The sequence below is a fragment of the Arthrobacter sp. TJ-217 genome (genome assembly GCF_058269255.1).
The window spans coordinates 222,957-280,627 of sequence record NZ_JBZCNJ010000001.1 but is presented as its reverse complement, the minus strand read 5'-3'; the positions used below and the strand labels follow the sequence as shown (position 1 = coordinate 280,627).

Annotated in this window: 49 protein-coding genes (1 of these 49 only partly in view); 27 read left to right on the top strand and 22 right to left on the bottom strand. The window is 68.1% G+C overall.

Features of this window, described 5'->3' with window-relative positions:
• Positions 1-33: the 3' end of a four-helix bundle copper-binding protein gene (locus AC4D2R_RS01425; RefSeq protein WP_490936752.1), read on the top strand. Its footprint begins 375 nt before the window's first position; 33 of the gene's 408 nt are visible here — the last part of the coding sequence; its start codon lies beyond the left edge, outside the window; it ends in the stop codon at positions 31-33.
• A gap of 26 nt (positions 34-59) precedes the next feature.
• Here AC4D2R_RS01425 and AC4D2R_RS01420 read toward each other — a convergent pair whose 3' ends face one another.
• Both AC4D2R_RS01420 and AC4D2R_RS01415 read right to left on the bottom strand, forming a co-directional pair.
• Positions 60-1,775, bottom strand: a complete 1,716-nt coding sequence (locus AC4D2R_RS01420; protein ID WP_490936750.1) for a sigma-54-dependent Fis family transcriptional regulator — start codon at positions 1,773-1,775, stop codon at positions 60-62.
• A gap of 111 nt (positions 1,776-1,886) precedes the next feature.
• A complete protein-coding gene (locus AC4D2R_RS01415) occupies positions 1,887-2,579 on the bottom strand; it encodes a GntR family transcriptional regulator (protein WP_490936748.1) in 693 nt (230 codons plus the stop codon).
• A gap of 121 nt (positions 2,580-2,700) precedes the next feature.
• On the opposite strand from AC4D2R_RS01415, the gene AC4D2R_RS01410 reads away from it, so the two are divergent.
• From AC4D2R_RS01410 to menD, 4 genes are all read left to right on the top strand, one after another.
• Positions 2,701-4,194, top strand: a complete 1,494-nt coding sequence (locus AC4D2R_RS01410; RefSeq protein WP_490936746.1) for an NAD-dependent succinate-semialdehyde dehydrogenase — start codon at positions 2,701-2,703, stop codon at positions 4,192-4,194.
• A gap of 3 nt (positions 4,195-4,197) precedes the next feature.
• On the top strand, positions 4,198-5,481 hold the full coding sequence (locus tag AC4D2R_RS01405) for an iron-containing alcohol dehydrogenase (RefSeq protein WP_490936744.1): 1,284 nt from the start codon (positions 4,198-4,200) through the stop codon (positions 5,479-5,481).
• Positions 5,478-6,470, top strand: coding sequence for a 3-hydroxyacyl-CoA dehydrogenase (locus AC4D2R_RS01400; protein WP_490936742.1), 993 nt, complete (start codon positions 5,478-5,480; stop codon positions 6,468-6,470). Before AC4D2R_RS01405 ends, AC4D2R_RS01400 begins: the two co-directional genes overlap by 4 nt.
• A 75-nt stretch (positions 6,471-6,545) precedes the next feature.
• The gene (menD, locus tag AC4D2R_RS01395; RefSeq protein ID WP_490936740.1) at positions 6,546-8,291 is read left to right on the top strand and encodes a 2-succinyl-5-enolpyruvyl-6-hydroxy-3-cyclohexene-1-carboxylic-acid synthase; all 1,746 of its coding nucleotides are present in this window, start codon (positions 6,546-6,548) and stop codon (positions 8,289-8,291) included.
• Here the strand turns inward: menD and AC4D2R_RS01390 are convergent.
• From AC4D2R_RS01390 to AC4D2R_RS01375, 4 genes are all read right to left on the bottom strand, one after another.
• Positions 8,288-9,058, bottom strand: coding sequence for an amino acid ABC transporter ATP-binding protein (locus AC4D2R_RS01390; protein ID WP_490936738.1), 771 nt, complete (start codon positions 9,056-9,058; stop codon positions 8,288-8,290). The genes menD and AC4D2R_RS01390 overlap by 4 nt on opposite strands.
• A gap of 5 nt (positions 9,059-9,063) precedes the next feature.
• Positions 9,064-9,849 carry an amino acid ABC transporter permease gene (locus AC4D2R_RS01385; protein ID WP_490936736.1) on the bottom strand — a complete coding sequence of 262 codons (786 nt, stop codon included), beginning with the start codon at positions 9,847-9,849 and terminating at the stop codon, positions 9,064-9,066.
• Positions 9,850-9,928: 79 nt separating this feature from the next.
• Positions 9,929-10,726: a transporter substrate-binding domain-containing protein gene (locus AC4D2R_RS01380; protein ID WP_490901091.1), complete on the bottom strand. Its 798-nt coding sequence runs from the start codon at positions 10,724-10,726 to the stop codon at positions 9,929-9,931.
• Positions 10,727-10,872: 146 nt separating this feature from the next.
• Positions 10,873-12,213: an isochorismate synthase gene (locus AC4D2R_RS01375; protein WP_490936733.1), complete on the bottom strand. Its 1,341-nt coding sequence runs from the start codon at positions 12,211-12,213 to the stop codon at positions 10,873-10,875.
• A 112-nt stretch (positions 12,214-12,325) separates the two neighbouring features.
• Here AC4D2R_RS01375 and AC4D2R_RS01370 point away from each other — a divergent pair, with 112 nt between their 5' ends.
• From AC4D2R_RS01370 to AC4D2R_RS01355, 4 genes are all read left to right on the top strand, one after another.
• Complete coding sequence (locus tag AC4D2R_RS01370) at positions 12,326-13,099, top strand: demethylmenaquinone methyltransferase (RefSeq protein WP_490936731.1); 774 nt, start codon at positions 12,326-12,328, stop codon at positions 13,097-13,099.
• Entirely contained in the window at positions 13,100-14,416 is a 1,317-nt protein-coding gene (locus AC4D2R_RS01365) for a geranylgeranyl reductase family protein (protein ID WP_490936729.1), read from the top strand.
• Between the two features lie 69 nt (positions 14,417-14,485).
• On the top strand, positions 14,486-15,535 hold the full coding sequence (locus AC4D2R_RS01360) for a polyprenyl synthetase family protein (RefSeq protein WP_490937350.1): 1,050 nt from the start codon (positions 14,486-14,488) through the stop codon (positions 15,533-15,535).
• Between the two features lie 218 nt (positions 15,536-15,753).
• Positions 15,754-16,575 (top strand): DUF559 domain-containing protein, encoded by an 822-nt coding sequence (locus tag AC4D2R_RS01355; protein WP_490936727.1) that lies wholly within the window; start codon positions 15,754-15,756, stop codon positions 16,573-16,575.
• Positions 16,576-16,684: 109 nt separating this feature from the next.
• Here the strand turns inward: AC4D2R_RS01355 and AC4D2R_RS01350 are convergent, their stop codons facing one another.
• From AC4D2R_RS01350 to AC4D2R_RS01315, 8 genes are all read right to left on the bottom strand, one after another.
• A complete protein-coding gene (locus AC4D2R_RS01350; RefSeq protein WP_490901098.1) occupies positions 16,685-17,155 on the bottom strand; it encodes an HIT family protein in 471 nt (156 codons plus the stop codon).
• Between the two features lie 4 nt (positions 17,156-17,159).
• The gene (locus AC4D2R_RS01345; protein WP_490901100.1) at positions 17,160-17,585 is read right to left on the bottom strand and encodes a hypothetical protein; all 426 of its coding nucleotides are present in this window, start codon (positions 17,583-17,585) and stop codon (positions 17,160-17,162) included.
• Between the two features lie 59 nt (positions 17,586-17,644).
• Positions 17,645-18,292, bottom strand: coding sequence for a trimeric intracellular cation channel family protein (locus AC4D2R_RS01340; protein WP_490936725.1), 648 nt, complete (start codon positions 18,290-18,292; stop codon positions 17,645-17,647).
• Positions 18,293-18,328: 36 nt separating this feature from the next.
• Entirely contained in the window at positions 18,329-18,757 is a 429-nt protein-coding gene (locus AC4D2R_RS01335) for an ATP-binding protein (protein WP_490936723.1), read from the bottom strand.
• The gene (locus AC4D2R_RS01330; protein ID WP_490901105.1) at positions 18,750-19,082 is read right to left on the bottom strand and encodes an STAS domain-containing protein; all 333 of its coding nucleotides are present in this window, start codon (positions 19,080-19,082) and stop codon (positions 18,750-18,752) included. The genes AC4D2R_RS01335 and AC4D2R_RS01330 overlap by 8 nt, the downstream gene beginning before the upstream one ends.
• Complete coding sequence (locus AC4D2R_RS01325) at positions 19,066-21,018, bottom strand: glycosyltransferase (protein WP_490936720.1); 1,953 nt, start codon at positions 21,016-21,018, stop codon at positions 19,066-19,068. Before AC4D2R_RS01325 ends, AC4D2R_RS01330 begins: the two co-directional genes overlap by 17 nt.
• Complete coding sequence (locus AC4D2R_RS01320) at positions 21,015-22,139, bottom strand: PP2C family protein-serine/threonine phosphatase (protein ID WP_490936718.1); 1,125 nt, start codon at positions 22,137-22,139, stop codon at positions 21,015-21,017. Before AC4D2R_RS01320 ends, AC4D2R_RS01325 begins: the two co-directional genes overlap by 4 nt.
• Positions 22,140-22,216: 77 nt before the next feature.
• On the bottom strand, positions 22,217-23,635 hold the full coding sequence (locus AC4D2R_RS01315) for a PucR family transcriptional regulator (RefSeq protein WP_490936716.1): 1,419 nt from the start codon (positions 23,633-23,635) through the stop codon (positions 22,217-22,219).
• Positions 23,636-23,814: 179 nt separating this feature from the next.
• Between AC4D2R_RS01315 and AC4D2R_RS01310 the strand changes: the two genes are divergently transcribed.
• Both AC4D2R_RS01310 and gabT read left to right on the top strand, forming a co-directional pair.
• Entirely contained in the window at positions 23,815-25,254 is a 1,440-nt protein-coding gene (locus tag AC4D2R_RS01310; protein ID WP_490901112.1) for a gamma-aminobutyraldehyde dehydrogenase, read from the top strand.
• 16 nt (positions 25,255-25,270) lie between these two features.
• Positions 25,271-26,644: a 4-aminobutyrate--2-oxoglutarate transaminase gene (gene gabT, locus AC4D2R_RS01305; RefSeq protein WP_490936714.1), complete on the top strand. Its 1,374-nt coding sequence runs from the start codon at positions 25,271-25,273 to the stop codon at positions 26,642-26,644.
• A 37-nt stretch (positions 26,645-26,681) separates the two neighbouring features.
• Here the strand turns inward: gabT and AC4D2R_RS01300 are convergent, their stop codons facing one another.
• On the bottom strand, positions 26,682-27,359 hold the full coding sequence (locus AC4D2R_RS01300) for a TetR/AcrR family transcriptional regulator (RefSeq protein ID WP_490936712.1): 678 nt from the start codon (positions 27,357-27,359) through the stop codon (positions 26,682-26,684).
• A gap of 131 nt (positions 27,360-27,490) precedes the next feature.
• On the opposite strand from AC4D2R_RS01300, the gene AC4D2R_RS01295 reads away from it, so the two are divergent.
• The 4 genes from AC4D2R_RS01295 (at position 27,491) to AC4D2R_RS01280 (ending at position 33,929) form a co-directional block, all read left to right on the top strand.
• The gene (locus AC4D2R_RS01295) at positions 27,491-28,912 is read left to right on the top strand and encodes a flavin monoamine oxidase family protein (protein ID WP_490936710.1); all 1,422 of its coding nucleotides are present in this window, start codon (positions 27,491-27,493) and stop codon (positions 28,910-28,912) included.
• On the top strand, positions 28,909-30,438 hold the full coding sequence (locus AC4D2R_RS01290) for an APC family permease (protein ID WP_490936708.1): 1,530 nt from the start codon (positions 28,909-28,911) through the stop codon (positions 30,436-30,438). Before AC4D2R_RS01295 ends, AC4D2R_RS01290 begins: the two co-directional genes overlap by 4 nt.
• Positions 30,439-30,681: 243 nt before the next feature.
• On the top strand, positions 30,682-31,701 hold the full coding sequence (locus tag AC4D2R_RS01285; protein WP_490936706.1) for a glycosyltransferase family 4 protein: 1,020 nt from the start codon (positions 30,682-30,684) through the stop codon (positions 31,699-31,701).
• 98 nt (positions 31,702-31,799) lie between these two features.
• Positions 31,800-33,929 carry an amylo-alpha-1,6-glucosidase gene (locus AC4D2R_RS01280; protein ID WP_490936704.1) on the top strand — a complete coding sequence of 710 codons (2,130 nt, stop codon included), beginning with the start codon at positions 31,800-31,802 and terminating at the stop codon, positions 33,927-33,929.
• Between the two features lie 18 nt (positions 33,930-33,947).
• Here AC4D2R_RS01280 and AC4D2R_RS01275 read toward each other — a convergent pair whose 3' ends face one another.
• Both AC4D2R_RS01275 and rarD read right to left on the bottom strand, forming a co-directional pair.
• Positions 33,948-35,255, bottom strand: a complete 1,308-nt coding sequence (locus AC4D2R_RS01275; RefSeq protein ID WP_490936702.1) for an erythromycin esterase family protein — start codon at positions 35,253-35,255, stop codon at positions 33,948-33,950.
• Between the two features lie 204 nt (positions 35,256-35,459).
• Positions 35,460-36,461: an EamA family transporter RarD gene (gene rarD, locus AC4D2R_RS01270; RefSeq protein WP_490936700.1), complete on the bottom strand. Its 1,002-nt coding sequence runs from the start codon at positions 36,459-36,461 to the stop codon at positions 35,460-35,462.
• Positions 36,462-36,661: 200 nt separating this feature from the next.
• Between rarD and AC4D2R_RS01265 the strand changes: the two genes are divergently transcribed.
• The 4 genes from AC4D2R_RS01265 (at position 36,662) to AC4D2R_RS01250 (ending at position 41,515) form a co-directional block, all read left to right on the top strand.
• Complete coding sequence (locus AC4D2R_RS01265; RefSeq protein WP_490936698.1) at positions 36,662-38,104, top strand: FAD-dependent oxidoreductase; 1,443 nt, start codon at positions 36,662-36,664, stop codon at positions 38,102-38,104.
• Between the two features lie 60 nt (positions 38,105-38,164).
• Positions 38,165-39,490 (top strand): transcriptional regulator, encoded by a 1,326-nt coding sequence (locus AC4D2R_RS01260; protein ID WP_490936696.1) that lies wholly within the window; start codon positions 38,165-38,167, stop codon positions 39,488-39,490.
• Between the two features lie 105 nt (positions 39,491-39,595).
• The gene (exaC, locus tag AC4D2R_RS01255; protein WP_490936694.1) at positions 39,596-41,119 is read left to right on the top strand and encodes an acetaldehyde dehydrogenase ExaC; all 1,524 of its coding nucleotides are present in this window, start codon (positions 39,596-39,598) and stop codon (positions 41,117-41,119) included.
• A 9-nt stretch (positions 41,120-41,128) separates the two neighbouring features.
• The gene (locus tag AC4D2R_RS01250) at positions 41,129-41,515 is read left to right on the top strand and encodes a DUF779 domain-containing protein (protein WP_490936692.1); all 387 of its coding nucleotides are present in this window, start codon (positions 41,129-41,131) and stop codon (positions 41,513-41,515) included.
• A gap of 172 nt (positions 41,516-41,687) precedes the next feature.
• Here the strand turns inward: AC4D2R_RS01250 and AC4D2R_RS01245 are convergent, their stop codons facing one another.
• Positions 41,688-42,329, bottom strand: coding sequence for a TetR/AcrR family transcriptional regulator (locus tag AC4D2R_RS01245; RefSeq protein WP_490936690.1), 642 nt, complete (start codon positions 42,327-42,329; stop codon positions 41,688-41,690).
• 141 nt (positions 42,330-42,470) lie between these two features.
• Between AC4D2R_RS01245 and AC4D2R_RS01240 the strand changes: the two genes are divergently transcribed.
• Together AC4D2R_RS01240 and AC4D2R_RS01235 are read left to right on the top strand one after the other, a co-directional pair.
• A complete protein-coding gene (locus tag AC4D2R_RS01240) occupies positions 42,471-43,514 on the top strand; it encodes an agmatine deiminase family protein (RefSeq protein ID WP_490936688.1) in 1,044 nt (347 codons plus the stop codon).
• The gene (locus tag AC4D2R_RS01235) at positions 43,514-45,235 is read left to right on the top strand and encodes an amidase (RefSeq protein ID WP_490936686.1); all 1,722 of its coding nucleotides are present in this window, start codon (positions 43,514-43,516) and stop codon (positions 45,233-45,235) included. The genes AC4D2R_RS01240 and AC4D2R_RS01235 overlap by 1 nt, the downstream gene beginning before the upstream one ends.
• A gap of 45 nt (positions 45,236-45,280) precedes the next feature.
• Here the strand turns inward: AC4D2R_RS01235 and AC4D2R_RS01230 are convergent, their stop codons facing one another.
• Entirely contained in the window at positions 45,281-46,255 is a 975-nt protein-coding gene (locus tag AC4D2R_RS01230; RefSeq protein WP_490936684.1) for an aldo/keto reductase, read from the bottom strand.
• Positions 46,256-46,380: 125 nt separating this feature from the next.
• Here AC4D2R_RS01230 and AC4D2R_RS01225 point away from each other — a divergent pair, with 125 nt between their 5' ends.
• From AC4D2R_RS01225 to AC4D2R_RS01215, 3 genes are all read left to right on the top strand, one after another.
• Positions 46,381-47,010, top strand: a complete 630-nt coding sequence (locus AC4D2R_RS01225; RefSeq protein ID WP_490936682.1) for a TetR/AcrR family transcriptional regulator — start codon at positions 46,381-46,383, stop codon at positions 47,008-47,010.
• A gap of 51 nt (positions 47,011-47,061) precedes the next feature.
• A complete protein-coding gene (locus tag AC4D2R_RS01220) occupies positions 47,062-49,614 on the top strand; it encodes an MMPL family transporter (protein ID WP_490936680.1) in 2,553 nt (850 codons plus the stop codon).
• A 375-nt stretch (positions 49,615-49,989) separates the two neighbouring features.
• On the top strand, positions 49,990-51,504 hold the full coding sequence (locus AC4D2R_RS01215) for an amino acid permease (protein ID WP_490936678.1): 1,515 nt from the start codon (positions 49,990-49,992) through the stop codon (positions 51,502-51,504).
• A gap of 254 nt (positions 51,505-51,758) precedes the next feature.
• Here AC4D2R_RS01215 and AC4D2R_RS01210 read toward each other — a convergent pair whose 3' ends face one another.
• On the bottom strand, positions 51,759-53,240 hold the full coding sequence (locus tag AC4D2R_RS01210; RefSeq protein WP_490901149.1) for a catalase: 1,482 nt from the start codon (positions 53,238-53,240) through the stop codon (positions 51,759-51,761).
• A 15-nt stretch (positions 53,241-53,255) separates the two neighbouring features.
• Positions 53,256-53,723, bottom strand: a complete 468-nt coding sequence (locus tag AC4D2R_RS01205; RefSeq protein WP_490936676.1) for a Fur family transcriptional regulator — start codon at positions 53,721-53,723, stop codon at positions 53,256-53,258.
• 103 nt (positions 53,724-53,826) lie between these two features.
• On the opposite strand from AC4D2R_RS01205, the gene AC4D2R_RS01200 reads away from it, so the two are divergent.
• The 3 genes from AC4D2R_RS01200 (at position 53,827) to htpX (ending at position 56,982) form a co-directional block, all read left to right on the top strand.
• Positions 53,827-54,522 carry an esterase/lipase family protein gene (locus AC4D2R_RS01200; protein WP_490936674.1) on the top strand — a complete coding sequence of 232 codons (696 nt, stop codon included), beginning with the start codon at positions 53,827-53,829 and terminating at the stop codon, positions 54,520-54,522.
• 37 nt (positions 54,523-54,559) lie between these two features.
• Positions 54,560-55,843 (top strand): MFS transporter, encoded by a 1,284-nt coding sequence (locus tag AC4D2R_RS01195; RefSeq protein ID WP_490936672.1) that lies wholly within the window; start codon positions 54,560-54,562, stop codon positions 55,841-55,843.
• A 257-nt stretch (positions 55,844-56,100) separates the two neighbouring features.
• Entirely contained in the window at positions 56,101-56,982 is an 882-nt protein-coding gene (htpX, locus tag AC4D2R_RS01190) for a zinc metalloprotease HtpX (RefSeq protein ID WP_490936670.1), read from the top strand.
• Between the two features lie 76 nt (positions 56,983-57,058).
• Here htpX and AC4D2R_RS01185 read toward each other — a convergent pair whose 3' ends face one another.
• The gene (locus AC4D2R_RS01185) at positions 57,059-57,547 is read right to left on the bottom strand and encodes a YajQ family cyclic di-GMP-binding protein (protein ID WP_120164599.1); all 489 of its coding nucleotides are present in this window, start codon (positions 57,545-57,547) and stop codon (positions 57,059-57,061) included.
• Positions 57,548-57,671 lie beyond the last annotated feature (124 nt).

The following is a 57,671-nucleotide window of genomic DNA, read 5'->3' as shown; positions in this document are numbered from 1 at the left end:
GCCTGCGCGGACCTCATCGCTTCCCTTGGCTGAGTAGCGCCCGGCTGACCGGCCTGCAGCTAGGCGGTGAGCCGGTACGCCTTCATCTTCCGGTACACCGTCGCGCGGGAAAGCCCTAGGATTTCCGCCGCCTTCGAGCGGTTGCCGTGGGCCTCCTGCAGGGCCTTGCGGATCGCCTCCAGTTCAACCCGCTCAATCATCGACAGCGAACGGGCACCCTGCATCGCCGGGGGCAGGTCGCCGGGAAGAACGGCACCGCGCTTCCCGGTGATCGAGAGGTGTTCCAAAGTGCCTCGAAGCTCCTTCAGGTTCCCCGGCCAGCGGTAGCCCTTCAGGACCTCAAGCGTCTCCGGCCGCAGCTCCAGCCGGGTGCCTGGGGCAATCCGTTCGGCGAAGACGTGCCACAGGGCGGGAAGGTCGCTGGTCCGGTCGCGCAGCGGGGGGACCCATACCAGTGGAAGGCCCAGCCTGCCTCCCAGCGCGTCCGCTTCCTCCTGCGAACCGGCCGAAAGCGTCAGGAGCACGGGCCCGTGGCCCGAGGCGTTTTCCAGGACCGACTTCATCCCGTCGAGTGAATGGGCATCGAGCGTCTCGATGCCGCGCACCGTGACCGGAGCGGCCGAGGCGAGCCGGTCCGCCAGCTTGCACAGCCACTTCCTGCTGCCGAGCAGGTGGCGTTCGGCGGCGTCGGTGACCATCGACTGGGCGTGTGAGGTTCCGGGACGGAACGGAAGCCCCAACGCCAGGGAAGCCTTGCCCGTCCCCGGCTCGCCGGCGATGATGAGCGGGCGGCGCGATTCGCGGTGGCGGGCAACCTGGTGAACGGCCGAGAGCCACTCGGGGGAGCGCCCGATGAGCTGCGGGCGGGGCGGCCCGGGGTTGACCGCGGCGGTCCTGCGCTCGCGGTCGAGCACCACGATCGTTCCCGCCCCCTGATCGAGCGCCGTTACCTTCAGGTTGACCATGCCGGTTGAGAGCTCAAGGAGGAAGCTCCCGCTCCGGCGTTGCTCCACATTTCCTTGGATGAGGTCGAGGTCGGCGACGGTCAGGCGCCCCGCCTCCTTGCTCTGCATGACCAGGCCCTGCGGACCGAAGGCCACGACGGGGCCGGCATGCGAACGCGTCCGCTCGAGGAAGGTGGCAAGCATCCTGCGGGCCGCTGGCTGCTCGACATCGAGCACCTGTTGTTCGAGTTGGGTGGTGACCGAGTTGATGAGGGGTTTGAGCAGTCCGCTGCGCGAGGTGAGACCGCTGGAGATGGTGACCACGGCCAGGAGCTTGCCGGTGAGGGGGTGCCGTACCGGGGCGCCGGTGCAGACCGCGTTGCTGTAGAAGTCGGCGAAATGCTCGGTCCCGGTGATCTGTACGCTCCTGCCTGTCGCAATGACCGTCCCGACCCCGTTGGTGCCGACCGCGTCTTCGGAGAGCACCGCGCCGCGCACGGTTCCGAGCTTGTCGAGGTAGTCAAGGGCGTCGTGGTCGTGGGACCAGCGCTGAAGGATCCGGCCCTGCGCGTCGGCAAGGAGCAGGCCGAGGCCGGTTCCGTTGAGGTCATCCGAGACCCGCGTCAGCGGTGCCTGGAACATGTCGAGCAGGTGGGTATCGAGGAGGTCCTCGGGCACCTGGGGTACATCCCGGATGTTTTCCGGCACTCCCAGCGCCGCCTGGGATCGCTGCCACGACTTGATGAGCTCCGGACTCAGGCCGGGGAAATGCCCCGCCGTTGGTGGGGCGTGTTTGACCTCTTGCACTCTGGCGTCGAAATCCGTGGGCACGATGTACTCCTAGGCTCTGCCCTCGTCCTCAACCGCCGATGCTGTGCGTCTCGTCGTTGAGAACCGTTGGACCGTTAGTGCTGAGAGACTACTAGTAATATCGTATTAGCGCTATACCGGGACGTGGGCCCCGAGGCGTTTCGAGTACTCGAGCACCGCCAGTTCGCCGGCCAGCTGAATGTGGTGCTCACACGCCGCCCGCGCCGTGTCCGGGTCGCGCTCCACGGCCGCCGCCCGAACGATACGGCGCAGTTCCTGCATCGAGATCGCCACGCGGTGTTCGTCGATGAAGGCGTAGCGCCGGAACAGCCCGATCCGTGTGTGGATGCCCCGGAGGCTGTTCTCCAGTACCGGGTTTCCGGCGCCCTCAAGCAGCAGCGCGTAGAACTTTTCCTTGCTTGCTTCCCGTGACGCGACCGATCCGTGGAGGTAACTCGAATCCATTGAATCGATGAGGGCCATCATCTCCGCGGCCTGGCCGGTTGTGGCATTGCGGGCAAACAGTTCACCGGCCAGCCCCTCAAGCGAACGGCGCACCTCGTAGAGGGACTCGATGTCCCGCTGGGAGAGCACCGTGACGATCGGCCCGCGGTTGGGGACCATCGTGATCAGGCTTTCGGTCTCGAGCTGGCGCAGTGCTTCGCGGATGACGGTGCGTGAGACGCCGTAGGACTCGCAGAGGGCGCTTTCAAGGAGCCGGTCGCCAGGCGGCAGCACGCCCTCGAGGATGTCCTCGCGCAGCAGGCGCACCACCTGCTGGCGCAACGGAGCGGCGTGGCGTTCGACTTTGGAGTTCGTATTCATTGGCTATTGCCCCCGGGAAATTGACTGTCTCAACTTGACGCATCCGGGCCTCGCGGCCGGGTTGCGATCGTACGCTAATACGAGATTACCCGACGATTCAGACCGGCGAGAGGACCAGAAAATGACGACGTTGACGAGTATCGAGGGCACGGTGACGCTGCGCGGTCATACGATTCCGGTGGGTCTGTACACCGGCGGCACCTGGCGGAATACGGCCTCCGCGTTCGACGTCGTCAATCCCTCCACCGGCGCTGTGATCGCCTCGGTTTCCGACGGCGGAGAGGCGGAGGCACTGGCCGCCCTCGACGCCGCGGCCGGGGCCCAGGACGCCTGGCGCCGGGTCGCTCCCCGGGAGCGGGCCAACCTGTTCCACCGCGCCCATGCGCTGCTGCTCAGCCGGTCCGACGCGATCACTGAGACCATGACGCTCGAGAGCGGCAAGCCGCTCGCCGAGGCGCGCAGCGAATTCCAGCTCTCGGCCGACTTCTTCCTCTGGTACGCCGAGCAGGTGGCACACCTGCATGGCACCTACGCCTCGGGTTCCCCGGGCGGATACCGCATCGTCACCACCTACCAGCCGGTCGGGCCGAGCCTGCTCATCACCCCGTGGAACTTCCCGCTGCTGATGATTGCCCGCAAGGCCGGCGCCGCACTGGCGGCCGGGTGCACTGTTGTGGTGAAGTCGGCGAAGGAAACCCCGCTGACCTGCGCCCTCTTCGTTGAGGCGCTTCACGACGCCGGGTTCCCGCCGGGCGTCGTCAACCTCCTCCACACCACCCGTTCTGCGGACGTGTCGGCTGCCGTGATGGCCGACCCGCGGCTGCGCAAGGTCAGCTTCACCGGCTCAACCGGCGTCGGCAGCACCCTGCTGCAGCAGGCCGCTCCGGGAATCGTGAATGCCTCGATGGAGCTCGGCGGCGACGGGCCGTTTGTCGTCCTCGATGACGCCGACATCGACCTGGCAGCCCAGCAGGCGATCCTCAGCAAGTTCCGCAATGCGGGCCAGGCGTGCGTTGCGGCGAACCGGATCATCGTCCACTCCGCGGTGGCCGAGGAATTCACCCGAAAGTTCGTTGCCCTGACGGAGAAGCTCCGTGTCGGCGACGGTTTCGAGGAAGGCACGGAGGTGGGTCCGATCATCTCCGCGAAGCAGCGCGACACCGTGGCGGGCCTCGTTGAGTCGCTGAAGGGCATTGACGCCGAACTGCTGACCGGTGGCTCCGCTGTGGAGGGCAGCGGGTACTTCTACCAGCCGACCGTCTTCAAGGTGAACGACCGGAACAACGAGGTCTGCAACCAGGAACTGTTCGCTCCAATCGCCACAATCTACACCGTCGACTCGACGGCGGAGGCGGTTCAGGTGGCGAATGACACCCGCTACGGCCTCGCCGCCTACGTCTTCACCCGGGACCTCTCCCGTGCCCTTGCCGTGAGTGAGAACCTCGACTCGGGGATGGTCGGGATCAATCGCGGCATCATGGCAGATCCTGCCGCGGCCTTCGGCGGCGTGAAGGCCTCGGGCCTTGGCCGGGAGGGCGGACACGACGCAATCTACGAATACCTGGAACCCAAATACCTCGCCATCACCGTCGATGAGACCAAAGGACTTGAGTAAGCGATGAGCACCCTCTCCACCACCTCGCCGGAAAAGACGGCGGGCCGCCCGGGCGGCCCGGCGACCACCATCGGGCTGCTCCGCCAGCCCAAGACCGTGCTGTTCGGCCCCGGCCAGCGCCACCAGCTGCCCTTCATCGTCGCCGGCATCGCGAAGCACCTGTTGGTGACCACGGATTCCCGCATGGCGCAGAGCCCGGAATTCCTGGCGATCATCGAGGGGATCCGCGCCAAGGGCACCGAGGTCTCCATCTATTCGGAGGCCGAACCGGATCTCCCGCGCGAGAACATCGTCGACGTCGTCGAGGCCTTCGGCGGCCGGGAGGTCGACGCGATCCTCGGCATCGGCGGCGGCTCCTGCATGGACCTCGCCAAGGTCGTGGCCGTCGTGCTGGCCAATGACGGTGATGTGCGCGACTACTACGGCGAATTCCTCGTGCCCGGCCCGGGCCTGCCGGTGATCACCGTTCCCACAACCGGGGGAACCGGCGCCGAGGTCACCTGCATCTCGGTGGTCTTCGACCGGGAGAAGGGGATGAAGGTCGGGGTGGCCAGCCCGTTCCTTGAGCCCCACACCGCCGTCATCGACCCCGAACTGACCCTCAGCTGCCCGCCCGGGCTGACGGCGGCAACCGGAGCGGACGCGCTCTCGCACCTCATCGAAACCTTCACCGGACGGCTCAAGCGGCCAACCCCGGAGGAGATCGACACCAAACTGTATGTTGGCAAGAACCGGCTCGCGGACATGTTCGCCAGCCACGGCCTGCACCTGCTCAACACCTCGCTCGAGGCCGTGGCCGCTGACCCGTCGGACCTTGAGGCGCGCTCGGACACGATGCTTGCCGCGTACAACGCGGGCATGGCCATCAACACGGCGGGCACGGCCGGCGCGCATGCCATCCAGGGCGCCATCGGCAACCTCACCCACACGCCCCACGGGTTCGGGATCAGCGCGCTGCTGCCCTATGTCATGCGCTTCAACCTCCCGGAGCGGGTGGCCGAGTTCGCCGAGATCGGCCGCATTTTCGGCGTCGCCGACCCTGGCGCACCGGAGCTGGACCAGGCCCGCGCCGGGATCCTGCGGGTCGAGGAACTGCTCGCGGCCCTCGGCGCCCCGCTCGACCTGAAAACCCTCGGCCTCTCTCCGGACGACTTCGGGTTCGTCGCCGACCAGGCGATGCTCGCCACCCGGCTGACGGCCAACAACCCGAGGGAGCTGACCCGGGAACTCGTTCTTGCAATCCTGGAGCGCGGCTACGCCAATGACCGCTCCTGGTGGGTCGTGTGAGCCACTCCGACGGTTCCCGGCCCCGCGTCGTCGCGGTGGCCGGTGCGGGCTCGATCGGGGTGGCGTTCGCGGTGCTCTTCGCCGATGCCCGGTTCCGCGTGCGTGTCTGGGATGCGTTCCCCGCAGCGTTCGAGACGGCGGCCCGGGAGCTGTCCGCGCGCCTCGAGCAGCTCGCCGCGCACGGCCTGCTGACGGGCCCGGTTGAGGCAACGGCGGCCCGTGTCTCATTTCACGAGGACCTTGCCGACGCCGTCGACGGGGCCGAGCTGGTGCAGGAGTGCGCCCCCGAGCGCCTCGAGCTGAAGCGGTCCCTGTTTGCGGCCGTCGCCGACGCCGCGCCCGCCGGAGCGGTCCTTGCCAGCTCAAGCTCGGCCCTGGTCCCCAGCGCCATGGCCGAAGGGCTGGCTGCCGCTGACCGGCTGCTGGTCGCCCACCCGGGAAACCCGCCGTACCTGCTGCCGGTCATCGAACTGGTCCCTTCCCCTGCCACCTCGCCCGAGGTCATTGACCGGGCCGCCGGCCTGTACCGCGACGCGGGCCTGAAACCGGTTGTGCTGCGCAGGGAAGTCGAGGGATTCCTCTTCAACCGGCTGCAGGGCGCCGTCCTGCGGGAGGCCTACGCTCTCGTGCGCGACGGGGTCGCATCGGCCGAGGACATCGACGAAGTGATGCGCAGCGGCCTGGGCCGCCGGTGGAGTTTCATGGGCCCCTTCGAGACGGTCGACCTCAACACCAGGGGCGGGATCGCATCGCATGCGGAAAAGATGGGCCCCGCCTATGAGCGGATGGGCGCCGAACGCGGACAGCACGACCCCTGGACACCGGACCTCGTCTCCGCCGTGGCTGCGGAGCGCAGGGCGGCCCTTCCCCTTGAGGAATGGGACAAGCGCGTCCTCTGGCGCGACGAGCAGTTGATGCGCCTGAAGCCCGGCTGGGACGCGGCGGCCGCGCAGCGGAGCGCAATTCCGCGCGCCGGTTTTCCCGGGTAGCGGCGCGGCTCCGGGCGGGCAGGGCGCCGCGGCAAACGGTGGGAGCGGGACGATGGCCCGTGGAAAGATGGGGCGGTGAGCGATTCCCTCGAAGCCATCGATTCCGCCCGCCGCGCAGTGGCAGCCCTGGCCGAAGCCGGCGTGCACGACGTGGTCGTTGCCCCCGGCTCCCGCAGCGCGCCAATGGCCTACGCGCTCGCCGAGGCCGAAGCGGCCGGCTCGGTCCGGCTGCACGTGCGCATCGATGAGCGCAGCGCCGGTTTCACGGCGCTGGGCCTCGCCCTCGGCGCCCAGCGCCCGGCGGCGGTGCTCACGACGTCGGGCACGGCCGTGGGCGAACTGCTGCCTGCGGTCATGGAGGCAAACCACGCCGCCGTGCCCCTGGTGGTCCTCTCCGCCGACCGGCCCGAGGAACTCCGGGGAACCGGCGCGAACCAGACAACACACCAGCCCGGCATCTATGGCTCCCAGGTGCGCTGCGCCCTTGACGTGCCGGCCGGCCACGACCCGGGACCGGCGGTGGCCCGGGCGCTCCGGGAGGCCCGCGGCGGCCGGCGCACCGCGGCCGGGCCGGTCCAGCTCAACCTCGCGTTCCGTGACCCGCTCGTGCCCGGGGGCGGCACCGCCGCGGATCCGGCCCTGCCCGGTGGGCTTCCCGCGCACGATCCCGAGGCGGCAGGGCCGCACTGGCGCGACCCTGGCGCCCCCGGGCCCGGAGCCCTGCCCGCGGAGGCCGCCGAGCCCTCGGGCTGGGCAGCGCCCGTTCCCGCCGATGCGAAGACCGTGGTTGTTGCCGGCCACGGAGCTGGCGCCCTGGCCGCCGTGTTCGCGGCCCATCTGGGGCTTCCGCTGCTCGCCGAGCCCTCCTCCAACGCCCGTTTCGGGGTCAGCGCGCTGGCACCCTACCGGCTGCTCCTTGAGCATCTGGGCGGTGGCATCAAAAAGGTCGTCGTCTTCGGCCGGCCGACCCTTTCCCGTCCCGTCGCGGCACTGCTTGCAAGGACGGACGTCGAGCAGGTGCTCTACCTGCCGGGCCCGGTGGCCTGGTTCGAGCCCGGCCGGCGGCGCGAACGCATCATCGACAACCTTCCCGAGCTCCTTCGCTTCGCGGGCCGGGGCGCCGAGGGCTGGCTTGCCTCATGGCGCAGCGCCGCGGAGGCGGCGGACGCCGCAATCTCGAACCTGCTTGCCGCCGAGGATTCCCTGAACGGCCTCGGTCTCGCCGAATCGGTGTGGGAGCACACCGACGGGAACCTGGTCCTCGGCTCCTCGAACCCGATCCGCGACGTCGACCTCACTGCCTCCACCGGCTGGCATCCGCTTGAGGTCTTCGCCAACCGCGGCCTGGCGGGCATCGACGGAACCATCTCGACGGCGACCGGCATCGCCCTGGCCAGCGGCGTGCCGACGCGGCTGCTGCTGGGAGACCTGACCTTCCTTCACGATGCCGGCGGCCTGCTGCCGGGCGCCGGTGAACCGGAACCCGACCTGCAGATCGTTGTGCTCAACGACCAGGGCGGCGGAATCTTCGGGCTGCTCGAACACGGCGCGGAATCGACGACGGCGCGGTACGGGGCAGCCGTCGAGCGCCTGTTCGGCACGCCGCAGGCAGTGGACATCGCCGCCCTGGCGGCGGCGTACGGCCTGCGCCATGAACGGGTCGAGACGCTTCCGGACCTTGATACAGCGATGGAGCGGCCCATTCGGGGCCGCTCCATCGTTGAAGTGCGGGCGGACCGGCAGGCCCTCCGGCCGCTTCATGCCCGAATCCGCCAGGCCGTTGCCGACGCCGTGACCGGCGGCGGACGCGCCGCGGGCTAGAGGACCTTCGAGAGGAACTCCCGGGTCCGGTTGTGCTGCGGGTTGCCCAGCACGTCCTCGGGCTTGCCCTGTTCAACAACCACGCCGCCGTCCATGAAGACAACGCGGTCGCCGACCTCGCGGGCGAAACCCATCTCGTGGGTGACGACCATCATCGTCATTCCCTCCCGGGCGAGCTGCTTCATCACCTCGAGGACGTCGCCGACGAGCTCCGGGTCCAGCGCGCTGGTCGGCTCGTCAAAGAGCATCATGTCCGGGTCCATCGACAGCGCCCGTGCGATTGCGACGCGCTGCTGCTGGCCGCCGGAGAGCTGCGCGGGGAAGGCATTTTCCTTCTCCGCAAGACCGACCTTGGCCAGGTTGCGCCGGGCCACCTCGATCGCCTCCGCCTTGCCGCGGCCCTTGGCCCGCTTCTGGGCGAGCGTCAGGTTGCCCAGCACGCTCAGGTGGGGGAAGAGATTGAACTGCTGGAACACCATGCCGATGCGGGTGCGCATCTTGTCCAGATCGGTCTCCGGATCGGTGATGTCGACGCCTTCGACCATCACGGTTCCGGTCGTGGGTTCCTCAAGGCGGTTCACGCAGCGCAGCAGCGTTGACTTGCCCGACCCCGAGGGGCCGATAACGCACACCACCTCGCCCTGGTCGACGTGGAAGTCGATTCCCTTGAGGACCTCGTTACTGCCAAAGCTCTTGCACAGCGCCCGGACTTCGATCGCCGGTGCGGTGGTGCTCAGTGCCGAAGCAGCCGCTGAAGATTTAGTCACTGCTATCACCGGCCTCTCTTGTTGTGTCGTTCAAGCTTCGCGACAAGCTGCGTCAACGGCAAGGTGATCGCGAGGTACATGAGCGCGGCGACCACCAGCGGGGTGGCGTTGGCCTGGCTCGTTACGGCGTCCCTGGCGAAAACCGTGAGTTCCCTCTCGTTCAGTGCCATGCCGGCGATGAACAGCAGGGAGGTGTCCTTGATGAGGATCACCAGTTCGTTTGTCAGCGGCGGGGTGATGATCCGGAACGCCTGGGGCAGCACAACGGACACCATTGTCCAGGACGGATTCATTCCCAGCGAGCGGGCCGCCTCCACCTGCCCCTTGGGGACCGCCTCGATGCCCGCCCGGATCGTCTCGGCGATGTAAGCGGCCGATACGACGATCAGTGCCAGCAGGCCCGCTCCCGCGCTGCCGCCCGGCGGGCGCCAGCCGAAGGCGATGGGGACGGCGAAGGCGAATCCGAAGATGACGAGCAGGGCGGGCAGTCCGCGGAAGAGTTCGATGTAGGCCGTGGCCAGCCAGCGGTAGGGCAGCACCGAGGACAGCTTCATAAGGGCCAGCAGCAGCCCGAGGAGCAGCCCGCCCACAAACGCGATGATCGTATAGAGGATGGTGTTCTTCGCCGCGATGACAAGGATGTCGGGGAAGGCCGCGGCGGCGACCTCGGGATTGAAGAAGTAGGTGCCGATCGTGTCCCAGTCGGCGAGGGAGATGACGACGATGACGACGATCACAAAGACCGCGTAGAGGACGCCTTGGAACAGGCGCCGGCGCGTAGAGGGTTTCACGCTGGGGGATACCTTCCTTCAGGAGGTTGCGCGTCGGTGCCCCGGTGGCGTTCGGCCACCGGGGCACCGGCAGTGTTTTCTACTCCGCGAAGTAGGTGTCGTAAATTTCCTGGTACTTGCCGTTCTCGCGCAGGGTGCCGAGTTGTTCGTTCACTGCGGCGACCAGATCTTCGCTGCCCTCCTTGGCGAAGGCGAAGCCGTACTGCTCGTCGGTCTTGTACTCCTCGGCGATGGTGAACTTGCCGTCCTCGGTGTGCCCGAGGTTCACCGGCAGGTCCTGGAGCAGGGCGTCGACGTTGCCGGCCTGGATGGCGGCGTACATCTCGGCGTCGGATGGGAAGTCGACGACCTTGGTGTCCGCGGGGACGTTCTCGCGGGTGTAGGTGGCGCCGGTGGTGCCCTGCTGGACGCCCACGGACTTCCCGGCGAGGTCGTCGATCGACTTGATGTCGGAATCGGCGGGAACCAGCAGGGACTGCAGGGAGTCGTAGTAGGGATCGGAGAACGTGAGGTTCTTCTCGCGGTCCGGCGTGATGGTCACGGCGCTGGCGGCGACGTCGCACTGGCCGGCAGCGATGACGGCCCCGCTCTGAAGGCCGTCGAAGCCGACGTCCTGTACGGCCAGCTCGAGATCGAGGCCGGTGGCGATTTCACGCATGAGGTCCATGTCGAACCCCTTGTACTCGCCGTTTTCCTCGAACTCGAACGGGGGGTAGGGGATGTCCGAGCAGACAGTGAGGCTGCCTTCGGAAACGAGGTTCAGCCCGCCGGCTTCGCCCGAAGCGGCAGGTTCCTCGGAACCGCCTCCTCCGCAGGCGCTCAGGGCCAGCGATCCGGCCGCGAGGGCGGCCAGCATTGCAGTTTTAGTGGTGAACATGGAGTACCTCTGCTGTGGACGGAATACGGAAAAGGTCTTCGTAGATTCTAACTGGATTAGAGATGTGCATCACAGGCTACAGGAGATGCATATTGGTAACCAAGCATTTTAGGAGGGCTTGTGACCGGATCGTGCCGGTCGGCCCGTCAGCGGGACAGGTCGAGGGCCTCGATCATTGGGCGGAACTTGCTCCAGGTTTCGGCGAGCTCCGCCTCCGGTTGGGAGCCGTCGACGATGCCGCACCCCGCGTACAGGCGCACCCGCGTGCTGCTCTCCACCACGGCGCCGCGCAGCGCAATGCCCCATTCACCGTTGCCGGCCGCGTCGATCCAGCCGACCGGGCCGGCATACGGCCCGCGTTCGAGGTGTTCAAGCTCGCGGATCAGGGCCCCGGCCACCGTGGTGGGGGTGCCGCACACCGCGGCCGTCGGGTGGAGTGCCTCCGCCAGGGCCAACGAGGTCGGGACCCGCCCGTCGCCGTCGGATGACAGCTGGGCCCTGACATCGGAGGCCAGGTGCCACACATTGGGGAGTTCGAGCACGAACGGTTCGCTGTGCGAGGTCATCGAACTGGTGAACGGCTCGAGCTGCTCGGTGAGGGAGTCGATGGCGATCGAATGCTCGTGGAGCTGCTTCGCGGAGCCGGCGAGCACCCGCTGGGGATACTCCCGGTCCCCGGCAGGCGCGCTGGCACGGTCGAGGGTGCCGGCGAGGACCCGTGCCTGCGCCGTCGCGTTCTCCACCTTGATGAGCATCTCCGGGGTGGAACCGATGAGGCCGTCCACCGAGTAGGTCCAGCAGTCCTCGTACCGCACGGCCAGTTCCCGCAGCACCTGCGCCGTCGCGACGGGGGAGCCGAGCTCCGCCACGACGTCGCGGGCCAGCACCAGCTTGCTCAGTTCTCCGGCGCGGATGTGCTTGACCCCACGGCCCACGGAGTCAAGATACTGGTCCTCACTGACCACGCCGGGCACAAGTCGGTCATCGGGGTGCGGGGTGCGGGCCGGGGCGACGTCCTCGAGGTAGGCCGCCAGTGCCGCCTCGGCGGCGGCGGCGCTGAGCTCGGCGTCGGGGTCGTCCGTAACGTAGGTGAGCCAGCTCTGGCCGTCCCGGCATCCGACCACCACCTCAGGGACGATCAGGCGCGAGGCGTGCTTCGAGGTTTTCGAGAATGCGAAGGAGCCAAAGGCAACGAGGCCGGTTCCGGGGCCCGTGACGTCGTTCTGCACCTCGGCTGCGGCGAGCTCGTCGAGCCACCACCGCTGCGCTTCGGCGAACCGTTCCGGCCCGGACGAGGTGAACCGCGCCACCTCGCCGAACGCGACCAGGCCGCCGCCCCGGCGGATCCAGGTGTGGATGTTGTCGCGCACCACGTAGTCGAGAAGGCCGGTCTCGGGTTCGATGCCGCTCCGCGGGATGGTGATGCTTCTGAGGCCGCTTGACTGCCCGGGTGCGGGCGCGAACGCGGCGGGGGACGGAGTGCTCATGATGACATCAAGCGTACTCCGCTGGTCCAGCCCACTTTCCCCGCCCCCGCACCGGCGGCCTCCCGGCGAAGGTGCGGTCCGGTCCCACATATTTGTTTGAGACAATAGGGAGGTGAACCGAGCATCACTGGAGAAGCGCCCCGAAGAAGTAGCTGCCATGTTCGATGACGTCGCGCCCAAATACGACGTCGTCAACGATGTCCTGTCCTTGGGGCAGACGCACCGCTGGCGCAAGATCGTGGTGCAGGCGGTGGGCGCCGAACCCGGCCAGCGCGTCCTTGACCTGGCAGCCGGAACCGGCACCTCGAGCGAGCCGTACGCCGACATCGGCATCGACGTCGTGGCGTGTGATTTCTCACTTGGCATGCTGACGGTTGGCAAGCGGCGGCGGCCCGACATCGACTTCGTGGCGGGGGACGCGACGAACCTTCCGTTCGCCGACAACTCTTTTGATGCGAGCACCATCTCCTTCGGCCTGCGCAACGTCAACGAGCCGCGCAAGGCCCTGCAGGAGATGCTGCGCGTGACCAAGCCCGGCGGCAGGCTCGTCATCGCCGAGTTCTCCCAGCCCGTTGTGCCGCTGTGGCGGAACCTCTACACCGAATACCTGATGCGCGCCCTGCCGGCCATCGCCAGCAAGGTCGCCTCGAACCCCGATGCCTACGTCTACCTCGCCGAATCGATCCGCGCCTGGCCCAACCAGGACGCCCTCGCGGCGTGGATCTCCGAAAGCGGCTGGGACGACGTGGCCTACCGGAACCTCAACGGCGGCATCGTTGCCGTCCACCGGGCCACCAAGCCGGGCGGGATGCCCGGCGGGACACCGGCAGCGCCTGAGCCGGCGCGGGCCCGCCTCCGCCGCCGCAGCACCCGGGCAGTGCACTAAGTGTCGGTCCTCATCATCGGGGCCGGGCCCGCAGGGTCCACCGCCGCCTACTACCTCGCGCGTGCCGGCATCGAGGTCACCGTCCTGGAGAAAACCCACTTTCCCCGCGAGAAGGTCTGCGGCGACGGGCTCACCCCGCGCGCCGTCCGGGAGATTCAGCTGTTGGGCCTCCCGCACGAGGCCGACGACGGCTGGCGGCGCAACAAGGGGCTGCGGCTGAAGGCCGGCGGACGCACCGTCGAGGTGCCCTGGCCGGAGCTCAGCGACTTCCCCGACTACGGGCTGGTGCGCACCCGCCTCGGTTTCGATGAAGCCCTTGCAGTCCACGCCCGGCAGGCCGGCGCCCGGATCCTCGAAGGACACGCCGTTACCTCGGCCATCCGGGACGAGACCGGACGGGTGACCGGCGTCGCGGCGAACATTCTCGACGAGGGCGGACGCAAGACCGGCGAGAGCCGCACCTTCAGCGCCGACGTCGTCCTCGCCGCCGACGGCAACTCCACGCGGACCGCGGTCAGCCTGGGCATCCCCAAGCGCGACGACCGCCCGCTGGGCGTTGCCGTACGCACCTACTTCACCAGCCCCCGGCACGAGGACGACTGGATGGAGGGCTGGCTTGAGCTCCCCGACGCGAGCGGCCGGCCCCTTCCCGGCTACGGCTGGGTCTTCGGCGTGGGCGACGGCACCTCCAACGTGGGCCTGGGCATCCTCAACTCCTCCGCGGAGTTCGGCAAGCTCGACTACAAGCAGGTGCTTCGCGACTGGACCGCCGGCATGCCTGCCGAATGGGGCTTCACCCCGGAGCATCAGGTCGGCGAGATCCGCGGCGCGGCCCTTCCCATGGGCTTCAACCGCACCCCGCACTACAGCCCCGGGCTCCTGCTGCTTGGCGATGCCGGGGGAATGGTTTCACCCTTCAACGGCGAAGGCATTTCCTACGCCATGGAGTCGGCGCGTTACGCCGCCGAGTTCATCGAACGCTCCCAGTCGGTCACCTCGGCCCTTGGCCGGGAGCAGATCCTCTCCGGATACGCCCCGTACATCCGCGGGCAGTGGGGGAGCCACTTCACCCTCGGCCGGGTCTTTGCGAAGCTCATCGGCAAGCCGGAAATCCTCCGCCTGGCCCTGCGCACCGGGATGCCGGTGCCGGTGCTGATGCGCTTCGTGGTGCGGATGCTCGCCAACCTCACCGATGCCGGAGGCCGCGGTTTCGAAGCCCGCGTCATCCACCTCCTTGAATCGCTTGCTCCACCCACGTCCAACCAGCCTCCCCCGAGGCTAGACACCCACGCGCGTCCCACCGCCCCACTTGGTTAGGCTTATACAGTGACTTCCTCCTTCGACTCAGGCCTGGCCAGCGTTGACAACAGCGTCCGCGGGGACAGCGTGCTCTCCGCCGCCGGGCAACCGGAGGACGGTTTCGCCTCACTGCACCTGCCCGCCGGGTTCGCGCTGATCGCCGAGGACCCGACGCTAGGCCCCGCCGTCTCGTCCTGCCTGAGCGAGGTCGAAACGCAGCTGCGCGCGGCGATCACCAACGCCGATTCCCTTGCCGACGCCGCAAGCCGGCACCTGGTCGAGGCCGGCGGCAAGCGGATCCGGCCCCTGCTGACCCTCCTCGCCTCCCACCTCGGGGACCCGAGCCGGCCCGAGGTGGTGCAGGCCGCCGTCGTCGTCGAACTGACCCACCTCGCCACCCTCTACCACGACGACGTGATGGACTCCGCGCCCTACCGCCGCGGCGCCCCGACCGCCCACGAGGTGTGGGGCAACTCGGTGGCCATCCTCACCGGTGACCTCATCTTCGCCCGCGCCTCGATCCTCGTCTCCGAACTGGGTGGGGAAGCCCTCGGCATCCAGGCGCGCACGTTCGAGCGGCTGTGCCTCGGGCAGCTGCACGAGACGGTGGGTCCGCGGGAGAACCAGGACCCGCTCGAGCACTACCTCTCCGTCATCGCCGACAAGACCGGTTCCCTCGTTGCGGCGTCGGGACAGCTCGGCGCACTGTTCGCCGGCACCTCCCGGGAGGTCATCGACATCATGGTTCAGTACGGTGAGAAGGTCGGCGTGGCCTTCCAGCTTGCCGACGACGTGATCGATGTGACCGGCCTGAAGGTGAAGTCCGGCAAGTCACCGGGCACCGATCTCCGCGAGGGCGTCCCGACCCTCCCGATCCTGCTGCTCCGGCGTGCCGCCTCGGCCGGGGACGCCTCCGCCGCCGAGGTCCTCGCCCTGGTTGACGGCGACCTGACCTCGGACGAGGCGCTGGCCGAAGCCGTCGAGGCGGTGCGTTCGCACCCGCAGACCCAGGAAGCGTGGGCCGTCGCGCAGCGCTGGGCCGACGACGCCGTCGCCGCCCTTGACCCGCTGCCCGACAGCGTGGTGAAGCAGGCGCTTGCCAGTTTCGCCCACGCCGTCGTCACCCGGGACGTCTGACCGGCCCGCATTCGCCTTCTTCAGCGCCGCCCGGTTTCAGTTCCTGCGCATTTGCCGCCGGTGCTCCCGACCGGGCGGCGTGTCGGCCCGCGCCACGCCCCTCCACGGCTGAAACCCGGGGAAAACGGTACGCGGGAAGCACCGGTGGGAGCTGCCCGGTTGCCCACATAGGGCCCGACGTCGGCCCGGAAGCCCCGCACGTCGGCTGAACTGCCCGGATGAGCGTGGAACAGGTGGTGAAGTCCCTCGGGTCGGTCGGCCGCACCGGGCAGGTGCGCAACCGCGGCGTCAGCGCCCGGGAACTTGCCCGGGCAGTGCGCGGGGGCGCGGTGGTGAGGCTGCGATCCGGTGTGCTGGCCCTGCCGGGTGCGGACCCCGACCTCACGGCAGCGGTGCTGGCCGGCGGCCGGCTGACCTGCGTTTCGGCGGCCCGGTACTACGGCCTGTGGCAGCTCCGGCGCCCCGGCGCCCTTCACCTGAGCTGCACCTCGGGTGCGGGCGGGTGTGTCAACCACCGCGGCAGGACGGTTCCGGTGCACCCGATCCTGCCCGTCGTGGGACTTGCCGACGTCCTGGTCCATGCCCTGCAGTGCCGGCCGGCGGTTGAGTCGGTCGCAATGGTTGAATGCGCGCTTCGCCGCGGTGAAACGGTGAAGTCCTTCCTCGCGGACCGGCTCCCGGGCAACCGCAACGGGCGGGCACGTGCCGCCCTCGACTTCGCCGGGACCTCGGCCGACTCCGCCATCGAGGTCGTTGCCCGCCTGCTGTTCCTGGGCGCCGGCCTGGACATCGAACCACAGGCAGCGGTTCCGGAAGTGGGCCGGGTGGACTTCCTGGTCGAAGGCTTCCTCGTCGTCGAGATCGACGGGGCGGCGTTCCACTCCGACCGGCGGGCCCTGCGGCGGGACCGCCACCGCAACAACCGGACCATCATCAACGGCTACGCGGTGCTGCGGTTCTGCTACGAGGACATCATGTTCCACCAGGAGCTCGTGCTGGCCGACATTTTCGCGGTGCTCCGCGGCCGGGCCGTGCGGTAGGTGCACCGGATCCGGCACCTTTGGCGGGAAATCCGCCGCCCGACCGGCGTGGCGGCCGGGGACACGCCTCCGGCGGACCCAAACCCGCAGGAATCGGCGCAGCGCAGGGCTAGAGGAACGCCCGCAGCTCGTCGGCCTTGCGGGCGCGGATCGCCGGGTCGACGATCGGGCGGGTCGGCGCGAAGTAGAAGCCGTCGTCGTGCCAGCGCGGCAGGACGTGCTGGTGGTAGTGCCACACGTGCTGGCTGCCGGCGGGCTCGTTGTGCTGCCGGGTGGAGACGCCGTCGGGCTCCCATGCCCGCTTGATCGCCACGGCAAGGTCGCGGGTGAGGACCATGATCCGGGCGGCGACGTCGTCGGGGAGCTCGTAGAGCAGCTCGAAGTGCTCGCGCGGGGTGATCAGCACATGCCCGGGGTTGGGGGCGAAGCCGTGGGAGGCAATGAACGCGATCGCCAGCTCATCCGAGTAGATGACATCGCCCGGGCGGCACAGGTTCTTCGGGTTGCTGAAGTCGCCCTTGGCCAGGTCGCAGAACGGGCAGCGGTAGTCCTGCGGCGCGTGGTGAACAAACTCGGACACGTGCCTAGTCCTCCTCGGTGTCTTCGAACACCCACTCGAACAGGTCAAGGACGTACTCGCTGAACGTCCCCTCCTCGCTCTGCCATTCGCCGCGGGCGTTGTTGCGGCGCCAGATGATCGGGTCGGGGACGGAGAGCTGGTCCACGCGCATGCCCCACGTGTACTGCTCCTCCTCGTCCTCGAGGAAGAGCAGGTAGCCGTCCTCGACCTCAAGCTCGTCGGGGTCCCAGAAGAAGTGGAACGCCTCCATGATGTCTTCGGTCGCTCCGACGGCGAGGTAGAACTCGCGCAGCGCCAGGGGCAGCTCGAAGTCCTTGCCGTCGAGAAGCTCCTCCAGTTCGGCCGGCGAGAAGCCGTCCTCCGCTTTCCACTGGTCGTCAAAGTAGGCGGGAACCAGGGCGCGGAATTTGTCCAGGAACAGTTCGGTCACAGGAACTCCAGGTGGTGTTGGGGGGAAGCTTCCATCCTATCCCTCACGGACCGCAGGCTTTACCGCCCGTTCCGCGGGGACCGGGACCACGTCCGGGCGGCGAGCGGCACCGACCAGCCGTTGGTCCATGCGAGGATGCGCAGCAGGAACACGAGGGCGGCGGCCGCGGTGCCGGTGAGCAGGTTGAACCATCCGGCCGCCACGAGCAGGGTCACGACGACGGCGCCGAGCATCGCCGGCAGGGCGTAGACGTCGCGCGGGTCGAAGAGCTGCGGAGTCTCGTTGGCGACGACGTCGCGCAGCAGCCCGCCGCCGACGCCGGTGGTGACGCCGAGCAGGACCGCCGCGACGGGATTCAGCCCGAAGTCGAGCGCCTTGAGCGTTCCCGTGACGCAGAACAGAGCAAGCCCTGCGGCGTCGAAGATCACAAGGACGCGCTTGACCCGCTCCACCCCGGAGACGGTGAAGTACACGAGGACCATGGCCAGCAGCGGGGGAATCAGGTAGACGGGATTGGAAAACGCAGCCGGCGGCGTACCGATGATGACGTCGCGCACCACGCCCCCGCCGAGCCCCGCCAGGGAAGCCAGCAGCAGCGAACCGACGACGTCGAACTTCCTCCGGGCGGCAAGGAGCGATCCGGAGACTGCGAAGAAGAACACTCCGGCCAGATCAAGGATCAGGGCGATGTTCGAGGCGGTGGTCATTTGCTCTTTCGACGGAAGCCCGCGGACGGGCGGCGCTTAGGCGAAGGGTGCCGATTCCCTTGAGAGGATCCAGGTGTTCGTGTCGCCGCGGCGCTCGACGGTCACCGTTGTCACAAGGGCCTCGATGAGCGCCAGCCCGCGGCCGGACTCGAGGTCCTCGCCCGGCATCTCCGGCACGGTGAGGTCCGGGAGCACCTGGGCGCCGATCTCGGAGATCTTCGCGTGCAGGAGGGAGGGCATGATGCTGAGGTCGACGCCGAGCATCAGGCGCCGGCCTTTGGCAGCGATGCCGTGCTGGACCACGTTGGTGGCGGCCTCGACGACGGCGGTGGCGAACGCCATCTGGTCAAGCTCGGGCACGAACGCCGCGTCGTCCCACAGCAGGGCCAGCTCGTCGTGGAGCTTGTCGACCGCCTCGGGTTCGGCGGGCGCCAGCAGCTTGCGCTGCGCCAGCACCTCAGTCATTGGCGAAGGCATCTTCGGTTGTGGCATGGGGAGTCAGGACCCGGTGCATGCTGGTCAGTTCGAGGACCATCTTCACCTGCGGCCGAACACGGGCGATCCGCAGGTCCCCTCCGGCCTGCCGTGCCAGTTTGAGGCAGCCGATGAGGGCGCCGAGCCCGGAGGAATCGATGAACTCCGTTGCATCGAGGTCCACCACGATGCGCTTGTTGCCGGCGGAGACGACATCCCCGATGACGTCGCGCAGTTGCGGTGCAGCGACCATGTTCAGCCTCCCGGTGCCTGAGACGACCGTGTACGTTGCTTTCTGCTCAGTGCTGAACTGCATCTGCACTCCTCTTTTCCGGGACAAACCCCTTGTACTTTACTGCCTTGAGCACCACGCTCAGCACGACGAGGTCGAAGGCGACCCAGCCCACGTTGACGAGCGTCCCGATCGGTTCGTTGAGTCCGAGTGCCAGCCGTGTCACTCCTACAAGCAGTGCGGCAACAAGCAGCACGATGACGGTCAGCTGGGGGCGGATCAGGCTCCAGCGCGGACCGCCGCTCTGGCGGGACTTGGGGGTGACGGCGAACGCCAGCGGGTGCCCGAACCACACGTTGCGGGCGGCGGTCGTGCACGCCCGTATCCAGACGGGGAACAGCGCCAGGCTGTACTGCTGGCCGCGCCAGGTGCTCAGCCCCCGTCCCGCAACGGCGAAGAGGATCTGGTTGGCGATCATGAATGGAATGAAGCGGGAGAAGAAGTCGTCACTGAGGCTGGTCACCGGAAGGATGCCGAGCGTGAGGTAGAGAATCGGGGCGGCGAAGTAGACGACGGCGGCGAACCCGGAGAGGTACGTCCACATGGTGGTGAAGTACATCAGGCGCTGGCCGAGCTTCAGGCCCTTCAGCGTCAGGGGGTTTTCCCGCAGCAGGACCTGGATGGTTCCCTGGGCCCACCGGAGGCGTTGCGTGAGCATCGTCCCGAGGTCTTCGGGGGCGAGCCCGCGCGCCAGCACCTCATGGTGGTAGACGCTTTGCCAACCCATCGCGTGGAGCCCCAGCGAGGTCGCCATGTCCTCCGTCACGGAGATGGTTGACATCGGCATGATCGGCTGGGCCTCGGAGGAGCGTTCGATGGTGATCGCATCGAGGACGGCCTGCACCGATCCCAGGGCCGCGAGCGGGGAGAGGTCGCGGTGGGACATGCGCTCGACGGCGCGGTCCAGGTCGACCGCGAGCTCAACCGAGGCGTCGGTTCCGTGCCCCATCGCCGCGAGCTCGGCGAGGTCGGACTCAAGGGCGGAAAGGTCCGAGCTGACCAGGGTTTGCACTGCCTCGTCAACGGACCGGCGCACCCTGTAGGTCACCTCGCTGAGCGAGGCTCCTTCGGCAAGTTCGGCACGGGCACGGCCGGTTGCCGCCTCCACCTGGTCCAGCAGTCCGGCGACAAGCGGGTCGGCGGCTTCGGGGGAGCGGCGGGCGGACCGCAGGGCCCGGCGGGAGGCCTTGAGCGCCTTGCGCACGCTCCGGTCCACTTCGGTGACGTACCCGGTCAGGCCCAGCTGCATGAGCGCCTCGCGCCGCAGGACGGCGTTCGATCCGCAGAAGAACGCGGCGTCCCAGCCGTCCTTGCCCTGCTGGATCGGCCCGTAGAAGAGCGGCGCCTGGCTGCCCAGCGGATCGTTGTCGGCAACGTTGTCGAAGTGCTGCGGCGTCTGGACGAGGGCCACGCGCCGATTGTCGAAGTACCCCAGCGTGCGCCCGAGGATAGTGGGGGCCGGCACCTGGTCGGCGTCGAGGATGAGGACGAACTCTCCCTGCGTCTCCATCAGCGCGTTGTTGAGGTTGCCCGCCTTGGCGTGGCGCGGGCGGTCCTCCCAGTCGGCGCCGCGGGTGAGGTAGCCGATCCCGTGCTCCTCGGCGAGGCGGCGGATCTCGGGACGGGACCCGTCGTCAAGGATCCAGGTGCTGTGCGGGTGTTCGATCGCCTGCGCGGCGAGGGCGGTGCGCAGGACCATCTCCGCGGGCTCGTCGTAGGTGGTGATGAAGACGTCAACCGTTGCATCGGGGCGCGCCGGCGGCGCGGACCGGTGCCGGACCCGCCAGACCGTCATGCCAAAGAGGGTCAGATCGATGAGGCTGTACGTCTCGGCGATGACGAGCGGGACGGCAATCCACCAGGCGTCCCAGTTGAGCGAGGCGAACCAGCGCCACGCAATGTAGTTGACGCCGGTGAGGACGGTCAGGACAACCAGCAGGCGCAGCAGGAAGCGGTTCACGGGCTCGGGGTTTCGTGCGGGCGGCTCCGGCTGCGGTGCAGGATCACTGCGGTGACGTCGTCGGCCACCTCGGGCACGTCGGCGAGCTGGAGCAGGGCGCTGCAGGCCTCGGCGGCGGTCGGCGCCTGGGCGATGACCACCCGCACGGCGGCGATGAAGTCCTCGATCGTCTCATAGAGGTCGAGCAGTCCGTCGCTGATGACGGCGAGGACGTCGCCGGGGGCAAGCTGCACCTGTCCCGACCGCCAGACCTGCCCGGGCCACGCGCCGACCGGCGGGCCGCCCGAGGCGAGCCGGTCGCAGCGGCCGTCGACGGTGATGTGGAGGGCGAGGCCGTGCCCGGCGTCGACGTATTCGACGACGCCCGTCGCGGCATTGAGCCGGCCGTGGAAGAGGGTGACGAAGGATCCGGCCTTGTCGAGGTCCGGCTCCGTTGAGCGGGCGGCGCTGTTGAACGCTGTGTCGATGTTGGTCTGGCCGGCGACGGAGCGCATGACGGCGCGCACCGTGGCGGCGATGAGGGCTGCGCCCATGCCCTTGCCCATGGCGTCGGCGACCGTGAGGTGGAGGCCCTCGGCGGTGCGGTACCAGTCGTAGAAGTCGCCGCCGACGCTGCGCGAGGGGCGGAACTGTCCGGCGAGGGCGTAATCCTCGAACTGCAGCGCGTCCCGGGGGAGCAGGCTCTGCTGGACCTCCGCGGCCCGCCGGCGCTCGTCGGCGTTCGCCTCGTCGACGGCGCTCTGCCGGTTCTGCCTGCGGAAGATGGAATTGATGCGGGCCACGAGCTCGCGGGGGCTGAAGGGCTTGCTGATGTAGTCGTCGGCGCCGGTCTCGAGCCCGGTGAGCCGCTGGATCTCGTCGGTCCGCGCGGTGATCATGAGGATGTACGCGTCGGAGAAGGTGCGGATCTGGCGGCAGATGTCGATGCCGTCGCCGTCGGGCAGGTTCAGGTCCAGGGTGATCAGGTCGGCACCCTCCCGTGCCGCAGCGAGTCCCTCCTTCGCCGTCCCGGCCTCGGTGACCTCGAAGCCTTGGGATGCGAGGATCTGCGCGAGCAGGCTCCGGATGTCGGCGTCGTCTTCAACAACGAGGGCGCGGCGCGTACCGGAGGGGTAAGTCATAGGATCCATTAAACGCTACCAATCTCAAGTTTCACTCGGATAACTTCAGAAACATACGGAACGGCCGCTTTACGGTGCTACCGCAGCGCCCGAACGTGCAGGGCCAGGTAGAGGTGCACCCGGTCGGCGGTGACCGCCGGGTCGTACCCCGTGAGGTCGACGATCTGCTGGAGGCGGTAGCGCACCGTGTTGCGGTGCAGCTGCAGGGCGTCCGCAACGGCAGCGACAGACCCGTTGAGGGCAAGGTACTTCTCAAGGGTGGTCATCAGCCCGGCCCCGTGCTTGGCGTCGAAGGCGCTGACCGGCGCCAGGACCTCGGATGCGAGGTCGGCAAGGGGGACGTCCTCGCTGGTCATGAGCAGGGAGGTCAGGCTCAGCCGGTTGGGATGGTTGATCGGATTGCCGCGGGTCAGTGATTCCCGCGCCTCGAAGTAGCTCCATCGCAGGCCGTTCACGCCCGCGTAGGCTCCGCCGATTCCCACGCGGGCGGTGAATCCCGCAGCGTGGAGGTAGGCGGCAACGGTTTCCCCGAGTTCGGCACCGGCGGCCTCGGTGGCGATGACGACAAGGCGCTCGTCGATGATGGCGCTGACCGTCCCGGCGCAGTTGGCGGGCAGCGGCAGGGTGCGCAGTGCCCGGCGCTGCCCCGAGGCGACCTCGATGATCACCGCGACGTGCCGGCACGACGTGTCGAGGCCCGTGCTCTGAAGCCGGGCTCCGGCGTCGGGCCCGGTGAGGGTGCCGCGCACGACGTCCTGCAGCAGCTGCCCCGCCGCCGAACGCTCGCCGAAGCGCCGCCGCGCCTGGTTGCTCAGTTCGACGCTGATGAGGCTCTGCGCGTAGTCGACGATCCCGGCAGGCGTGTACGGCTCGGCGATGGCAAGGGTGCACCGGTCCTTCAGGCCCGTGGCAACCGGCACGCGGTGCCAGCCGCGCGGGTCCCCGTCGTCGGCTGAGGAGGTGCCGGCGATGCGGGTTCCGTACTGGGACAGGGAGACGTCGCTGCCCAGGATCGCCGCGAGCTCCTCGAGCAGCCGCGCCAGGCCGCCTCCGCCCAGGAGCGCCGCCGCGAGCCTCTGGTAACCGAGAAGCAGTCCCTCGAGCCGGGCATAGTGGTCCGCGGAGAGGGAGTCGGCAACAATCTTGCCGATGGCGATGAAGGGTGTCTGGTATGGCACCTCGAACACTGGAAGGCCCACCCGGTTGGCCTCGTCGACAAGGCCTTCCGGGGCGTGGTCGTGGGAGAACCCGACGCCGAACCCGACCGCCAGGGCCCCCGCCTCGGCGACCCGCCGCACGAACGCGCGCTCCGCTGAGGCGTTCTGGAACCGGACGCCGGTTGTCAGCACCACCTCGCCACCGCCGAGGAACGGAAGCGGATCCTCAAGCTCGGTCACGGCGACCCACTGGATTCCGGCGTCGGAGGCGGGTGCGCTGCCGACGGGCGTCAGGCCGAGCCGGGGCGCGGCGAGCAACGTTGACAGTGAGATAGCCATGTACCAAGAGTAGGAGAGGCGGGCTGAAATTATTGTGCGGCTGCATGAGTGTTTCGCAATTCCCCTGTGCACCAGCACCTTGGAGTTTTCCGCCGGCGGCGCGTAGGGTCTGCATTGACTCTCGCGCTGCCGCCGGTGATAGTTGTTGCCCGCCGACGGCCGTCCGCACAATGAAAGGGATGCACACCGTGGTCCAGACCCTGCAGAACTACATCAACGGCGAGTTCGTTTCGATCTCCGGCACGGAAATCCTCGACATCGTCAACCCCACCAACGGTGAACTCGTCGCGAAGGCGCCGGTGTCGCTCCAGGCGGACGTCGACGCGGCAATGGATGCCGCCGCCACCGCCTTCAAGTCCTGGAAGCACGTGACCCCGGGCCAGCGCCAGCTGATGCTGTTGCGCCTCGCCGACGCCGTGGAGGCAGCAAGCGACGACCTCGTGGAGGCCCAGCACCGCAACACCGGCCAGGTGCGCGAGATGATCGCCGCCGAGGAGGTTGCCGCGGGCGCCGACCAGCTGCGCTTCTTCGCCGGAGCCTCCCGCATCCTTGAGGGCAAGTCGGCCGGGGAGTACATGGAGGGCCACACCTCCTACATCCGTCGCGAGCCCATCGGCGTCGTTGCGCAGGTCGCACCCTGGAACTACCCGCTGCTCATGGCGGTGTGGAAGATCGGCCCCGCACTTGCCGCAGGCAACACTGTCGTCCTCAAGCCCAGCGACACCACCCCCGAATCGACGCTGCTCCTGGCGCGGCTCACGCAGGACATCCTGCCCCCGGGCGTGCTGAACGTGGTGCTCGGCAACGCCGAGACCGGCTCCATGATGACCGAGCACAAGACTCCCGGGCTCGTCTCGATCACCGGTTCGGTGCGGGCGGGCATCGCCGTCGCCTCGAGCGCGGCCAAGGGCCTGAAGCGGGCCCACCTGGAGCTTGGCGGCAAGGCCCCCGCCGTCGTCTTCGCCGATGCCGACCTCAAGAAGACCGCCGAGGCGCTCGCCGAGTTCGCCTTCTTCAACGCGGGCCAGGACTGCACCGCGGTCACGCGCGTCCTCGTCCAGGAACCCGCCCACGACGAGCTTGTCGCGGCGATGGTCGAGCACACCAAGACGCTCAAGACCGGCAGCCAGGACGACTCGGAGAACTATTTCGGGCCGCTGAACAACATCAACCACTTCAACGCGGTCAACTCGGTCATCGACTCCCTGCCGGCTCACTGCCAGGTTGCCACCGGCGGCAAGCGTGCGGGCGACAAGGGTTACTTCTTCGAACCCACGATCGTCACCGGAGCCGAGCAGAGCGACGACATTGTTCAGAAGGAGACGTTCGGCCCGATCCTCACCGTCCAGAAGTTCCTCACCGAGGCTGAAGCCGTGGAGATGGCCAACGACGTTGATTTCGCCCTCGCCTCAAGCGTGTGGACAACCGACCACGGCACGGCCATGCGCGTATCCCGCGACCTGGACTTCGGCGCCGTGTGGATCAACACGCACATCATGCTCACCGCGGAGATGCCGCACGGCGGGTTCAAGAGCTCCGGCTACGGGAAGGACCTCTCGCTGTACGGCGTCGAAGACTACACACGGATCAAGCACGTGATGAGCGCGCTGGATGTCTAGAAGGGAAACGAATTTCATGACAACTCTCTCCACCTCCGCGGTCGGACCCGGATTCCGGCTCGAGCAGAAGCGCAACATCACCGGCACCTTCCCCGGCCCGAAGTCCGCCGCCCTCGATGCCCGCCGCAGCGCCGTCATCGCCAAGGGCGTCGCGTCCGGCGTGCCGGTCTACGCGGCCGACGCCGACGGCGGCATCATCAAGGACGTCGACGGGAACTCGTTCATCGACCTTGGCTCGGGCATTGCCGTCACGAGCGTCGGGGCCTCCGATCCCGCCGTCGTGAGCGCAGTGCAGGAGCAGGTCGGGCACTTCACCCACACCTGCTTCATGGTCACCCCGTACGAGGGATACATAGCGGTCGCCGAGCAGCTGGCCGAACTGACCCCGGGTGACTTCGAAAAGCGCACGGTGCTCTTCAACTCCGGCGCCGAGGCCGTGGAGAACGCCGTCAAGGTGGCGCGCCTTGCCACCGGCCGCAACGCCGTCGTCGCCTTCGACCACGCCTACCACGGCCGCACCAACCTCACGATGGCGCTGACCGCCAAGTCGATGCCGTACAAGACGAACTTCGGGCCGTTCGCGCCCGAGGTGTACCGGATGCCGATGAGCTACCCGTACCGCGAGGAGAACCCGTCGATCACCGGTGCCGAGGCCGCCCAGCGGGCCATCACCATGATCGAGAAGCAGCTCGGCGGAGACTCAGTCGCCGCGATCATCATCGAGCCCATCCAGGGCGAGGGCGGCTTCATCGTCCCCGCCGAGGGCTTCCTCCCCGCGCTGGCCGAGTGGGCCAAGGCCAACGGCGTCGTCTTCATCGCCGACGAGGTCCAGTCCGGGTTCTGCCGCACCGGTGAGTGGTTCGCCGTGAACCACGAGGGCGTCGTGCCCGACATCATCACCATGGCCAAGGGGATTGCCGGCGGTATGCCGCTGTCGGCGATCACCGGCCGCGCCGACCTGCTCGACGCCGTCCACCCGGGCGGCCTCGGCGGAACCTACGGCGGCAACCCGGTGGCCTGCGCGGCCGCCCTCGCCTCGATCGGCACGATGAAGGAGCAGGACCTCGCCGGACGTGCCCGCCACATCGAGGAGCTCGTGATGCCCCGGCTCAGGGCGCTGAAGGACGAGCTCGGGGAATCCGGGATCATCGGCGACATCCGGGGCCGCGGCGCGATGCTCGCCATCGAGTTCGTGAAGGAAGGAAGCACCGCGCCGAACCCCGAGGCCACCAAGGCGATCGCCGCCGCGTGCCTCCAGGCCGGAGTTATCATCCTCACCTGCGGCACCTACGGCAACGTGATCCGCCTGCTGCCGCCGCTGGTGATGGGCGACGAGCTGCTCCTCGACGGGCTCGACGTGCTCGAGACCGTCATCCGCTCCACCAAGTAGCCGCGAAACTGCAGATAACCACGTGATTCCGGGGGAGTTACGTGGTTATCTGCAGTTTGAGGCCGGTGATGAGCGCCTCGAGGCCGGCGCTGAAGGCGATGTCCGCCGCCGTGCGGCCCCCGGCGCCGCCCGATCCGGGCTGGGCTGCGCTGCGCACCGCGGCCGTGAAGACAGGGAACTCCCCGCCCAGGGCGCCGGAGTCGAAGATGTTGCTTGGCGCCGAGACGTCCAGCGCCGACCCGTAGATGAACGATTCGAGCGCTACGATCGCCGGGACAACGCGCTCCTCGGGCCAGCCGGCGGCCAGGAACCCGCGGGCCACCTCCTCGTACATGCGCAGGGTGTCGGCTGCGTCCGTCACGGGCATGACGGCGATCACCGGAACCAGCGGGGCGTGCCGGGCGAAAACCTCCCGGTAGGACCATGCCCAGCGCCGCACCGCCTCATCCCAAGGTTCGGTGGCGAAGGCGCTGAAGTCGACCATCGTCATGACATGGTCCTGGACCCAGCTGAGGACCTCCTGCTTGGATCCGGCGTGGTTGTAGAGGGCCGACGGCGCCACCTTCAGCCGTTTGGCCAGGGCCGACATGGTCAGGCCGTCGTACCCCTCGGCCGCGATCAGGGCCAGGGCCGCGCGGGTGATCCGTGCCCGGGACAGGACGCCCTTGGGCGGCCGTCCGGCGCGCCGGTGTGCCTCCGGGGCGGCTTCACTCATTCAGGGCTCCTGTTCCTCACTTCGACGTTATCCTATGGCTCTTCCCAAACCGTCACCGGCCCGCTAGAGTCTTCCCAGTAAATGAATAGCGTTCATTTTGTGGCGGAGGTCACGGACGCTGGGAGGAGAAAATGAAGACTGTAGAGCGCGACGTCGTCGTGATTGGAGCGGGGCCCTCGGGCCTGACCGCGGCATGGGAGCTGCGAAAGGCCGGGCACTCCGTTGCGGTGCTTGAAGCAAGGGACCGCGTTGGCGGACGCACCCACACCGACGACGTCGACGGCGCCGTCCTCGAGGTCGGCGGCCAGTGGGTCTCGCCGGACCAGACGGCGCTGATCGGCCTGCTCGGTGAACTCGGGCTTGAGACGTTCCCCCGCTACCGCGAGGGCGAGGCCGTCTACGTCGGCGCCGACGGGGTCCCCCAGCGCTACTCGGGGGAGACCTTTCCCGTGAACGAGCACACCGCCGCGGAAATGGACCGGCTGACCGCGATCCTTGATGAACTTGCAGCGCAGACCAACCCCGACGCCCCCTGGGAGCATACGGACGCGCGTGCACTCGACACCGTCTCCTTCTCCACCTGGCTGCGCCGGCGCTCGGACGATGAGGAGGCCTGCAACAACATCGGGCTGTTCATCGCCGGCGGGATGCTGACCAAGCCCGCCCACGCGTTCTCGGCCCTGCAGGCGGTCCACATGGCCGCGAGCGCCGGTTCGTTCTCGAACCTGGTGAACGAAGACTTCATCCTTGACCGCCGGGTTATCGGCGGGATGCAGTCGCTGTCCCAGCGTCTTGCCGCCGGTCTCGGCGATGACGTCTTCCTCGACACCCCGGTGCGTACCCTGCGCTGGTCCGAGGGGCCCGACCGCACCGCGGTCACCGCGGTGTCCGACAGGGTCACCGTCAACGCCCGGTACGCCGTCGTTGCAGTCCCGCCGAACCTCTACTCCCGGTTGTCCTACGAGCCGCCGCTGCCGCGCAGGCAGCACCAGATGCACCAGCACCAGTCGCTGGGCCTGGTGATCAAGGTCCACGCGGTCTACAGCCGGCCGTTCTGGCGCGACGCAGGTCTCTGCGGCACCGGCTTCGGCGCCGGACAGGTGGTGCAGGAGGTCTACGACAACACCAACCACGAAGACCCGCGCGGAACCCTCGTCGGGTTCGTCTCGGACGAGAAGGCCGACGCACTGTTCGAACTCGAGCCCGTCGAACGCCGCAGGCGGGTCCTTGAGTCGATCGCCACCTACCTGGGGGATCAGGCGCTCACCCCGGAGGTGTACTACGAGTCGGACTGGGGCTCCGAGGAGTGGACGCGCGGCGCCTACGCCGCCAGCTTCGACCTCGGCGGCCTTCACCGCTACGGGCCGCACCAGCGCACGCCCGTGGGCCCCATCCACTGGTCCTGCTCCGACATCGCGGGCGAGGGCTACCAGCACGTGGACGGCGCCGTGCGGATGGGACAGCGCACCGCGGAAATTCTCAGCACAATCCTCGCTCCATCACCCGGCGCCCTTTCCGGCCCGGGCTCCCTCTTCACGAAGGTGACCCAATGAGTACAGAGGTAAAGACAGCCGGCCGTGGGACGGGCCTCAGCAGGAAGGGCCTCAGCGCCGGCTCCGTCGGGCTGCTGGGCGCCGTCGTCATCGGTGTCTCAAGCATCGCCCCCGCCTACACGCTCACGGCCGCCCTCGGCCCAACCGTGGCGGAGGTGGGGGTGAACCTGCCCGCCATCTTCCTCGTCGGGTTCATCCCAATGCTCCTTGTGGCCCTCGGCTACCGGGAACTCAATAAGGCGATGCCCGACTCGGGCACCTCCTTCACATGGGCCACCCGGGCCTTCGGCCCGTGGATCGGCTGGATGGCCGGCTGGGGTTCGATCGCCGCGACGATCATCGTCCTGTCGAACCTGGCCGCCGTCGCCGTTGACTTCTTCTACCTGATGCTCGCGCAGGTCACGGGCAACGAGGCGCTCGCCGACCTCACCCTGAACCTGCCGGTCAACATCATCACCACCCTGATCTTCATCACCATCGCCTGCTGGATCTCCTACCGGGGCATGGAGACGATCAAGACCGTCCAGTACGTGCTCGTCACCTTCCAGCTGATCGTCCTCGCCTGGTTCGCCATCGCGGCATTCGCCCACGTGGCCAACGGCACGGCCTTCGATGCCACCCCCATCAGCGCCGAATGGTTCAACCCGTTCGCCGTCGGGTCCTTCTCCGCGTTTGCGGCAGGCGTCTCGCTGTCGATCTTCATCTACTGGGGCTGGGATGTCTGCCTCACGATGAACGAGGAAGCGACGAACCCCAAGAAGACTCCGGGACGTGCCGCCGGCGTCACCATCGTCGTCATCATGGCCATCTACCTGATCGTCGCCCTGGCAACGCTGTCCTACGCCGGGGTCGGCGAGGGCGAGCTCGGCGCGGGCAACCCCGACAACCAGGGCAGCATCTTCGCAGCGCTGGCCGGGCCGGTCATGGGCCCGTTCGCCATCCTGATGTCGATGGCCGTCCTGAGCAGCTCCGCGTCCTCGCTGCAGTCCACCTTCGTCTCGCCCGCCAGGACCCTGCTCGCGATGGGCCACTACGACGCCCTTCCGGCCAAGTACGGCAAGGTCAGCCCCCGCTACCTGTCTCCGCGCTACGCCACCGTCGCTGCGGCCGTCGCCGCCGGAGGGTTCTATGTGGTCACCCGCGTCCTTTCGGAGAACGCGCTGTGGGACACGATCACGGCCCTGGGCATGATGATCTGCTTCTACTACGGCATCACCGCCCTGGCCTGCGTCTGGTACTTCCGGGCAGAGGCCTTCACCAACCCCCGGAACTTCCTTGGAAAGTTCCTCGCACCGCTCCTGGGCGGGGTCATCCTCCTGGTGATGTTCGTCAAGACCGCATTTGACTCAATGGATCCGGCCTACGGCTCGGGCTCGGAGGTCGGCGGTGTCGGAATGGTGTTCATCCTCGGCATCGGCGTGCTCCTGCTCGGCGTCGTGCTCATGGCGGTCCAGTACCGGGTCAATCCAGGCTTCTTCAAGGGGACCGGCCTGCGGAAGGGCACCTCGGCAGAGACCGACGCCTGACCCAAGCTGGCCGGACATTCCGGACAAGGCCGCCGGCGGGACCTCCCAGGAGGATTCCGTCGGCGGCCTTTGCCATGGGCGGCAAGCCGGGTTTCCCTTAACGCTCGACGAAATCCATCAGGAGGCTTAGCATCAACGTACTGAACTCCCCGGAAGGCGAAGTCCGCGCTGGGCTGCACCGCGATGCCCTTTCCAGCGAAAGTCGCGACAATCCGGGGAGACGGCAGTGCGAGGCGTTTCACGATGCGTGTTGGGTTGATCGCAGGACCGTGGCTTCCGGTTCCGCCGCTGGGTTACGGCGGTGTTGAGTTGATGGTCGACTCCCTGGCGCGGGGCCTCACCGAAGCCGGCCACGAAGTGCTGCTGGCAGCCCCGGCCGACAGCAAGTGCCCGGTTCCGTTGCTTCCGGGAACCGACGTTTCGGATCCTTCGCCGCTCGGCATCACCGGCTCGGAGCTGCCGCACGTTGCGCGCGCCTATGCCGGGCTTGCCGACGTCGATCTCATCCATGACCACACCCCCACGGGACCGTTGTACCGGCACCGGCCACCGGGCGTGCCTGTGGTTGCAACGATCCACAACCGGTTGACCCCCGTCAGCCGCGCGGTGTACCGGACCGCGTCGCAGGACACGGCGATCATCGCGATCTCCCACAGCCAGCTCAGCGGCTCGCCGGATATCCGGGTGGCCGCCGTCATTCACCACGGCATGGACTTTTCCGCCGTGCCGGTCGGACAGGGGAAGGGCGGCTATGTCTGTTTCCTCGGGCGCATGTGCGCGGACAAGGGCGTGGTCGAGGCAATCATCACCGCCCGGGCCGCCGGAATTCCCCTGAAGATCGCGGCGAAAATGCGTGAAGCCATTGAACTTCAGTACTTCCACGACGCCGTGGAACCGATCCTCGGGGCGAATGAGGAGTTCCTCGGTGAGGTTGCCGACGGCGACAAGTACGCGCTCCTGGGGGACGCGGGTGCCCTTTTGAACCCGATCCAGTGGCCGGAACCCTTCGGGCTGGTGATGATCGAGGCCCTTGCCACCGGCACACCGGTGGTCACCACTCCGCTTGGAGCTGCCCCCGAAATCGTCGAGCCCGGGGTGACAGGATATTTCGCCGACACCCCTCAAGCGCTGGCACCGCTCCTGACCTCGGCGGCGGGACTGGACCGGCGCGTCATCCGGGCCCGCGCCGAGGAGCGTTTCAGCGCCGAACGCATGGTCAGGGAGCACCTGGCCCTGTATCTCCAGACCGCGACGGCGGGGTGAGCCGTAGCAAATTGCCCCGCAATTCGGGTTGCGGGACGATTGACGGGGGCGACGGCCCAACGGCTTGTCGGTAGCGGAATATCGATAGGGAGCGGTCCATGAACGCATGGAATGCGGATACTGCTGCGGGTTCACCGGGCCTCGGTGCAGTGACCATCGTTGAAGGTTCCTCATTCTGCATCTCGGCCCAGAGCGGAGACATCCTTCCCGGCCTTCCCCAGGGCGCGTTCTACCAGGACACCCGCATCCTCTCGCGGTGGCAGCTCACTGTCGACGGCTCCCCGCTGGAACCCCTGACGGCGGGAACGCGGGAACCCTACCGGGCGGTCTTCGTCGGCAGGCCGGGCGGATCCGATGGTGGTGCCGACAGCCCCATCGTTGTGGAACACGAACGCGAGGTCGGCCCGGGGCTGCGCGATGACATCAAGGTCCGCAATTTTTCGCAGCGGCAGGTCAGCTGCCGGATCCACATCCTTATCGATGCCGACCTCAGCGACCTCTTCGACGTCAAAGGCGGAAGGATCCCCACCTCAAAGGAGTGCACACGGCAGGTCCGCGGGGATGAGCTGCGGATCGATTCGGCGCGGAACGGGTCCCAGCGGGGGGTTGCAATCAGCGCGCCCGGAGCGGTTGTCACCGAGAGCGCGCTCCTGTTCCTGGCGGAAGTCGGGCCGCGGGAGTCGTGGTCGGTCCGGATCATCAGCACCCCCCTCGTGGAGGGTGCCGGCCCGGATGAGCCGTTTTCACCCACCGCAGACTCGGTGCACCATGTTGCGGCGCGCCGGTATGCCGACTGGGAGCGGGAAGTCCCCCGGCTCTCGATCACCGACAGGAACGTCGAACACGTTCTCACCCGCAGCCAGGAGGACCTCGGCGCCCTGAGGATCTTCGATCCAGACGACCCGGGACGGGCGGCTGTGGCAGCAGGCGCCCCCTGGTTCATGGCGCTGTTCGGCAGGGACTCCCTCATCTCCTCCTACATGGCGCTGACCGTGGATCCCTCGCTGGCCACCGGAACCCTCCAGACCCTTGCGTCGATGCAGGGCGCGAAGGTTGACCGGGCAACCGAGGAGGAGCCCGGACGGATACTGCACGAGGTCCGGCTGGGAACCAGCGGGGGGATCGCCCTCGGCGGAAACCACGCCTACTACGGCACCGCCGACGCCACCCCCCTGTTTGTGGCACTCCTCGGTGAACTGGGCCGCTGGGGCCTGGCGAACGACCTGCTCTCCTCCCTGCTGCCCCACGCCGACCGGGCCCTGCAGTGGATCGAACGGTATGGCGACCGCGACGGCGACGGGTTCGTTGAATACGGACGGAGGAACGACCACGGCCTGGTGAACCAGGGGTGGAAGGACTCGTGGGACGGCATCAACTTCGCCGACGGGCGGCTGGCCGAGGCTCCACTGGCGCTCTGTGAGGTGCAGGCCTACGTCTACAGTGCGTACCTGGGGCGGGCACTGCTGGCACGGCAGCTCGGAGACGACACGGGCGCCGCACGGTGGGCGCACAAGGCTGCGTATGTGAAGGCCGAGTTCAACGACCGGTTCTGGCTGCCGGACAAGGGCTACTTTGCCGTGGCGCTGGACAAGGACAAGGAACCAGTGGATGCCTGCGCCTCAAACATGGGCCACTGCCTGTGGCTGGGCATCGTCGACGCCGACAAGGCGCCCCTGGTGGTCGAGCGGCTCATGTCGCCGGAGATGTTCACCGGATGGGGGATCCGCACGCTCGCCTCGGACATGGGCGCCTACAACCCGGTCAGTTATCACAACGGCTCCGTCTGGCCGCACGACACCACCCTGGTGGCCGCGGGCATCATGCGGTATGGATTCGTCGAGGAAGCGGTCAGGGTTGCCCGGGGACTGTTCGACGCGGCAGAGCACTTCGACGGCCGGCTGCCTGAGCTCTTCTGCGGCTTCTCCCGCGACGAGTTCGCCGATCCCGTTCCCTACCCGACGTCGTGTTCCCCCCAGGCCTGGGCCTCGGCGTCGCCGGTTCACCTCCTGCGCACCCTCCTTCGCTTCGACCCCCTCCTTCCGCAGGGTGAGGTGTGCCTGGCCCCGGTCCTGCCGGAGGAATTTGGGAGCATCAGCGCAGGCAACGTCCGGCTCGGCGCTTCACGGGTCACCCTGCGCGGCGAGGGAAGGGACGGGACCATCGAAGGACTCCCGGACGGGCTGAAGCACCGCCCCGGCCCCCGCGGGCCCCTGGAGGATCTCTTCTAGGCCCTGCACGCCCTCCGGCTAGGTTCCGGTTGGCCAGGTTTCCATCTCGTTAGCGTGCCCGTGCCTCAAGTTTTCCTGCAGGGCCGAAAGGGCCGTTGTCTCATCGATCCACAGGAAGGCGTCATACCTCCTGTTCAGCACCGTCGGCACATAGTTGCCCCACCGCTCGGCGTGGGGGTAGTACACCACCCCGATGGCCCGGTGGCCGCTGGACGCGCCCGCCCAGTCGCCCTCCGAGCCGTCGAAGACGAACAGGGCGGAACGGTCTTCGCCCAGCGCGTCGTGGAGGAAGCTTTCGGTGCTGCCCTTCCTTGCCGCCGGCATGGTCATCGAGCGGACGGCCCCGCCCCATTTGGAGGAGGCCAGCACCTTCCCGTGGTGCGACCCGAAACCGACAAGCACGACCTCCTCCGGGGGATGGGCTTCCCTGACCAGCTGCCCGACGTTGACCATTCCGGCATCGGCCATATTGGTCCAGCGGGCATCCCCGATATGCGTGTTGTGCTCCCACACGACGGCCTTCGCGCCGGGGCCGTGGTGCTTCATCAATTCCTCGAGCGTCTCCACCATGTGCCGGTCACGGACATTCCAGGAATCCGGCCCGCCCTTCACAACGGTCCGGTAATAGGCCTCCGCCCCAGCGGCCGAGCGCGCGTTCTGTTCGGCGTTGAAGCGGCTCGACCTGTCGGCGTCGCCGGCCTCGGCGATGTAGCTTCGAAGTTCCGTCAGGAGCCTCAGGACTTCGGACTCGCATCCGCTGGGAACCCACTGCGTGGCCCGCGCATAGGACTGCGGGTCCTCCGCATAGGGCTCGAAGCAGCGGAAGGCCTCGAGTGCGATGTCGACGTGCTGGGGGTGGTGCTGTTCCAGGTACCCAAGCGCCGCCCGCAGGGAATCCCACAGGCTGTACACGTCGAGACCGTAAAAGCCCGCCCGGTTATCCGGCGCACGGCCGGCGTTGAAGCGTCGGAGCCAGCGGGTGAAGTCGGCTACATCGTCGTTCGCCCACATCCAGGTCGGCCAGCGGTCATAGCCGCGCAGCACCTCGACGGGATCCTCCGGCGCCTCGGGTGCGGAAGTCACCGAACGGTGCACGGCGTAGCAGTCCGGCCAGTCGCCCTCGACCGCCACGAAGGTGAACCCCTTCTCTTCGACGAGGCGCCGGGAGAGCGCCGCCCGCCATGCATAGAACTCGTGCGTCCCGTGGGAAGCCTCTCCGATGAGGACGTACCGGGCGCCGCCGATGCGCTCAAGCAGGGGATCGAGGTCCATTTCCGACCGCAGCGGCAATGCCGCTTTCCTGGCCGATGCTGTCTCGTTCTCCATGGATCTCGCCTCAGCTCCCAGGTGCGGACCTCAAGAAAATCCCGATTCCTGCCATCCCGGGCGTGAATGGACGGATCCCCTGCCCCTGACGGCTCATGTTCCCGACGCTATCGACACTATCCCGGTCGGGCGCGGCCCGCAGGTGGACCGTGCCTGGCTTTTTCCCCTTGCGCCGCGACGGCGAAATGCCTAGCCGGCGTGCGGCTAGGAGGAAATCCGGGCCGCCTTGTCCCCTGAGACCGCGACGCCCGCCGCGGGCCTGCGCGAACCCTTTCCGGGGCGGGCGGAGCGGCGTACGGTCCGCAGCATGTCAATGGTCAGCAGGGCCAGGCCAAGCCACACCAGGCTGAACCCGATCCACCGCTCCAGCGGCATTTCCTCGCCGAGCACCAGATAGGCAAGGAGGAACTGGAGAATCGGAGCCAGGTACTGCAGCAGCCCGATCGTGCTCAGCGGCAGGCGGCGGGCGGCGGCCCCGAAGAAGATCAGCGGCACAGCGGTGATCACCCCGGAGGCGGCCATGATCCAGAAGTGGGCGCTTCCCTCGGAGGTCAGGGTGGCGGAGCCGGTTGAAGCGAGCCAGATCATCACCCCGGCAGCGACGGGCGCCAGCAGCGCGGTTTCAATGCTGAGGCTGGAAACGGCGTCGACGCGCGGGCCAACCCGTTTCTTGACGAAGCCGTACAGGCCGAACGAGAAGGCGAGCGTCAGCGCGATCCACGGCACCGACCCGTACCCGACGGCCAGGACAATGACGGCGACGAAACCCATTCCGATCGCCACCCACTGCAGCCGCCGGAGCTTCTCGCGCAGTACGATCACGCCCAGCAGCACCGAAACGATCGGGTTGATGAAGTACCCCAGCGCCGCCTCGATGGCGTGCCCCGTGGTCACCCCGTAGGTGTAGGTGAGCCAGTTCAGGGCGATAAGGGCGCTCGCCACGGCCAGGATCCCCACAATGCGGGGGGTGCGCACCGCCGCGGTGACCGTCGGCCAGGCTTTCATGACCGTCAGCAGGAGGGCACAGAACAGCAGCGACCAGAGGACGCGGTTCGCAACGATCTCAACCGGTCCGGCGGGCTTGAGCACGATGAAGTAGAGGGGAAGCAGGCCCCACAGCCCGTAGGCACCGATGCCATACAGGATGCCCAGCGAGTTTTCACTGCGGGCCGGGCGTTTCGGTTTGGCTTCTGTTGCTCCGGTCACATTCAAGCGAACCGGTTCGGGCGGGCTTTTATTCCGCCGCTCACTGCGCCGGGCGAGCCCCGCCGCCGAGCCCCGCCGCCGGGCCGCGGCGGCAATCCGTGACGGTGATCCGCGCCACTGTTTTAGACGGCCCCTAGGAGCGGCATTTAGAATAAGGGACTGTGCGCTAATTGCGCAGAATATCCATCGGGAGTGTTTCCATGTCGGAAGAAGGCAAATCAGTGTCTACCTCAGCCGGGGGACGCCCGCTGCGGGTCGCGATCATCGGATCCGGGCCGGCAGGCGTTTACGCCGCGGATATCCTGACGAAGTCCCACCAGGTCCAGGGAGGCGACTTCGAGGTCAGCATCGACCTCTTCGACCAGTACCCGGCGCCCTACGGACTGATCCGGTACGGCGTGGCCCCCGACCATCCGCGCATCAAGGGCATCGTCAACGCCCTGCACAAGGTGCTGGACCGCGGTGACATCCGGTTCCTCGGCAACGTCCACTACGGCCGGGACCTCACCCTTTCGGACTTCCGCCGCTTCTACGACGCCGTCATCTTCGCCACCGGAGCCGTCAAGGACGCCGACCTCAATATCCCCGGCATCGAGCTTGAGGGATCCTTCGGGGGCGCCGACTTCGTCTCCTGGTACGACGGCCACCCCGACGTCAGCCGCGAATGGCCGCTGACCGCCAAGGAAATCGCGGTGATCGGCAACGGCAACGTGGCCCTCGACGTCGCCCGGGTGCTCTCCAAGCACGCCGATGACCTCCTGACCACCGAGATCCCCGACAACGTCTATGCGGGGCTGAAGAGCTCACCCGTGACCGACGTCCACGTCTTCGGCCGCCGCGGGCCAGCGCAGGTGAAATTCACCCCGCTTGAGCTGCGTGAGCTTTCCCATTCCCGCGACGTCGACATCGTCCTGTACCCGGAGGACTTCGACTTCGACGAAGCCTCCGAGCAGCAGATCGCCTCGAACAACCAGACCAAGACAATGGTCAAGACGCTGACCAACTGGCTCGTCGAGGACGAGCCCACGGGCGCCTCCCGCCGGCTCCACCTGCACTTCCTCCACACCCCCGTGGAGATTTACGACTCTCCGGAGACCCCCGGCAAGGTAGCCGGAATCCGCTTCGAGCGCACCGAGCTCACCGGCGAAGGCACCGTCCGCGGAACCGGTGAATTCCTTGACTACCCGGTGCAGGCCGTGTACCGGGCAATCGGATACTTCGGGTCCGAACTTCCCGAGGTAGGATTCGACGCCGTCCGCGGGGTCATCCCGAACGAGGGTGGACGGGTCATCGATGTGGACGGCAACCCCGTTCCGGGCATCTACGCAACGGGCTGGATCAAGCGCGGCCCCGTCGGGCTGATCGGGCACACCAAGGGCGACGCCCTTGAAACCATTGGGTTCCTGCTTGAGGACCGCCTTAACCTGCCGCCCGCGGAAGACCCCTCCGAGGACGCCGTCATCGCCCTGCTGGAGGGCCGTGGCGTCGAGTACACCACGTGGGAGGGCTGGCTGAAACTCGACGCACACGAGCTCAAACTGGGTGCCAACTACGTCAACACCACGGGCAGTGCCGAGCTCATCCGGGAGCGGGTCAAGGTGGTCCCGCGTGATCACATGATTGCGATATCGCGCGGGAAGTGACCTCGGTTACACTGTGAGTCCCGGCCGCCCGGTGTGGCGGGACACACGAGTGGAGTGAAGATGCCGCTGTCCCGACAGTCGCCCCTGGGGGAGCTCTCGTCGCATTCCGTGCAGCAGCGTGCCTTCGCCGCCCATCTCGCACTCGGCCAGGGATCCGGCGTCGACGGCGACCTCCGCGGCCTCGTCCGCGATTCCTGGCTCCGCTCCCTGGCGCACCTGCGCAGCCCCGAGGGCGCCCAGGCGCGGGTGAGCCTGTCCGAGGACGAACTCGAGGATTACCGCCAACGCCACCCGCTGGCCGCCGTCATGCCCGTCATCGAACGCCTGCTGGTCCAGCCGAGCAGGGACAGCGGGCTGCTCGTGGCGGTGGGCGACGAGAACGGCCGGCTCCTGTGGGTGCACGGGGAGCATTCGCTGCGCCGCAGGGCTGAGCAAATGCTGTTCACCGAAGGCGCCGACTGGTCCGAGTCTGCGGTGGGGACCAGCGCGCCGGGCACAGCCCTGGCCCTCGGGGAAAGCGTGCAGATCGCCGGCGCCGAGCACTTCAACGCCCAGGCGCACCCCTGGAGCTGCACCGCCGTACCGGTGCACGACCCGGATACCGGGGCGGTGCTCGGCGTCGTCGACATCACCGGGGACTCCCAGGCCGTGGCCGGTCACACGCTTGCCCTTGTCGAAGCCAGCGTCGTCGCCGCTGAGTCCCAGCTGAGCATTCAACGGCTCCAGAGCCGGCTCGCCAAGCCCGGGCACCGCGCGGCGGCGAAGCCCGCAACGCTGTACCGGGACAGCCTGCAGATCCTCGGCAAGGATCCGGGGGTCCTCCACGCCGGCGGCCGCACCATCGAGCTGACCCTGCGCCACGCGGAACTGCTCACCCTCCTGGCACTTCACCCCGAGGGCCTTTCCGCGGAACAGCTGGCGGTCATGGCCTATCCGGAGCACGCCTCGGTGACCACCGTCCGGGCCGAGATGCTCAGGCTGCGCAAGGCACTGGCCCACTCGGCCGGAGCGCTCGTGCCGAGGTCGCGCCCCTACCGGCTGCCGTCCGAGCTGGTCGTCGACGCCGTCCAGGTCCTCAACTACCTGCACCGCGGCGCCCACAGGCTCGCCTTGGGCATGTACAACGGGCAGGTGCTTCCCCGCTCGCAGGCGCCGGCGGTCCTGCGGCTGCGCAGCGAAGTCAGCTGCCTGCTGCGCGATGCCGTGCTGAACGACGGCGGCCTCGACACCCTGCTGCGCTACCTCCAGCTCCCCGAAGCCGAATACGACGCCGAGGCGTGGCAGCTGTCCCTGAAGGTCCTTCCGGCGCGCTCGCCCAAGCGGGCCGCCGTCGTCGGGCACATCGAATGGCTGGAGCAGGAACTGGGCGTACCGGGCCGGGTCTGACCGCCGCCGCGTGCCTGGTGCAACGTTGATGCAACATACCGGCCCCTAGCGTCGGGCGGGTGGATAAGGACGTCCACCGTGTAACCAAGTTCAAGGAGTTGGACAATGACTGTTTACGCCCAGCCTGGCCAGGATGGTTCAAAGGTCAGTTTCAAGCCGCGCTACGAGAATTGGATCGGCGGCGAATGGGCTCCTCCGATCAAGGGCCAGTACTTCGAGAACATTTCGCCGGTGACCGGGAAGGCCTTCTGCGAGGTCGCACGCGGAACCGCGGAGGACATCGAACTCGCCCTCGACGCCGCGCACAAGGCGGCCCCGGCCTGGGGCAAGACATCGGTTGCGGAGCGGGCGGCGGTCCTAAACCGGGTGGCTGACCGGATCGAGGAGAACCTCGAAATGCTCGCGGTCGCCGAAACCTGGGACAACGGCAAGCCCGTGCGCGAGACCCTCGCCGCTGACCTTCCCCTGGCAGCCGACCACTTCCGGTACTTCGCCAGTGCCGTCCGTGCACAGGAGGGCGGGATCTCCCAGCTCGACGACGACACAACGGCCTACCACTACCACGAGCCGCTGGGCGTGGTCGGGCAGATCATCCCCTGGAACTTCCCCATCCTGATGGCCGTCTGGAAGCTCGCCCCCGCGCTCGCCGCGGGCAACGCCGTCGTGCTCAAGCCGGCGGAGCAGACACCGACCTCAATCCTCGTGCTTATGGAACTGCTCAGCGACATCCTCCCGGCAGGCGTTGTCAACGTGGTGAACGGGTTCGGCGTGGAGGCCGGCAAGCCCCTTGCCTCCTCGAAGCGCATCCGCAAGATCGCATTCACCGGCGAGACGACCACGGGCCGGCTGATCAGCCAGTACGCCAGCCAGAACCTCATCCCGGTCACCCTTGAACTTGGTGGAAAGAGCCCGAACATCTTCTTCTCGGATGTGGCGCAGAACAACGACTCGTTCTACGACAAGGCGCTCGAAGGGTTCGCCCTGTTCGCCTTCAACCAGGGCGAAGTGTGCACCTGCCCGTCGCGGGCGCTGATCCAGGGCTCGATCTACGACTCCTTCATGGCCGACGCCCTCGCCCGCGTCGAGAAGATGGTCCAGGGCAACCCGCTCGACACCGACACGCAGGTCGGAGCGCAGGCCTCCAACGACCAGCTCGAGAAGATCCTCTCCTACTTCGACATCGGCCGGCAGGAGGGGGCGAAGGTCCTCACCGGCGGTGAGCGGCTGATGCTCGACGGCGACCTCGCCGAGGGCTACTACGTGAAGCCGACCGTGTTCGAGGGAACCAACAGCATGCGGGTCTTCCAGGAGGAGATCTTCGGGCCGGTCGTCTCGGTCACGCGGTTCTCGGACTACGCCGAGGCCCTCGAGATCGCCAACGACACCCTCTACGGGCTCGGCGCAGGCGTCTGGTCGCGCAACGGCAACATCGCCTACCGCGCCGGCCGCGAAATCCAGGCCGGGCGGGTCTGGGTCAACAACTACCACGCCTACCCGGCCGGGGCCGCGTTCGGCGGGTACAAGTCATCGGGCATCGGGCGGGAAAACCACGCGATGATGCTTGACCACTACCAGCAGACGAAGAACCTCCTGGTCAGCTACTCCGAAAACAAACTGGGGTTCTTCTAAGGAGACGCAGTGACAGTTGATGCCTCGGTGGTCATCCCGGGGGAGGATTTCTCCCGGGTGGCCCTGACGGATCCGGCGGTGGAACTGCTGCGCAAGCTGTGGGACCTCCACGGACCGCTGATGTTCCACCAGTCCGGAGGGTGCTGTGACGGATCCTCGCCCATGTGTTATCCGGCGGGGGACTTCATCACGGCCGAGGCCGATGTGCTGCTCGGCGTCCTCGACATCGCGGACGACGGCAGCAGGCTCATCGACTTCTGGATGTCCCGCGAGCAGTTCGAGTACTGGAAGCACACGCACCTGACCGTTGACGTCGTGCCCGGTCGGGGGAGCGGGTTCTCCGTTGAGGCACCCGAGGGCAAACGGTTCCTCATCCGCTCGCGGCTGATGCCCTAGCGGCATCCTTCACGGACGGACAGCATTGCACCGCAGGAGCCCCGGCCCAGCCGGGGCTCCTGCTCTATGCCGAGGCCGGCCGCGCTCGTTTCCAGGCACGGTCCCGGCGAAGCGGCCGCGGGAGGCCCCGTATGCACCGGCCGGTGGCACCGCAGTCTTCGGGCGGCCGGGCTCAGCCCTGCGGCAGGCTTCCGGGAACCAGCGAACCGCGGGCCGCACCGACCATTCCTTCAACCGCGTGGGCGAGGTGCGCTCCGCGGTCGTTGACGCCGTTCCAGCGCACGAGGGCCTGGGCGTTGAGTCCGTCGATCATGCCCAGGATCTGCCAGGCGACTGAAGCAGCATCCGGGGTTTCAAACTTCCCTGCCGCAATGCCGGCTTCGACCACGTCCTGCAGCACCGCCTGCCAGGCGTCCATCTGCTCCCTCACGCTTGCCGCAAGGGCCTCGTTCCGGCGGCCCAGGGACCACGCTTCGACCCAGACCGCCGTCACGTCAAGGCGGCCGCCGTCGAGCAGGGTGTCAAGGAGCAGTGCGAGCCGCTCTGGGGGGTCCGGGAGCCGGTCCAGCATCGCGGCGACCTCGGCCGTCTCGGCCGCGACGATCGTGGAGAAGGTGAACGCCACAAGCGCGTCGACATTGGGCTGGTAGTGCGCGACAAGCCCCGAGGCGACTCCCACCCGTGCCGCAACGCTGCGCAGCGAGATCGCCGACAGCCCCCGCTCGAGGGCGAGTTCCCGGGCCGCTTCGGCGATTTCGGCGGCGCGTTCGGAGGGAGGCTTCCGCGCTGCGCGCTTGGATACGGTGCTTGACATCACGTCCCAGTCTAAAGTAGTTTTCAACTCTATTGATCATACGATCAATAAGCGGTTCCGCACCCGGTGCCGCACCAGCACGAACCCTGCGCCTGCTCCGGCAAGGATGCCGCGCATGGCCGAATCACGGAGGAGCCACCCATGGCCTGGAGAATGCCGGCCGAGACCGCACCCCACGAGCGCACCTGGATGGCGTTCCCCCGGGCAGGCCTGACACTGGGGGAGGACCCCGCGTCGGCAGCCGAAGCGTATGCGGCCTGGACCGCCGTCGCCCATGCCGTCGCCGAGTTCGAGCCGGTCACCATGGTCGTCGATCCCAGCGAGCGCGTACGCGCCCGGGACATGCTGGGCGGGGGCATCGACCTGATCGAGGCCCCCCTCGACGAGTTCTGGATGCGCGACGTCGGTCCGACCTTCGTCGTCGACGACGAACGCCCCGGCGTCCTCGGCGCGGTGGACTGGACCTTCAACGGCTGGGGCGCGCCGGCCTGGTCCGAATGGGAAAAGAGCGCCGGAATGGGCCGCTTCATCGCAGCCCGGAGCGGCGCCGAGCTCGTCAGCTCGATGCTCGTCAACGAAGGCGGCGCCATCCACGTCGACGGCAGGGGAACAGTCCTTGTCACCGAAACCGTGCAGCTCGACCCGGGCCGCAACCCCTATGCCGACAAGGCGCGCGTCGAGGCGGAACTTGAACGCACCCTCGGGACCACGAAGACCATCTGGGTGCCGCGCGGCCTCACCCGCGACTACGAGGACCTTGGCACCCGCGGCCACATCGACATGGTTGCCACCCTGCCCTCACCCGGCCGGATCCTCCTGCACGCCCAGACCAACCCCGACCACCCCGACTTCGACGTCAGCCGCAGTCTCGCCGCCTTCTTCGACACCCAGACCGATGCCGACGGCAAACCCTTCGAGGTGATCCAGCTGCCGGCGCCGGCAACCCTGCGCGACGAGGAGGGCTTCGTGGACTGGAGCTACGTGAACCACCTCGTGGTCAACGGCGGGGTCATCGCGTGCGGCTACGGGGAGGAACACGCCGACAGCCTCGCCGCGGAGATCCTCGCCGAGGCCTATCCGGGCCGCCGCGTGGTGACGGTGGATGCCCGGCCGATCCTCGCCCGCGGCGGAGGCGTCCACTGCATCACCCAGCAGCAGCCCGCACTTGGCGGGAGGCACGCCTGATGGCCCGGTTCGACGTCGTCGAGGCCTCCATTGCGCAGCTTCGCGCCGCACTTGAGTCAGGCGCCACGACCAGCGAGGAGCTGACCCGGGCCTACCTTGAGCGCATCGAGGCCTATGACAGCAGCGGCATCGCGCTCAACGCGGTCGTTGTGCGAAACCCCGAGGCGCTGGCCGACGCCCGGGCCTCCGACGCCCGGCGCGCCCGCGGCGCGGTGCTCGGGCCGCTTGACGGCATCCCGTACACGGCCAAGGACAGCTACCTCGCCGCAGGGCTCACCGCGGCTGCCGGTTCGCCCGCCTTCGAGCACCTCACCGCCCAGCGCGACGCCTTCACCATCGAACGGCTGCGGGGTGCGGGGGCGGTGCTGATCGGCCTGACGAACATGCCGCCCATGGCCAACGGGGGCATGCAGCGGGGCCTCTACGGCCGGGCCGAGAGTCCCTACAACGCCGGTTACCTCACCGCCGCGTTCGCCTCCGGATCATCGAACGGCTCCGGGACGGCGACGGCGGCAAGCTTCGCGGCCTTCGGCCTGGGCGAGGAAACCTGGTCAAGCGGACGGGCACCGGCGTCGAACAACGCCCTGTGCGCCTACACGCCGTCCCGCGGAGTCATCTCGGTGCGCGGCAACTGGCCCCTGGTGCCGACCATGGACGTCGTCGTCCCGCATACCCGCTCCATGACGGACCTGCTTGAGCTCCTCGATGTGATCGTCGCCGATGACACCGAGACGCGCGGCGACTTCTGGCGGGCCCAGCCGTGGATTCCGATTCCGCCGGCGTCGGCCCTCCGTCCGCAGTCCTACCCGGCGCTTGCCCCAGCGGGCATCGAGGGCGCACGGGCGGCCCTGAGGGGCAGGCGTTTCGGCGTGCCGCGCATGTACATCAACGCCGACCCGGAGGCCGGGACGGGCGGGAGCCCGGGCATCGGCGGGCCAACCGGCACGCGCATCGCGACCCGCCCGTCCGTCATCGACCTGTGGGAGGCCGCGCGCCGCGACCTCGAAGCCGCAGGAGCCGAGGTGGTGCTTGTCGATTTCCCGGTGGTTTCCAACTACGAAGGCGACCGCCCCGGCGCGCCCACCCTCGCCGCGCGCGGCCTCGTCAGCCCGGAGTATCTCGAGCGCGAGATCACCGACCTCTCCGCCTGGGCGTGGGACGACTTCCTCAAGGCCAACGGCGACCCGGCCCTGGATACCCTCACGGCGGTCGACGGCGGGGCGATCTTCCCATCCCCACCGGGGGCGCTGCCGGACCGCTACCACGGCTTCGACGACGACATCACCACCTACCCGGCCCGCGTCCGCGACCACCCCGTCGGATCGTTCCTCGAAATCCCGCACCTGGCCGAGGGCCTGCGCGGGCTCGAGGAAACCCGCCGCGTGGACCTCGAGGACTGGATGGACCGCCTCGGCCTGGATGCCGTCGTGTTCCCCGCCGCCGCCGACGTCGGCCCGGCCGACATGGACGTCAATGAGGCCTCGGCCGACCTCGGGTGGCGCAACGGCGTGTGGGTCGCCAACGGCAACCTCGTCCCGAGGCACCTCGGAATCCCCACTGTCACGGTGCCAATGGGCACGATGTCCGACATCGGAATGCCGGTGGGCCTCACCTTCGCCGGACGGGCCTATGAAGACACGGCGCTGCTCACCCTCGCCGCCGCGTTCGAGGCGACAGGAACGCGGCGCACCCTTCCCCCGAGGACGCCGCGGCTCGACTGAGCCGGCCGTTGGGCCTCGCCGCTGAGCCCGGGCTTCAGTCCCGGATCAGCGGTTCACCGTTGACATGTCCGCATACCGGTCCCCGACGGGCGCGGCGACGGCACTGAGCGCGGCGAGGTGCTCCGGCGTCAGCTCAAGGGCCTCGGCGGCGACATTCTCCTCGAGGTGGTGGATCCGACGCGTGCCCGGAATCGGGGCAAGGTCACCGCCCTGGGCGAAAAGCCACGCCAGGGCGACCTGCCCTGGAGTGGCTCCGACCTGCCGCGCCACGGCGTCGACCTGTTCGACGATCCGGATGTTCGCTTTGAGGTTCTCCCCGGCGAAGCGCGGGCTGTGGCGCCGGAAGTCGGCTTCGTCGAGCTGGTCTAGGGTGCGGATGGTGCCGGTGAGGAATCCGCGGCCCAAAGGCGAGTAGGGAACGAACCCGATTCCGAGTTCGCGCACCAGTGGAAGGATCTCCTGCTCAGGGTCGCGGGTCCACAGCGAGTATTCGGTCTGCAGGGCCGTCACCGGATGCACGGCGTGGGCCCGGCGGAGGGTGGCCGGGGCCGCCTCGGACAGGCCGATATGCCGGATCTTTCCCTGCCCGACGAGCTCGGCCAGCGCGCCCATCGTCTCCTCGACGGGTACGGCGGGGTCCATCCGGTGCTGGTAGTAGAGGTCGATGTAGTCGGTGCGGAGGCGCCGCAGCGAGCCTTCGACGGACAGACGCACATTGGCCGGGCTGCCGTCGAGACCCCGCTCGCCCGAGCCGGTATGGCGGATGGTTCCGAATTTGGTGGCGATCACCACCTGGTCCCGCCGGTCGGCGAAGGCTCGGCCCAGCAGTTCCTCGTTCGTGTAGGGGCCGTAGATCTCGGCCGTGTCAAAGAAGGTGATGCCCAACTCGAGCGCCCGGTGGATCGTCCGCACTGAGGCATCGTCGTCGGTGCCACTGCCTGTGTAGAAGGCCGACATTCCCATGCAGCCAAGGCCCAGCCGTGGTACCTCCAGCTCCGATCCAAGGAAGATGCGCTTCATTTCAGTGCCTTTCGGTGGAGTTTCAGGGCAAGCCTAGACCCGCGCGGCGGCCCCAGGCCTTGGTCCAACGTGATCCACCCGAATATTTCTTGCACTGTGTGCAAAATTCGGCGTACCCTCGAAGCGTGGAGACGGAAGAAGAAACGGCCGAGCCGCGGGGCCGCAGGGAGCAGAACAAGCTCGACACCCGAAGGGCCATTGCCGAAGCGGCGCTGACGCTCGCGCGCAGCCACGGCCCCGGTGCCTTCACGGCGGAACAGATCGCCGTCCAGGCCGGAGTCTCACGGCGCACCTTCTTCAACTACTTCCACAGCGCCGAGGAAGCGCTCAGCGTGCGCATGGAATCCTTCCTCGACCTCGCCATCGGCAGCTTCCTTGAACGACCCGCCGAAGAACCCCTGCTCGACGCCATGATCGGCGGGCTGACCGCTGCCGCCAAGGTGCAGAACCTCGCGGTGCAGGGCGAGCTCTTCCGCATGGCCGAGGGAAACCCGGAACTGCTGCGGGCGCAGCTCTACGCCTGGGAGCGTGCCGAGGCCCGCATCGTGGAGGCCGTCCACGACCGTCTCGGCAGTTCCTCGTCAACCCTTTACGTCAGCGCGCTTGTCGGATCGGTGCTCTCCTGCGCGAAGGCGGCCCTCCAGGACTGGGCGGCCGACCGGCCCGGACCGGACGACGACGCCGGTGCCGACCTCGAGAAGCGCATGGTGAAGGCCCTCTCGATGCTCCGGGACGGGTTCCGCCGCTCGCCCTGACCGCCCGCCCCGCCCACCAACCCCACCTCGTCACCCCAAGGACAACCCCTCATGGCATTTCTGCTCTACCGGCTCGGCAAGTTCGCCTACCGCAGGCGCTGGTGGGTGGTCTCCGCCTGGCTGGCAATCATCCTCGCCGTGGGCGGGGGTGCCGTCCTGTTCTCCGGCACGCTGACCAACAACTTCTCCATCCCCGGCACGGAGTCCCAGCGGGTATCGAACCAGCTGCGCACCGCCCTGCCCGAGGCTGTCGGAGGAACCGGAACCGTCGTGTTCCAGGCCCGCGACGGCTCGGCCTTCACCGAGGAGCAGCGGGCCGCCGTGCAGCGGTCCCTCGCGCAGGTGGCGGAACTGGACGGCGTGCGCGCCGTCGTAGACCCGTTCGACGTCGAGGCTCAGGTTGCGCAGGGCCGCGCCGACATCGACAACGGCAGGGCCGAGCTTGCAGCCGGGCAGGAGGAGCTCGACGCCGGCCGGGCGCAGCTCGAGCAGGGCCGGGAGCAGCTCCAGGCCCAGCGGGCGCAGCTTGAGCAGGGCGCACAGTTCCTTCCCGAAGCCCAGGCCCGTGCCGCGCAGGCGCAGCTGGCCGAGGGGCAGGCGCAACTCGAGGCCAACGAAGCCAAGCTTGAGGAGGCTGAAGCCCGGCTCGATCAGGGGCGCACCGACCTGGAACTCGCCGAGCGCCAGCTTGCCTCGAGTTCCGGGGTCCGGCTGGTGTCCGATGATTCATCTGCCGCCGTGGCCAGCGTCCAGTTCGAACAGCAGATCAACGCCGTCAGCCCTGAGCTGCGGGAGGCCGTCCAGGACTCAACCGGGATGGCGCCGGACACCGGAATCACCGTCGACTACAGCAAGGACATCGTCGAGGACGTCTCCGAGATCTTCGGGAATTCCGAGATCATCGGGCTGCTCATCGCCGCCCTCGTTCTCGTGGTCATGCTCGGCACGCTCATTGCCGCCGGGCTCCCGCTGCTGATGGCCGTGATCGGCGTGGGCGTCGGCGTCGGGGCAACCTTCGCGCTGTCGGGGATCATCGAAATGAACAGCATCTCCCCGGTGCTGGCCCTGATGCTCGGTCTCGCTGTGGGCATCGACTATTCGCTGTTCATCGTGAACCGCCACCGCACCCAGCTGCTCGCGGGGATGGAGCTGCAGGAATCGGTGGGCCGCGCCACGGGGACCGCGGGCAACGCCGTCCTCTTCGCGGGCATCACCGTGGTTGTCGCGCTCGCGGCGCTGGCAGTGCCGGGGCTGCCGTTCCTGACCATCATGGGCCTCTCCGCGGCCGGTACGGTGGCCGTCTCAGTGCTCGTGGCGCTGACCCTCACCCCGGCCCTCCTGGGCGTCATCGGCATGCGGCTCATCTCGAAGAGGCGCTGGGCGAAGCAGGCACAGGCGGCTGCCTCGGCGTCCGCCCTCAGCGACACCGACCAGGCGGCTGCCGACCGGCGGGCGCAGGCCGGCTCCGGCTGGGGCGGAGTGGTCACGCGGAAGCCGCTGCTCACCCTGCTTGCCGGAATCCTCCTGCTCGGCGTCATCGCCGTGCCGGCGGCCCAGCTCCGGGTCGGCCTGCCCGACGGCGGCTCCGAGCCTGCCGACTCGACGGCGTTCAAGGCCTACAGTGCCGTCGGTGAGAAGTTCGGCGAGGGAACCAACGGTCCGCTCATCGTCGTGGGGTCGCTGCCGGAGACCGCCGACGAGGCGGAACTCACGGCCCTGCGCCTCGACATCAACGACCGCCTTGCCGCCATCGACGACGTTGCCGCATCAGTTCCTGCGGCGGTCAGCGACGACGGCCGGACTGCTGTCTTCCAGGTGCTGCCCGAGGAAGGCCCGGCCAGCGAGTCCACCGAAAACCTGGTGCGCGACCTGCGGGCGTCCTCCGCCGCCGTGGAGGCCGACACCGGCGCCTCGATCGCGGTGACCGGCCAGACGGCGGCCAACATCGACGTCTCGGCCAAGCTCATGGAGGCCATGCCGCTGTACCTGGGCATCGTCGTCGGCCTCTCGCTGATCCTGCTGCTGCTGGTCTTCCGGTCAATCCTCGTGCCGCTGATCGCCACCGCAGGGTTCCTGCTCTCGCTGCTGGCAAGCTTCGGGGCGACCGTGGCGATTTACCAGTGGGGATGGCTCGGCGGGATCTTCGGCGTCACGAACCCGGGTCCGATCCTGAGCTTCCTGCCGATCATCCTCATCGGGGTGCTGTTCGGACTTGCCATGGACTACCAAATGTTCCTGGTCTCCGGGATGCGGGAGGCGTACGTCCACGGTGGCTCCGCCCGCGCCGCGGTCCGGGTCGGCTTCAGCCACGGCGCCCGCGTGGTGACGGCAGCCGCCATCATCATGGTCTCGGTGTTCGCCGGCTTCGTGTTCTCACACCTGACGATGGTGCGGCCCATCGGGTTCGGGCTGGCGTTCGGCGTGCTGCTTGACGCCTTCGTGGTGCGCATGACGCTCGTTCCCGCGGCCATGTACCTGCTCGGGAAGAAGGCGTGGTGGATTCCGCGCTGGCTCGACCGGGTCCTGCCCGACGTCGACGTCGAAGGCGCGAAGCTCTCCGCGCAGCCGGAGCCCCGGCCGGAGCCGGTCGCCGTCGTCCGCTGACGCGCCGGTCCGATCGCCGCCGCGCCGGCCAGCGCCCGCCGGATGCGGCGCGCACCCTCGGTGCGCCGGCCCGCGCCCGTGCTGCCCGGATGTGACCGCCGCACACTGAAGTGACCGCCGCACGCGGATGCGACAGCCGCACGCCGTATCCCGGGGGTGTTCGTCGCTTCGTGGTGCGGGGGACACGAACGGGTGCGGCAGCCGACGCCCCGCTGCTGCACTGATGACCTCAACGGCGGTTCTGGTCCGGCGGGCCGGCCGCACCTCATGCCGTCTCACGATGTGGACGGATTCCGGACCGCTGGATGGACGAATTTAGGATTATCGGGGCAGTTTTCCCCGAACTGCCGCGATTCCATCAGAAGGACCGATCACGTGAATCTTTTCCGCACCAAATCGATAGAGCAGTCGATTGCTGATTCTGACGAAAAGGGACGTACGCTCAAGCGCTCCCTGAACACCTGGGATCTGATGATCATGGGTATCGCGGTCGCCGTGGGGGCGGGGATTTTCTCCGTGGGCGCACAGGCAGCAGCCTTCAACGCGGGCCCGGCAGTCTCCATCTCCTTCGTGCTCGCCGCCATCACCTGCGCCCTGGCCATCATGTGCTACGCCGAATTCGCCACAGCGATCCCGGTCGCCGGAAGCGCCTACGTCTTCACCTACGCGACGATGGGCGAACTCCTCGCCTGGATCATCGGCTGGAACCTCATCCTCGAGCTGCTCATGGCAGCCGCCGTCATCGCCAAGTTCTGGGGCATCTACCTCAGCGACCTCTTCGCCGTCCTGAACCTGGACGTCCCTTCCGAGATCAGCTTCTTCGGCCTTCCCCTGTACTGGGGACCACTCCTGATCGTTGCCGTGTTCACCGCAGTGCTGGTGATCGGGACCAAGCTTTCCGCCCGCGTGAACAGCGTCTTCACGGTGATCAAGATCGCGATCGTCCTCTTCGTCATCGTGGTCGGCTTCTTCTACGTCAGCCCCGAGAACTACGCGCCGTTCGTGCCCGCGTCCCAGCCCCCGGCCGACGCCGCCGCAAGCTGGACCGACCAGCCCTTCCTCTCATTCCTCAGCGGCGCCACCCCCTCGGCGTTCGGCTTCACCGGCGTCATTTCCGGTGCGGCACTTGTCTTCTTCGCCTTCATCGGCTTCGACGTCGTCGCCACCTCCGCCGAAGAGGTCAAGAACCCCAGCCGCACCCTGCCGCGCGGCATCTTCGCCGGCCTGGCCGTCGTCACGGTGCTGTACATCCTCGTCACCCTCGTTGTCACGGGCATGGTGTCCTACACCGACCTCGGCGCTTCCGGTGCGCCTTCCCTGGCCACCGCCTTCCAACTCGTGGGCGCCGACTGGGCGGCGGGAGTGATTTCGGTCGGCAGCCTCATCGGCCTCACGACCGTCATCATGGTGCTGCTCATGGGCCTTGCCCGCGTGGTGTTCGCCCTCAGCCGCGACGGACTGCTTCCGCGGTTCCTCAGCCTCACCTCGGCCAAGCACGGAACGCCCGCCCGCACGCAGATCCTGTGCGGTGTCATCGTTGCCCTGATCGCCGGCTTCACCCAGGTGGAGATCCTCGCCGAGATGATCAACATCGGCACTCTTTCCGCGTTCATCATGGTGAGCCTGGGCATTCTCGTGCTGCGTCGGAAGCGCCCCGACCTGCGCCCGGCATTCCGCGTACCGTTCGGCAAGGTTCTTCCGATCCTCTCGGCGCTGCTGTGCATCTACCTCATGCTCAACCTCGCCACGATCACCTGGATCTTCTTCGCCGGATGGCTTGTCCTCGGATTCTCCATCTACTTCGTCTACGGCTACCGCAACTCACGGCTGAACAAGGCCCCTGCCGGCGACGTTGCCCCGTCCGAGAACCCGCTCCCCGTCGGGAAGTAGGCGCGCGCCCCGAAGCGGCAAACGCACTCCGAAACGGCGAACGCACCCGGAACCCCGGGTGCGTTCGTCGTTTTCAGGCGTGTCCGTTGTCAACGGGTGCGCCCGGCGTCCGGCGGCCCGCCATCCGTTCCGCCGTCGATTCAGGATTAACGCCGAAAGGGCGGCTCCCCGAGGGGGCCGCCCTTTCGACGCCTGCCGGCCGTGCCGCTGCCGGAGCGGCCGGGATGGACGTGGTGCAGACGAACGGTGCGCCCTTAGTAGAGCGCGGCCTCCGACTCGGAAGCGTTTGCGGTGCCGAGGTTCGCACGCAGCTTCGCACCGAGCACGGCGTCGACGTTGGTCCAGTACTGGATGGCCCGCTCCCGGATCTCGGTGCTCACGACGCCGCCGACGGCGCCGGTGATGGTCTGCAGGAACCGGGCGCGTGCGGCGTCGTCGAAGACCTCGCGGTACAGCGTCCCGGCCTGGCCGAAGTCGTCGTCCTCGGCGTGGAGAGTGTGGGCGGCCCGCACGAGGTCGCCGTCGTTCTCCCACCCGCCGTGCGCGCCGTAGAGCGCCGGGTCGGCCGCGGGGCCGCCCACCGAGTTCGGTGCGTAGACGGGGGTGGAGGCGGAGTTGAAGTGGTACCGGCCCGCGCCGTCCTTGGAGTAGCTGCGCACCTCGTTCTTGGGCATGTTCACCGGCAGCTGCGCGTGGTTGGTGCCCACGCGGTAGCGGTGGGCATCGGCGTAGGAGAAGATGCGCGCCTGCAGCATGCGGTCAGGGCTTGCCGCGATGCCGGGCACGAAGTTCGACGGCGCGAAGGTTGCCTGTTCGATCTGCGCGAAGTAGTTCTCCGGGTTGCGGTTCAGGGTCAGCTTCCCGACCGGGATCAGCGGGTAGTCGCCCTGCGGCCAGACCTTGGTGAGGTCGAACGGGTTGAAGCGGTAGTTCTTGGCGTCGTGGTAGGGCATGATCTGGACCTTGAGGTCCCAGCTCGGGTGGTTGCCCTTGGCGATGTTCTCCGAGAGGTCGCGCAGGTGATGGTCGGCGTCGGAGCCGGCGAGGGACTCCGCCTCGTCGACGGTCAGCGTCTCATGGCCCTGGTTGGACTTGAAGTGGTACTTCACCCAGAACTTCTCGCCGGACTCGTTGATCCACATGTAGGTGTGCGAGCCGTAGCCGTTCATGGTGCGCCAGGAGGCCGGAAGGCCGCGGTCGCCCATGAGCCAGGTCACCTGGTGGGCGGATTCGGGGCTGAGCGTCCAGAAGTCCCACTGCATGTCGGCGTCGCGCAGGTTGGTGCCGGGCAGGCGCTTCTGCGAGTGGATAAAGTCGGGGAACTTGATGCCGTCGCGGATGAAGAAGACGGGCGTGTTGTTGCCCACGAGGTCGTAGTTGCCCTCGGAGGTGTAGAACTTCAGCGCGAAGCCGCGGGGGTCGCGCCACGTGTCGGGGGAGCCCTGCTCGCCGGCCACGGAGGAGAAACGCAGCAGCGTCTCGGTGGTGGCACCCTTCTGGAACAGGGCCGCCTTGGTGAACATGCTCACGTCTTCGGTGGTTTCGAAAACGCCGAACGCTCCGCCGCCCTTGGCGTGGACAACACGCTCGGGGACCCGCTCGCGGTTGAACTGGGCGAGCTTCTCGACGAGGTAGTGGTCGGTCAGCGGGATGGCGCCGTCGCGGCCGATCGCCGACGAATGGCTGTCATCGACGACAGGGGCGCCGGACTGCGTGGTGCTGAAATTAGCGGACAATGTTGCTCCTTTTTCTTAGGTGGTGCTGGTCTTCGTGCCGCAGTCGCCGCAGAGGCCCTGGTACAGGACATCGGCGATGCGGATCGTCATGGGTGCTGAACCGGGGGCCCAGTGCGGAGTGAGGCAGGGGGCGTGGCCCACCGCGCAGTCAACGTCTTCGATGCGCCCGCAACCGGTGCACACCGCGTGGTGGTGGTTGTCGTTCACCCGCGTTTCGTACCTGGCGGGGGAGTGCGGCGTCTCGATGCGGCGCAGCAGCCCGACCTGGGTGAGGTCGGCCAGGATCACGTAGATGGACTGGACCGCGATGTGCGGGAGTTCGGAGCGCACCGCGGCGGCGGCGTCGTCGGCCGTGGCGTGCGGGGCGTGCTCGACGGCGGCGAGGACCGCCAGCCGCTGGCGGGTGACGCGCCGGCCGGCATCGCGAAGCTGCTTCGACCACAGCGCGGAGAGCGCATCGGGGTGCGGAGGGGCTTCAGGCATTCTTGGAGTCAACCACTAATCCTGAGCAACTCATAATAAGGTTCGGCTAACTTGCGCCCGGGCACGGGCGTGGTGTGGGCCGCGGTTTGGGTACGGTGGGGGAATGGATCTGATGCGGCGCGCCTGGGCCTGGATGCTTGATTACGCCTACGTTGGCTTCTGGCAGGTTCACGGATTCTTCGTGAGGGAGGATCCGGCCCGCTACCTCCACCCCGCAGGGGAGGCGGGGGCGGCGCCGAAGCTGCCGGTCCTGCTGATCCCGGGGATCTACGAGACGTGGCAGTTCATGAGGCCCGTCGCCGAACACCTGCACCGGGCCGGACATCCGGTGCACGTCGTCGAGCGCCTCGGGTACAACCGCGGAACAGTCGAGGCGATGGCGGCCCTGGCCGCCGAGTACCTTGAGGAACGCGCCCTCGAAAACGTCGTCGTCGTCGCCCACAGCAAGGGCGGGCTGATCGGCAAGTTCATGATGACGACGCCGGGCCCGGCGGAGCGGATCAGCCGCCTTGTGGCGATCAACACCCCGTTCTCAGGCTCGGTCTACGCAAACTTCTTCCTCGTGCCAAGCATCCGCGCGTTCGCTCCCCGCAACCGCACCCTCGTGACGCTGCTGAACAACCTCGAGGTGAACTCCCGGATCACCTCGATCTTCGGGAGCTTCGATCCGCACATTCCCGGCGGAAGTTTCCTCCGGGGAGCGCGCAACATCCGGCTTGAGACGATGGGGCACTTCCGGCCGATCGCCGACCCGCGCGTCCTGAAAGTCGTCGACGACGCGATCGCCGCCACGGAATAGTTGCCGAAGTGAACAGGTACGCGGCTAGACTTTTCGAGTGCCCCGCCTCCTAGCCGACCTCACGCCCCTCCGCGAGAGCCGGGCATTCCGCAGGCTGTTCATCGGAACCACGCTTTCGGCCACCGGAACCCAGCTCACCCTTGTCGCGGTCAGCCTGCAGGTGTACGCGCTCACCTCCTCAAGCCTCAGCGTCGGCCTGCTGGGGCTGTTCGCCCTGATTCCCCTCATCGTGGCCGGGCTCTACGGCGGAGCGATCGCCGACGCGCACGACCGGCGCACTGTCGCCCTGCTGTCGGGGCTCGCGCTGTGGCTGACCACAATCGCCGTCGCGGCGCAGGCCTGGCTGGGACTGGACAACGTCTGGCTGCTGTACTGCCTGGTCGCGCTTCAGAGCGGGGCCGCGGGCATCAACCAGCCCACGCGCAGCTCGATCATTCCGCGGCTGGTGCGCCCCGAACTGCTTCCCGCCGCCAACGCCCTGAGCATGATCACCTTCGGCCTGGCGATGACGGTCGGCCCGCTCCTCGCCGGAGTGCTCGTGGCGCAGGTGGGCTACGGCTGGACCTACACCATCGACGTCGTGACCTTCACCGCCGCGCTCTGGGCGGTGTTTTCCCTTCCCGCCATGCCGCCGGAGGGGGAGGTCCGCCGGGCGGGGCTCTCCACGGTGCTTGAGGGGTTCCGTTACCTCGGCACGCGCCCGAACATCCGCATGACCTTCATCATCGACCTCGTGGCGATGGTGCTGGCCCAGCCGCGGGCCCTGCTCCCGGCCATCGGCGCGGTGCTGATCGGCGGCGGTGAGCTCACCGTGGGCATCCTGCTCGCCGCGGTGGCGTTCGGCGCCGTCCTGGCCGGGCTGTTCTCCGGCCCGCTGGGGCGGATCCACCGCCAGGGGCTCGCCGTTGCCTGGTCGGTGGCGGGCTGGGGGGCATCGGTCACCGCCTTCGGGTTCATTGTCGTCCTGGCCGGGGCCGGCGGAGGCGCGGGCCCCGGGGCGGGAATCTCACCATGGATCGTTCCCGCCGCGCTGTGCCTGGTGCTGGCCGGCATCGCCGACTCCGTCAGCGGGGTCTTCCGCAGCACCATCCTGCAGTCGGCAACGCCCGACGCGATGCGCGGCCGCCTCCAGGGGGTCTTCATCGTCGTCGTCGCAGGCGGCCCGCGCCTCGGCGACATATTCGCCGGTACGAACGCCGAGTGGCTGGGCGAGGGATGGACGCCGGTGGTCGGCGGCCTGCTGTGCATCGGGCTGGTCGGGGTGCTTGTGCGGTGGCAGCCCCGGTTCACCCGGTACGACTCCCGCAGCCCCGAGGCCTGAGCCGTCCGGCCCGGCCTGCTCCCGCGGAGGCCCCCTGCGTGCCGGATCCTGCGGCTTTGCCGTCCCGGGGCTCCGAAAACCGGCGGGCCGCCGGCGACACGCCGGACGGCGCCGTCAAAGCCGGGGGATCAGAGGCGGAGCACCGGCAATCCTCCTGCACCGCTCGCAGCGCGGAACCGTAGAATCGGTGGAACGGGCGGCCGTGCCGGTGCGTTCTACCCGTGAAACCAAGCGTTCTCCGAAGGAGTTGCTCACCAGTGCACAATCATTTCAACGGTGCCAAGACGGCGTTGTTGTTCGGATCCCTGATGGGGCTGTTCCTGCTGTTCGGCGCGGTCATCGCCAGCGCCACGAGGAACTCCGCGTTCCTGTTGATCTTCGCCCTCATCGGCGTCGGCTCGATCGCCTACAGCTACTGGAACAGCGACAAGCTGGCGATCCGCAGCATGCAGGCCGTCGAGGTGACCGAACAGCAGGCGCCGGCCATGTACCGCATCGTGCGCGAACTCAGCGCCCGTGCCAACCAGCCCATGCCGCGGCTCTACATTTCGCCCACGCTCGCGCCGAACGCCTTCGCCACCGGCCGCAACCCCGAGAACGCGGCGGTGTGCTGCACCCAAGGGATCCTGCAGCTGCTCAACGAGCGCGAACTGCGCGGGGTGCTCGGGCATGAGCTGATGCACGTTTACAACCGGGACATCCTCACCGGGTCCATCGCGGCCGCCGTCGCCGGGGTCATCACCTCCGTGGCGCAGATGTTCGCCTTCACCGGGATGATGGGCGGCAACCGCAACGGTGGAGGCAACCCCATCGCGGCGCTGCTGCTCGCCTTCCTCGCCCCGATGGCGGCGGCGGTGATCCAGATGGCCATCGGACGCACCCGCGAGTACGACGCCGACGAGGACGGCGCCCGGCTCACCGGCGACCCCCTGGCGCTCGCCTCGGCCCTGCGCAAGCTTGAGATGGGAACCCAGCGCGCCCCCCTTCCCCAGGACCAGCGGCTCGTTAACACCTCGCACCTGATGATCGCCAACCCGTTCCGCGGCGGCGGGATGCAGCGGCTCTTCGCGAGCCACCCGCCCATGGGCCAGCGCATCGCCCGGCTCGAGGGCATGGCGGGCCGGCCCATCAGCAGCTGACCCAACCCGGCTTCGATTCCAAACGACGACGGCGACCCCACCTGATGGTGGGGCCGCCGTCATTCGTCAATGCTTCTTAGCGCATATTCACGAACTGCAGGTCCGCTTCGTCGAAGTTCTTCAGCAGCGCCATCGTTGCCTGAAGGTCGTCGCGGGACTTCGAGCTGACGCGCAGCTCGTCGCCCTGGATCTGGGACTTGACGCCCTTGGGTGCCTCGTCGCGGATCAGCTTGTTGATCTTCTTGGCGATGTCCTGGGCGATGCCCTCCTTGATGGAGGTCTCGAGGCGGAATTCCTTGCCGGAGGGGTAGGGCTCGCCGGTGTCGAGGGACTTCAGGGAGATCCCGCGCTTGATCATCTTCGACTGGAGTACGTCGAGGACCGCAAGGACCCGCTCCTCCGAGTTGGCCTTCATGAGGATCTTTTCGCCGCTGAAGTCGACCTCGGCACCGACGCCCTTGAAGTCGTACCGCTGGGCGATCTCCTTCTGGGCCTGGTTCAGCGCGTTGGCCACCTCCTGCTTGTCCACTTTGCTCACGACGTCGAACGTGGATTCGCTCGCCACTGTTCCTCCTTGAAATCGGGGTTATCTTCCTGCGTCTAGCGTACTGGTTGGCGCGCGGGTGCGCCCCGAACCGTGCGGGAGGCCGTTCCTTCACAGGCCGCGGCCAGGAATCGCCCGGTATTGT

Coding starts and splice junctions, on each gene's coding strand:
- AC4D2R_RS01415 (WP_490936748.1), bottom strand. CDS start 2,579: ATGAATACGAACTCCAAAGTCGAACGCCACGCCGCTCCGTTGCGCCAG.
- AC4D2R_RS01410 (WP_490936746.1), top strand. CDS start 2,701: ATGACGACGTTGACGAGTATCGAGGGCACGGTGACGCTGCGCGGTCAT.
- AC4D2R_RS01405 (WP_490936744.1), top strand. CDS start 4,198: ATGAGCACCCTCTCCACCACCTCGCCGGAAAAGACGGCGGGCCGCCCG.
- AC4D2R_RS01380 (WP_490901091.1), bottom strand. CDS start 10,726: ATGTTCACCACTAAAACTGCAATGCTGGCCGCCCTCGCGGCCGGATCG.
- AC4D2R_RS01375 (WP_490936733.1), bottom strand. CDS start 12,213: ATGAGCACTCCGTCCCCCGCCGCGTTCGCGCCCGCACCCGGGCAGTCA.
- AC4D2R_RS01355 (WP_490936727.1), top strand. CDS start 15,754: ATGAGCGTGGAACAGGTGGTGAAGTCCCTCGGGTCGGTCGGCCGCACC.
- AC4D2R_RS01340 (WP_490936725.1), bottom strand. CDS start 18,292: ATGACCACCGCCTCGAACATCGCCCTGATCCTTGATCTGGCCGGAGTG.
- AC4D2R_RS01335 (WP_490936723.1), bottom strand. CDS start 18,757: ATGACTGAGGTGCTGGCGCAGCGCAAGCTGCTGGCGCCCGCCGAACCC.
- AC4D2R_RS01330 (WP_490901105.1), bottom strand. CDS start 19,082: ATGCAGTTCAGCACTGAGCAGAAAGCAACGTACACGGTCGTCTCAGGC.
- AC4D2R_RS01320 (WP_490936718.1), bottom strand. CDS start 22,139: ATGACTTACCCCTCCGGTACGCGCCGCGCCCTCGTTGTTGAAGACGAC.
- AC4D2R_RS01315 (WP_490936716.1), bottom strand. CDS start 23,635: ATGGCTATCTCACTGTCAACGTTGCTCGCCGCGCCCCGGCTCGGCCTG.
- AC4D2R_RS01310 (WP_490901112.1), top strand. CDS start 23,815: ATGCACACCGTGGTCCAGACCCTGCAGAACTACATCAACGGCGAGTTC.
- gabT (WP_490936714.1), top strand. CDS start 25,271: ATGACAACTCTCTCCACCTCCGCGGTCGGACCCGGATTCCGGCTCGAG.
- AC4D2R_RS01300 (WP_490936712.1), bottom strand. CDS start 27,359: ATGAGTGAAGCCGCCCCGGAGGCACACCGGCGCGCCGGACGGCCGCCC.
- AC4D2R_RS01295 (WP_490936710.1), top strand. CDS start 27,491: ATGAAGACTGTAGAGCGCGACGTCGTCGTGATTGGAGCGGGGCCCTCG.
- AC4D2R_RS01290 (WP_490936708.1), top strand. CDS start 28,909: ATGAGTACAGAGGTAAAGACAGCCGGCCGTGGGACGGGCCTCAGCAGG.
- AC4D2R_RS01285 (WP_490936706.1), top strand. CDS start 30,682: ATGCGTGTTGGGTTGATCGCAGGACCGTGGCTTCCGGTTCCGCCGCTG.
- AC4D2R_RS01280 (WP_490936704.1), top strand. CDS start 31,800: ATGAACGCATGGAATGCGGATACTGCTGCGGGTTCACCGGGCCTCGGT.
- AC4D2R_RS01275 (WP_490936702.1), bottom strand. CDS start 35,255: ATGGAGAACGAGACAGCATCGGCCAGGAAAGCGGCATTGCCGCTGCGG.
- AC4D2R_RS01265 (WP_490936698.1), top strand. CDS start 36,662: ATGTCGGAAGAAGGCAAATCAGTGTCTACCTCAGCCGGGGGACGCCCG.
- AC4D2R_RS01260 (WP_490936696.1), top strand. CDS start 38,165: ATGCCGCTGTCCCGACAGTCGCCCCTGGGGGAGCTCTCGTCGCATTCC.
- exaC (WP_490936694.1), top strand. CDS start 39,596: ATGACTGTTTACGCCCAGCCTGGCCAGGATGGTTCAAAGGTCAGTTTC.
- AC4D2R_RS01245 (WP_490936690.1), bottom strand. CDS start 42,329: ATGTCAAGCACCGTATCCAAGCGCGCAGCGCGGAAGCCTCCCTCCGAA.
- AC4D2R_RS01240 (WP_490936688.1), top strand. CDS start 42,471: ATGGCCTGGAGAATGCCGGCCGAGACCGCACCCCACGAGCGCACCTGG.
- AC4D2R_RS01235 (WP_490936686.1), top strand. CDS start 43,514: ATGGCCCGGTTCGACGTCGTCGAGGCCTCCATTGCGCAGCTTCGCGCC.
- AC4D2R_RS01230 (WP_490936684.1), bottom strand. CDS start 46,255: ATGAAGCGCATCTTCCTTGGATCGGAGCTGGAGGTACCACGGCTGGGC.
- AC4D2R_RS01220 (WP_490936680.1), top strand. CDS start 47,062: ATGGCATTTCTGCTCTACCGGCTCGGCAAGTTCGCCTACCGCAGGCGC.
- AC4D2R_RS01205 (WP_490936676.1), bottom strand. CDS start 53,723: ATGCCTGAAGCCCCTCCGCACCCCGATGCGCTCTCCGCGCTGTGGTCG.
- AC4D2R_RS01200 (WP_490936674.1), top strand. CDS start 53,827: ATGGATCTGATGCGGCGCGCCTGGGCCTGGATGCTTGATTACGCCTAC.